42 protein-coding genes and 1 CRISPR repeat array (1 of these 43 only partly in view) are annotated in these 57,671 nt (G+C 46.4%); of the genes, 8 read left to right on the forward strand and 34 right to left on the reverse strand.

Going from position 1 to position 57,671, the window contains the following annotated elements; translation table 11 throughout:
- The 3 genes from C6P39_RS00305 to C6P39_RS00315 form a co-directional block, all read right to left on the reverse strand.
- A protein-coding gene (locus C6P39_RS00305; protein WP_242986841.1) for an MFS transporter crosses the window boundary here: on the reverse strand, nt 1-522 show its 5' end (the start). It extends 762 nt beyond the left edge of the window; only the first 522 of its 1,284 coding nucleotides appear in the window; it begins with the start codon at nt 520-522; its stop codon lies off the left edge, out of view.
- Nucleotides 519-1,571, reverse strand: coding sequence for an ROK family protein (locus C6P39_RS00310; protein WP_104802386.1), 1,053 nt, complete (start codon nt 1,569-1,571; stop codon nt 519-521). The genes C6P39_RS00305 and C6P39_RS00310 overlap by 4 nt, the downstream gene beginning before the upstream one ends.
- 272 nt (nt 1,572-1,843) lie before the next feature.
- Nucleotides 1,844-2,395: a DUF2284 domain-containing protein gene (locus C6P39_RS00315; protein ID WP_104802387.1), complete on the reverse strand. Its 552-nt coding sequence runs from the start codon at nt 2,393-2,395 to the stop codon at nt 1,844-1,846.
- Between the two features lie 71 nt (nt 2,396-2,466).
- Here C6P39_RS00315 and C6P39_RS00320 point away from each other — a divergent pair, with 71 nt between their 5' ends.
- Both C6P39_RS00320 and C6P39_RS00325 read left to right on the forward strand, forming a co-directional pair.
- Nucleotides 2,467-2,940: a manganese catalase family protein gene (locus C6P39_RS00320; RefSeq protein WP_084043422.1), complete on the forward strand. Its 474-nt coding sequence runs from the start codon at nt 2,467-2,469 to the stop codon at nt 2,938-2,940.
- On the forward strand, nt 2,937-3,446 hold the full coding sequence (locus tag C6P39_RS00325; RefSeq protein WP_104802388.1) for a superoxide dismutase family protein: 510 nt from the start codon (nt 2,937-2,939) through the stop codon (nt 3,444-3,446). Before C6P39_RS00320 ends, C6P39_RS00325 begins: the two co-directional genes overlap by 4 nt.
- Before the next feature lie 84 nt (nt 3,447-3,530).
- On the opposite strand, the gene C6P39_RS00330 is transcribed toward C6P39_RS00325, so the two are convergent.
- Complete coding sequence (locus C6P39_RS00330; RefSeq protein ID WP_104802389.1) at nt 3,531-4,280, reverse strand: NifB/NifX family molybdenum-iron cluster-binding protein; 750 nt, start codon at nt 4,278-4,280, stop codon at nt 3,531-3,533.
- Between the two features lie 93 nt (nt 4,281-4,373).
- A complete protein-coding gene (locus C6P39_RS00335; RefSeq protein WP_104802390.1) occupies nt 4,374-5,558 on the reverse strand; it encodes an iron-containing alcohol dehydrogenase in 1,185 nt (394 codons plus the stop codon).
- Between the two features lie 206 nt (nt 5,559-5,764).
- Here C6P39_RS00335 and C6P39_RS00340 point away from each other — a divergent pair, with 206 nt between their 5' ends.
- Together C6P39_RS00340 and C6P39_RS00345 are read left to right on the forward strand one after the other, a co-directional pair.
- On the forward strand, nt 5,765-6,889 hold the full coding sequence (locus tag C6P39_RS00340) for an aldo/keto reductase (protein ID WP_104802391.1): 1,125 nt from the start codon (nt 5,765-5,767) through the stop codon (nt 6,887-6,889).
- A gap of 105 nt (nt 6,890-6,994) precedes the next feature.
- Entirely contained in the window at nt 6,995-7,951 is a 957-nt protein-coding gene (locus tag C6P39_RS00345; RefSeq protein WP_104802392.1) for an alpha/beta hydrolase, read from the forward strand.
- Nucleotides 7,952-8,043: 92 nt separating this feature from the next.
- On the opposite strand, the gene C6P39_RS00350 is transcribed toward C6P39_RS00345, so the two are convergent.
- Nucleotides 8,044-10,419, reverse strand: coding sequence for a glycoside hydrolase family 31 protein (locus tag C6P39_RS00350; RefSeq protein ID WP_104802393.1), 2,376 nt, complete (start codon nt 10,417-10,419; stop codon nt 8,044-8,046).
- A gap of 333 nt (nt 10,420-10,752) precedes the next feature.
- Between C6P39_RS00350 and C6P39_RS00355 the strand changes: the two genes are divergently transcribed.
- Complete coding sequence (locus tag C6P39_RS00355; RefSeq protein WP_104805820.1) at nt 10,753-12,342, forward strand: DEAD/DEAH box helicase; 1,590 nt, start codon at nt 10,753-10,755, stop codon at nt 12,340-12,342.
- Nucleotides 12,343-12,503: 161 nt separating this feature from the next.
- Nucleotides 12,504-13,361 carry a hypothetical protein gene (locus C6P39_RS00360; protein WP_104802394.1) on the forward strand — a complete coding sequence of 286 codons (858 nt, stop codon included), beginning with the start codon at nt 12,504-12,506 and terminating at the stop codon, nt 13,359-13,361.
- Between the two features lie 107 nt (nt 13,362-13,468).
- Here the strand turns inward: C6P39_RS00360 and C6P39_RS00365 are convergent, their stop codons facing one another.
- From C6P39_RS00365 to C6P39_RS00380, 4 genes are all read right to left on the reverse strand, one after another.
- A complete protein-coding gene (locus C6P39_RS00365; protein WP_104805821.1) occupies nt 13,469-14,077 on the reverse strand; it encodes a peptidylprolyl isomerase in 609 nt (202 codons plus the stop codon).
- 260 nt (nt 14,078-14,337) lie between these two features.
- The gene (locus C6P39_RS00370) at nt 14,338-14,793 is read right to left on the reverse strand and encodes a GyrI-like domain-containing protein (protein WP_095174281.1); all 456 of its coding nucleotides are present in this window, start codon (nt 14,791-14,793) and stop codon (nt 14,338-14,340) included.
- 182 nt (nt 14,794-14,975) lie between these two features.
- Nucleotides 14,976-15,908 (reverse strand): helix-turn-helix transcriptional regulator, encoded by a 933-nt coding sequence (locus C6P39_RS00375; protein WP_104802395.1) that lies wholly within the window; start codon nt 15,906-15,908, stop codon nt 14,976-14,978.
- Between the two features lie 23 nt (nt 15,909-15,931).
- Nucleotides 15,932-16,723 (reverse strand): nitroreductase family protein, encoded by a 792-nt coding sequence (locus C6P39_RS00380; RefSeq protein WP_104802396.1) that lies wholly within the window; start codon nt 16,721-16,723, stop codon nt 15,932-15,934.
- 402 nt (nt 16,724-17,125) lie between these two features.
- Here C6P39_RS00380 and C6P39_RS00385 point away from each other — a divergent pair, with 402 nt between their 5' ends.
- Nucleotides 17,126-17,794 (forward strand): MgtC/SapB family protein, encoded by a 669-nt coding sequence (locus tag C6P39_RS00385; protein ID WP_095174274.1) that lies wholly within the window; start codon nt 17,126-17,128, stop codon nt 17,792-17,794.
- An 11-nt stretch (nt 17,795-17,805) separates the two neighbouring features.
- Here C6P39_RS00385 and C6P39_RS00390 read toward each other — a convergent pair whose 3' ends face one another.
- The 16 genes from C6P39_RS00390 to C6P39_RS00465 form a co-directional block, all read right to left on the reverse strand.
- Nucleotides 17,806-18,618: a DNA-3-methyladenine glycosylase family protein gene (locus C6P39_RS00390; protein ID WP_104802397.1), complete on the reverse strand. Its 813-nt coding sequence runs from the start codon at nt 18,616-18,618 to the stop codon at nt 17,806-17,808.
- Nucleotides 18,615-19,487, reverse strand: a complete 873-nt coding sequence (locus tag C6P39_RS00395; protein WP_104802398.1) for a phosphatidylserine decarboxylase — start codon at nt 19,485-19,487, stop codon at nt 18,615-18,617. Before C6P39_RS00395 ends, C6P39_RS00390 begins: the two co-directional genes overlap by 4 nt.
- Nucleotides 19,488-19,506: 19 nt before the next feature.
- The gene (locus C6P39_RS00400) at nt 19,507-20,184 is read right to left on the reverse strand and encodes a CDP-alcohol phosphatidyltransferase family protein (RefSeq protein ID WP_095174268.1); all 678 of its coding nucleotides are present in this window, start codon (nt 20,182-20,184) and stop codon (nt 19,507-19,509) included.
- Between the two features lie 228 nt (nt 20,185-20,412).
- Nucleotides 20,413-21,450, reverse strand: a complete 1,038-nt coding sequence (locus tag C6P39_RS00405) for a lysylphosphatidylglycerol synthase transmembrane domain-containing protein (RefSeq protein WP_104802399.1) — start codon at nt 21,448-21,450, stop codon at nt 20,413-20,415.
- On the reverse strand, nt 21,447-22,160 hold the full coding sequence (locus tag C6P39_RS00410; protein WP_104802400.1) for a phosphatase PAP2 family protein: 714 nt from the start codon (nt 22,158-22,160) through the stop codon (nt 21,447-21,449). The genes C6P39_RS00405 and C6P39_RS00410 overlap by 4 nt, the downstream gene beginning before the upstream one ends.
- Before the next feature lie 181 nt (nt 22,161-22,341).
- A CRISPR array of direct repeats spans nt 22,342-24,260; the repeat unit is 33 nt; unit sequence ATTTCAATCCACACTCTCCTCGCAGAGAGTGAC.
- 332 nt (nt 24,261-24,592) lie between these two features.
- Complete coding sequence (locus tag C6P39_RS00415) at nt 24,593-32,164, reverse strand: Ig-like domain-containing protein (protein WP_104802401.1); 7,572 nt, start codon at nt 32,162-32,164, stop codon at nt 24,593-24,595.
- Between the two features lie 146 nt (nt 32,165-32,310).
- The gene (locus C6P39_RS00420; RefSeq protein ID WP_158661412.1) at nt 32,311-33,552 is read right to left on the reverse strand and encodes a helix-turn-helix domain-containing protein; all 1,242 of its coding nucleotides are present in this window, start codon (nt 33,550-33,552) and stop codon (nt 32,311-32,313) included.
- 87 nt (nt 33,553-33,639) lie between these two features.
- On the reverse strand, nt 33,640-36,264 hold the full coding sequence (gene ppdK / locus C6P39_RS00425; RefSeq protein WP_095174256.1) for a pyruvate, phosphate dikinase: 2,625 nt from the start codon (nt 36,262-36,264) through the stop codon (nt 33,640-33,642).
- Nucleotides 36,265-36,505: 241 nt separating this feature from the next.
- Nucleotides 36,506-37,423, reverse strand: a complete 918-nt coding sequence (locus C6P39_RS00430) for an aldo/keto reductase (RefSeq protein ID WP_104802403.1) — start codon at nt 37,421-37,423, stop codon at nt 36,506-36,508.
- 83 nt (nt 37,424-37,506) lie between these two features.
- Nucleotides 37,507-38,868, reverse strand: coding sequence for a M20/M25/M40 family metallo-hydrolase (locus C6P39_RS00435; RefSeq protein WP_104802404.1), 1,362 nt, complete (start codon nt 38,866-38,868; stop codon nt 37,507-37,509).
- Nucleotides 38,869-38,878: 10 nt separating this feature from the next.
- Nucleotides 38,879-40,174, reverse strand: coding sequence for an L-cysteine desulfidase family protein (locus C6P39_RS00440; protein WP_158661413.1), 1,296 nt, complete (start codon nt 40,172-40,174; stop codon nt 38,879-38,881).
- 13 nt (nt 40,175-40,187) lie between these two features.
- A complete protein-coding gene (locus C6P39_RS00445) occupies nt 40,188-41,687 on the reverse strand; it encodes a response regulator (RefSeq protein ID WP_104802406.1) in 1,500 nt (499 codons plus the stop codon).
- Between the two features lie 28 nt (nt 41,688-41,715).
- Nucleotides 41,716-42,555: a carbohydrate ABC transporter permease gene (locus C6P39_RS00450; RefSeq protein WP_095174246.1), complete on the reverse strand. Its 840-nt coding sequence runs from the start codon at nt 42,553-42,555 to the stop codon at nt 41,716-41,718.
- A complete protein-coding gene (locus tag C6P39_RS00455; protein WP_104802407.1) occupies nt 42,552-43,439 on the reverse strand; it encodes a carbohydrate ABC transporter permease in 888 nt (295 codons plus the stop codon). The genes C6P39_RS00450 and C6P39_RS00455 overlap by 4 nt, the downstream gene beginning before the upstream one ends.
- A gap of 88 nt (nt 43,440-43,527) precedes the next feature.
- Nucleotides 43,528-44,847: an ABC transporter substrate-binding protein gene (locus tag C6P39_RS00460; protein WP_242986843.1), complete on the reverse strand. Its 1,320-nt coding sequence runs from the start codon at nt 44,845-44,847 to the stop codon at nt 43,528-43,530.
- The gene (locus C6P39_RS00465) at nt 44,844-45,806 is read right to left on the reverse strand and encodes a uroporphyrinogen decarboxylase family protein (protein WP_104802409.1); all 963 of its coding nucleotides are present in this window, start codon (nt 45,804-45,806) and stop codon (nt 44,844-44,846) included. The genes C6P39_RS00460 and C6P39_RS00465 overlap by 4 nt, the downstream gene beginning before the upstream one ends.
- Nucleotides 45,807-46,001: 195 nt before the next feature.
- Here C6P39_RS00465 and C6P39_RS00470 point away from each other — a divergent pair, with 195 nt between their 5' ends.
- On the forward strand, nt 46,002-47,840 hold the full coding sequence (locus tag C6P39_RS00470; RefSeq protein WP_104802410.1) for a sensor histidine kinase: 1,839 nt from the start codon (nt 46,002-46,004) through the stop codon (nt 47,838-47,840).
- A 128-nt stretch (nt 47,841-47,968) separates the two neighbouring features.
- Here C6P39_RS00470 and C6P39_RS00475 read toward each other — a convergent pair whose 3' ends face one another.
- From C6P39_RS00475 to C6P39_RS00510, 8 genes are all read right to left on the reverse strand, one after another.
- Complete coding sequence (locus C6P39_RS00475; RefSeq protein WP_095174236.1) at nt 47,969-49,216, reverse strand: 6-phosphofructokinase; 1,248 nt, start codon at nt 49,214-49,216, stop codon at nt 47,969-47,971.
- Nucleotides 49,217-49,355: 139 nt separating this feature from the next.
- Nucleotides 49,356-50,639: a CapA family protein gene (locus tag C6P39_RS00480; RefSeq protein WP_104802411.1), complete on the reverse strand. Its 1,284-nt coding sequence runs from the start codon at nt 50,637-50,639 to the stop codon at nt 49,356-49,358.
- A 426-nt stretch (nt 50,640-51,065) separates the two neighbouring features.
- Nucleotides 51,066-51,743, reverse strand: coding sequence for a phosphatase PAP2 family protein (locus C6P39_RS00485; RefSeq protein ID WP_104802412.1), 678 nt, complete (start codon nt 51,741-51,743; stop codon nt 51,066-51,068).
- Nucleotides 51,744-51,894: 151 nt separating this feature from the next.
- Nucleotides 51,895-52,509, reverse strand: a complete 615-nt coding sequence (locus C6P39_RS00490) for a helix-turn-helix domain-containing protein (RefSeq protein WP_104802413.1) — start codon at nt 52,507-52,509, stop codon at nt 51,895-51,897.
- Nucleotides 52,510-52,634: 125 nt separating this feature from the next.
- Entirely contained in the window at nt 52,635-53,477 is an 843-nt protein-coding gene (locus C6P39_RS00495) for a carbohydrate ABC transporter permease (protein ID WP_065541078.1), read from the reverse strand.
- Between the two features lie 16 nt (nt 53,478-53,493).
- On the reverse strand, nt 53,494-54,378 hold the full coding sequence (locus C6P39_RS00500) for a carbohydrate ABC transporter permease (protein ID WP_104802414.1): 885 nt from the start codon (nt 54,376-54,378) through the stop codon (nt 53,494-53,496).
- A 20-nt stretch (nt 54,379-54,398) separates the two neighbouring features.
- A complete protein-coding gene (locus tag C6P39_RS00505; protein ID WP_104802415.1) occupies nt 54,399-55,694 on the reverse strand; it encodes an ABC transporter substrate-binding protein in 1,296 nt (431 codons plus the stop codon).
- A 25-nt stretch (nt 55,695-55,719) separates the two neighbouring features.
- The gene (locus C6P39_RS00510) at nt 55,720-57,384 is read right to left on the reverse strand and encodes a glycoside hydrolase family 32 protein (RefSeq protein WP_104802416.1); all 1,665 of its coding nucleotides are present in this window, start codon (nt 57,382-57,384) and stop codon (nt 55,720-55,722) included.
- Nucleotides 57,385-57,671: the final 287 nt, after the last annotated feature.

Below are 57,671 nucleotides of genomic sequence, written 5' to 3' on the forward strand. Positions count from 1 at the left end.
GTACTTTCCCTTCATATGATCCATCCAGATACCACCTGTCACGGACAAAATAACGGTAACACTCAGGGTGAGTGTCTGTCTCAGTGATATGTACTGACCACTTTTCTTTTCATCTATAAAGCCCATCATCCACTGGTTCAGAGCCACCGCTGCCTGGGCCTGCAGTGTAAAAGCTGTAACCACAGCCAGGATAAATGCCGGAATCTGTATCTTCCTTGGAACCACAGCCGGTATGATGACAATAAAAAGCGTAGCTGTTCTGGACAACACCGTAAATATGACCGTCAGCCGCTTACGGCTCTGAAACCGTTCCAAATATGGTGCAAGCCCAAGGATCAGCACACCACAGATATTTACCACCACACTCAGATAACTGACCAGCACATCCCCTGCCCCCATAAGAAGTGCAAACCCACTCAGGAATACACCGCTGGTCAGATAAGTAAATGCCGTTCCGAACCCAGTCTGCACAAAGAAACAGACCCGGGGTCCGGTATCAAGGATTTTCTCTCTCTTACTCATAAACATGGCTGCTCCTTTACAAACTGTACCTCGTCGAACATTTTCCCGGCAGTAAGACTTGCCATACCGTCAAAATAATCCTGCCACACATCCTTAGAATAGAGGATCTCAGGCAGAAGATGCTTCGGCAGAAAGGCGGAAAGGCCGTCACCAACAGGCCCGATACAGTTCTTCCGCAGACTGGGACCGCCAAGGACCACATACTGCGGATTCAGAATTCCGCAGATAAAACTGATGACTTGGACCACCAGATTTACATATGTGACGTCCTCCATAGGCTCTGCCATACAGGCATCCAGCGTCTTTCCGTGTTCCATGGGCAGCAGTCCCAGCTCCCCCGCAAAATTATTATTTCCGTGGACAACCCTGCCCCCTGCGATAAAGCCTGCGCTTACACAGCCCTTTTCAAAATAGAGAAATGCCATATTCACGTTATTCGGGTTCTCACATGGAAACTCCTTTGCGTAACACCGACCGAATCCGATGGCAGTGGCATTTAAATCATTTTCCAGCACTACTGGGATTTTATACCGTTTTTCAAGGTTGTCACCTATATTTACTTTATATAATTTCCCGTCAGTCTCATTGGTCCTCCAATACCCTCCCCCTTCCACTGCTCCGGGCACGCCAATGCCTATGGACTTGAGTTCTCTTTTTTTGACCAGCTCATCCAGCCAGTCGGTGACGGCGCTCTCAAAATCACCGTTGACCGCCTGCAGCCTTGTTTTTTCCACGATCTCGCCGCAGACATTGATCAGCAAACCGTAAATCTGGTCTCCTGTGATACAGAAAGCTGCACCGTAATACCGATCGGGCCTGAATCCATAGCGCTCCGCTTTTCTTCCTCCGCTGGACTCATCGTATCCAACACTCTCAATTTCTCCGTTCTGCATCATTTCAGACAATAGGGAACGGACTGTGGTGGAACTGATCTTTGTCTCATAGGCAATCTCTGCCCTGGTGGCAGTTCCTTTTGCTTTCAGGACTTTCCGTATGAGGGAAAGATTTGCCTGTTTTAATACTTTTGGTCTGGCAGTCAGAGTGTCCATATGCATTCTCCTTTTCACTTTTATCGTATACTTTTATAAGTTTATGATAAAAGTGTATAACAAATGACATTCCCTGTCAAGTTCCTTTTTTACCCATTTGCAGTTTACTGTTACTATCACGGCTGCTATCCCGCGAGGTATTTTTATGCGCTTGCGCATGAAAATACCGAGGCAGTCAGCGCGATATGGGGCAGAATGCTCCATATCTGTGCATCGCGAAGCGTGTTACTGTTGAAAGAACTGCGTTTTTTGCAGGGCTGTGAATAAACAGTTTACTTTAAAAGCCCGCACACCAGCACAAAATAATGAGGCAGCTTCCCCTCTTCCATCCATTCCAGCTCGATTCCCATGAGCTTACTGAGCGTAAGCCCCACATTGCCTCCGATGGATTCTATGGAATAACGCATCTTTTCCGGAAAACGACATGCTTTTTTATCTCGTCTGGTACAGTTTCCTTGACACAGATTGCAGGAACCTGCTGACAGGCTGATACTTCCCGGATATTCCTTTTCTTTTTCCCAGAGTATTTCCGACAACTTTCCCTTCTCCACACGGAGAGACTGCCCAAGGATCTCCTCCTGCTCCTCCTTTGTAAATGCCTTTCCCGCAAATTCCTCGTCAAAGATTATTTTAACGGCGGTCAGTTCCAGAGTCTTGTATTTTCTCCAGTATGATAAAACGTCAAAATCGTAAGACGGGCAGGACCATACCGTATCGTAATTCGGACATGTTCTGCAGCACTCTAGAAACGTGTCCACATCCACATAACCTTCTATGTAGTCTTCCACCGGTACCACTGCTGTGTAAGTTTCTGTTTTGTACATATCATACTCCTCCTTTTTTCTTATAGTATAACACTTCCGTACAGGCAGCACCACGTTAATCATTACTTCACGTGTACAATACCGATAACGATACAGGTACAGAGGAACTGGCTCACATGGAAATGGTATCCACCATTGTGCACCAGCTCACCCGCAACCTTTCCATGGAAGAAATAGAGAAGTCCGGTCTTGGCCCGTATTATATCGACCATACCGTAGGCATCTGGCCGCAGGCTGCCGGAGGTATCCCCTTTAACGCCTGTGAGTTCCAGTCAAAAGGAGATCCCATCACCGATTTATTTGAAGATATGGCTGCTGAACAGAAAGCACGCTCCACTTACGACAACATACTCCGTGTCATCAAAGACCCGGATGTTATAGACCCCATCCGCTTCCTGCGAGAAAGAGAAGTTGTGCATTTCCAGCGTTTCGGAGAAACCCTCCGTTCTGTGCAGGAAGAACTGGACTTTAAGAACTTCTATGCCTTTAACCCCAGCTTTGATATGCCCGCCAAATGCAGCTGCGATCCGGGATGCAGCAAATGACATATATGCGCCGGGAATTATTAGAAGCCATGCAAAAGGTAGTCACCACAGCACCCGAAGCCTATTCCTTTGTATATGGCGGAAAGAAATACCCCAATATCAAAGGTTTCGTATACTTTTTCCCGTTGTGGGGCGGTACGGTTGTCCTTGCGGACATTGCCGGACTTCCCACTTCGGAAGCTGCCTGCCAGGAAAAAGTCTTTGCCTTTCACATTCATGAAGGCTCCTCCTGCGAAGAAAACGCAGAGGGGGATTTTCCTCTTACCGGCAGCCATTTAAATCCCAAGGATTGTCCGCACCCGGAACATGCCGGGGATTTACCTCCGCTCTTTGAAAATGACGGCTATGCACTTTCTATGTTCTATACAAACCGGTTCGTTCCGGAAGAAATCATAGGCCGGACGGTAATCATCCATGATAAACCTGATGACTTTAAAACACAGCCTTCAGGGGATTCCGGCAGCAAAATCGCGTGCGGGGAAATAAAAAGCAATCTGGAAGATTAAAAAACAGCTTTTGATCCCATAAAAACGGCATCGGCAGATGAACCTTCACCTGCCGATGCCGTTTCTTTTGCAGTTATAACCGTATTAATTCCCGCAGTGATGGCCGCACTCATGGGTATGTTCCCCACAACTACCGCCCTCATGTCCGTGACCGTGATGTGCGCAGACTGTATCCGGGTCATAATTCAGGCTTCCGGCCAAAAATGCTTCCACCTGTGCATCCGCATTCCCGCACGCTCCCGGATAAAGCTGGATCCCCGCCTCCGCCAGCGCATTCCTTGCACCACCGCCGATGCCTCCGCAGATGAGCACCTGTGCGCCACACTGGTTCAGAAATCCTGCCAGCGCACCGTGGCCGCTGCCATTGGTATCAATCACCTCAGATGCCACGATCTTTCCATCCTCCACCTCATATACCTTGAACTGTTCTGTGTGTCCAAAATGCTGAAATACCTCTCCATTGTCATATGTCACTGCAATCTTCATGTTTGAATCTCCTCTCCTGATTGATGAAACGCATCTGTTCTGCCGCCGGTCATCCTGCCCGCAGATCCTATAGCTTCCGCCGCTGATTTCCAGAGAAGACGCCTCCACCAAAAAACGTGCCAGTTTCTTCCTGGCCTCTGCATAGACTGCCTGCACCGTAGCTCTTCCTACTTCCATCTGCACCGCACATTCTTCCTGGGTATACCCCAAATGATCGATCAGCCGGATCGTCTCATACTCATCAACCGTCATCCGAATCCGATGCGCAGGCCCGCCACCCTCACCGGGCACAAACAACCCGCACCCCGGCAGTCTGCAGATCCTCTTTTCCTTACTCGGCCTGGACATCTCCCCACCTCCCAACAACACTCCGCCTTTTCAATGCGTTTTTTTATTAACATATGCCCATTATATCACATTATTAACATATGTCAACTATATTTACATATGATTCGCCCTCCTCAATATCTCATACACATCCCCCTGATCCAATTCCTTAAACTTCGCCACACAAAACGTATCCTTCCCCGTCGCCCTCTCAGCCATATCCACCAACGCGTCTTCCGCCAGCACTCCCGCATCCAGTTCTCCCAGACACACAGGCATATTCAAACTTTTAAAATATCCCACAGTCCTCCTGATCCCCTCTTTAGCCGCCTCCACATCATCATCCTCCTGCACGCCCCACACCTTTCTGGCATACTGAGCAAACCGTGCAGGTTCTTCCATATACACATACTCTGCCCATGCCTCCCAGACAGCAGACAGACTGGCCCCGTGAGCCACATCGTATTTTACACTGAGCTCATGTCCTATTTTATGAGGTGCGAAATCCTTTTCTGCCCCAAGTCCTGTGATCCCATTATGGGACAGGCTGCTGCACCACATCAGCTCACTCATAGCCTCATAATCCGTCTGGTCCTCCCAGGCCTTTCTTCCATTTTCAATCACAGTCCTCAGAAGTGCTTCCGCGATCTCATCTGTCATCCGGTTTCCCTTTGTGTGGGTAAAATACCGGTCCAGCGTATGCATCATAATATCCACAATACCGCATGTCACCTGATATTTCGGCAGCGTGTAAGTAATCTCCGGGTTCATAATAGCAAATTTCACCCTGTTAAAATCCGTGCTCAATCCCTGCTTCCTTCCAATCGCTTCATTCGTCAGCACCGCGGAGTCACTCATCTCACTGCCTGCTGCCGCAATGGTCAGGACAACCCCCACCGGAAGACTTTTTGTAAGCGGCACTTTCTGCGTCCAGATATCCCAGAGTGCAGTTCCCGGATTTGCTGTTCCGTGCGCAATACCTTTTGCCGTATCAATGGAACTTCCCCCACCCACAGCCAAAATAAAATCCGCTCCAAAAGAAACCGCAGCCTCCACGCCAGCCTCCGCAAATGACAGTCTGGGGTTTGGCTTAACCCCGCCCCACTCTTTGAAGGCGATCCCCGCATCCGCAAGTTCCTGCTCAATGATGCCCAACAGACCACTTTTTTTCACACTGCCGCTCCCATAGACAAGAAGCACTCTGCTGCCGCCCCACTTCCTCACTTCCGCTGCAGTCTTCTTCTCCGCATCTTTTCCAAACACCACTTCTGTAGGCGCATAATAAATAAATTCCTGCATATCATTTACTCTCCTTTTTAGCATTTACAGACAGCTGTCTGTCTTTTCTCCAGTATACTTTATTTTCTCATCCATTTCCATGAAAAAGATATGATCATGCTCTAATAATTCAGGAAATCTCTTGTCATCCCCCCGCATAGAATGATAAAATAGATATCAGTTACTAATTAAATTATTTTGACTGAAATAGAGGAGGTTTTTACACAATGGAATACCGTAAATTTGAGAATCTGGGCGTATCCCCATCCCTTCTGGGCTTTGGATGTATGCGCTTTCCGCAGACAGCAGACGGAAATATCGACGAGGCTGAAGCCGAGAACATGCTGGACCGTGCACTGAAGGCCGGAGTCACATACATAGATACCGCCTATCCGTACCACAACGGGGACAGTGAACCATTTGTGGGCAGAGTCCTGAAAAAATATGACCGCAAAAGTTTCTATCTGGCAACCAAGCTGCCTGTATGGAATGTGAAAACCCTGGATGACGCAAAACGTATTTTCCAGGAACAGCTTGACCGTCTGGAAGTGGATTACGTGGACTTCTATCTGCTTCACTGCCTGGATAAGGAAAAATGGCAGAACGTTCTGGACCTGGGCATCATTCCTTATATGGAAGAAATGAAAAAAGAAGGAAAGATTAAATTCTTCGGTTTCTCCTTCCACGATGATTTTGAAACTTTTAAAACCATAGCCACTTACCGCAAATGGGATTTCTGCCAGATTCAGTACAACTATGTTGATACAGATATCCAGGCCGGAGACAAAGGCTATGAACTGACAGAGGGACTGGGCATTCCGCTGGTGATCATGGAGCCGGTCAAAGGCGGTTCTCTTGCCACTTTGCCGGACGCAGTGACAGAGCCCTTCAAAGATTACAAACCAAACGCCAGTATTTCCTCCTGGGCGCTTCGCTGGGTGGCCAGCAAACCAAATGTCAAAGTCGTATTAAGCGGTATGACTACAATGGAGCAGGTGGAAGACAATCTGAACACATTTGAGAACTTTACACCTCTCAATCTGAAAGAGAAGGAAATTGTAGCTGATGTGGCTTCTGCCATCAAACAGCGGACGAAAAACGGCTGCACCGGATGCGCTTACTGTATGCCATGTCCTTTTGGTGTCAATATTCCACAGAATTTCCGCATCTGGAATGATCTGTCCATGTATGAAAATAAGGAGCAGGCAAAACGTGCTTACTTTAATGACCTGACAGAGGATGCCCGTGCTGACCAGTGCCAGAAATGCGGCAAATGCGAGGAGGTCTGTCCCCAGGCAATGTCCATCAGGGATGATTTGGAACGCGTTAAAGAAACCATGGAGAAACTCTGATCTTCCGTATATTGTTCTCCTGATTTCCATATACTGTAAACGCCGGAGTGACCGTAAAGATACAGAACCGTTACACACCGGAAAGGTATAAAGGAGCATTGACACATGAAGGAAAAATTATCTTCCAAAACTTTAAAACATGCTGCCATCGCAGGAGCAGGTGTCTGCGTGGGGGCATCTTATGTACTCACCAGTTTTCTGCGCCGCTTTGCTCTCTCCCGCACATTTCCCATGTACCGGAACGAGCGAAAAAACACAGACAAGCCTGATCCCTTAGGTGATTTTCTCCGTCCCGGCAAGGAATGGATCAAAAAAGAGGCCTCCCCGGTGACACTCATTAACCGGGACGGCATGAAGCTGAACGGGCTTTTTCTTCCATCCATACAGGCGGGAAGCACACGCTATGTGATCCTCTGTCACGGTTACCGCAACAACTGCTGCGAACTGGGCGTGTACGCCAGACATTTCTGGCACAGGGGATATTCTGTCCTTCTGCCGGACGCCAGAGGCCACGGGGACAGCGAGGGCAAATACATTGGCATGGGATGGCAGGAGCGAAAAGATGTGCTGGAATGGGTTGATTTTCTTCGCCAGAAAGACCCGAAATCCCAGATTGTCCTGATGGGTATTTCTATGGGTGCTGCCACAGTCATGATGACTTCCGGCGAAAATCTGCCGTCTAATGTGAAAGCTATTATTGAGGACTGTGGATATACCAGTGTCTGGGAAGAATTCAGCGTGCAGATCCGTAATTATTTCCATCTGCCGGCCTTTCCCTTTTTGCACCTGTCCTCCCTTGCTTCCAGGATCCGTTACGGTTTCTCCTTCAAGGAAGCCAGCGCCATACGACAGGTGGCAAAATGCAACCGCCCCATTCTCTTTATACACGGGTCAAAGGATGCGTTTGTTCCGTTCTACATGCTGAACAAGCTGTACCATGCAGCCAAATGTGAAAAAGAAAAACTGGTTATAGACGGCGCGGGCCACGCACTTTCCTGTGCCACTGACCCCAAACTGTATTTCCGCACGGTAGACCGTTTTCTGGACAAATATATCATATAAGGTAAGGAAATAAGCAGAAATGCTGCCGCACAGCGTCAAAAAACACTGTACGGCAGCATTTCATTTTGCAAATAAACAAGGGTGTACGATTCTCAGCACGCTGTCAGCACTTCTGTAACTGCGCAAAGCAGCGCCTCATCCAGTTCCATGGCAAAGAGTGCCGGAACCGCCTTCTCACCAAGTTCCTCCACGGTTTTTAGCACAGCTTCCTTCAAGTCATAAGCGATCTGTGCACGCTCCAGGATCTCATATACAAATTGGGTCATGTGATTTTCAGCTGTTAAAAGCCCTTCTTCAAACTGCACCTCAAGTGCACTGGTCACCGGAATTTCCGCTGTCCGGACAGTGAGGGTACATGCAGCGGCATCATAAGACTGCTCTGCTGCCACGTTTAGTCCCTCTGCCTGCACTTTGACAGTGGTATTCTCCACCCCTCTGAAATGCAGGGTCCATGTTCTTTTTTCAGGCAGTACGGAAATATTCCCCTGGGCAGCAGAGACGAAAAAGCCTTCCTTGTTCTTCTGTGTCAATTTCGTGTAGACCCAGTTTTCATCTGCATCCTCCAGGGAATCTCCCTCATCCTCCCAGAGAGTAAAACAGTTGTCAGCTCCCGGAAAAACGTAAATCTCCATTTTTTCAGGATTGCTCAGGTCATTCATCTGCTCCGGCAGCTCCTGCATAGGTACAATGGCTCCTGCACGGGCAAACACAGGCATCTCCTCCACACTTCTCCAGACGGAAAGAAGACGTCCGCCTTCATACCGGCGTCCTGTAAAGAAATCAAACCAGGTGCCTTTTGGAAGCCATGCCTTTGCACATCCCATACAGGTACAGGGATCAGCAGGGTCTGTAATGGGCGCTGCGATCAGCTCTGTCCCGAAATAATATTCATTAGGCACATCATAGGTTTCCTCCCGCTCCGGCTCCAGCCAGTACATGGGGCGCACCAGAGGCTGCCCGTCCCTGCTGGCATAGCGGTTCATGGTGTACAGATACGGCACCATTTTATGGCGCAGACGCAGGAACTCTTCCATAACACTCTGGGTTATCTTATTATATTTCCATGGTTCCTTTCCGTTGAAAGGATTATCTGTGCTGTGCAGACGGTTTAAAGGTGAAAAGACACCTAACTGCACCCATCTGGCTGTCATCTCATCATCCCGGACACCGTGCATATGGCCTCCGATATCATGGCTCCACCATCCATATCCCGCATTGCTGGCAGTGGCCGTAAAATAGGGCTGAAATCTCAGGCTGTCCCAGGTGATCACCGTATCCCCTGAAAATCCAATGGGGTATCTGTGACTTCCGATTCCGGCATATCTGGAAAAGGTAAGACGCCGCTTTCCTCTCCTGGCACTGTCCAGATAATGAAAATGGTTCAGCATCCACAGCGGGTCTAATCCCGGAATCTTTGTGACAGTTCCCTGCTGCCAGTCCAGCCACCAAAAATCCACGCCTTCATCCTCCAGAGGATGATGCAGTTCTTCAAAATACACCTCCAGAAAATGCCTGTCCGTCACATCAAACTGCACCGGTTCCCCGCTGTCCGGATTTATTCCCATGCGTTTTGCCACCCGCTCATAGGCCTCCTCATAGGCGCGCACCCCGTCTGCGGGATGCACATTCAGCGTGATCTTCATATTTCTGCCGTGCAGCCAGTCCATAAACTCTCCTGGGTCCGGAAAAAAATCACGGTTCCATGTATAACCCGTCCATCCGCTCCCGTATTTTGGGTCAATATCCACCAGATGCCAGTCCATATCCACCACTGCCACAGAAAAAGGAATCCGCTCCTGCTCAAAGCGCTCCATCAGCTCCTTGTATTCCTTCTCCGTATATCTGTGATAACGGCTCCACCAGTTTCCAAATACCCAGCGGGGAAGAAGCGGCGTCTTTCCGCAAAGATAATATAAATCTTTTACTGCTTCCTGATACCTGTGCCCGTAGCCAAAGAAATAAAAATCTATGCTGTCTTTCGGACGCACTTCCACCCATCCGTCCTCTGTAATGGCCATGCTGCTGCTGTCATCCACAATAGAAAATCCATTTCTTGACACTACACCGCTCTCTAAGGGAATGGCGCCGTCCGCCTCATCAAGGGTACGGGCTGTTCCGCCCAAGTCCTTCACCGGGTCCCCGTAATGCCAGTTTGTCTCATTGGATCTTCCGCCGGTCACTTTAATGAACAGACCGTTTGGTGCAAACTCCCTCTTGTTGTATGTCATCTCCAGGGCACTGGTAAAAAGCTTCAGCTCCTCCGCTGTCTCTGATACTTTGAAAGCAGGTACCGGAAAATCCCGGTTTAGGACTGTCTGGGTAGCCCTGTCCTCAAAAACACCCTCTCTGCTGTATTCCAGACGCAAAAGGGATTCTGTCAAAACCGTTATTCTGTAATTTTTCCCCTGGATCATACTTTCCTTTGCCGCCATTGGCCTTGCATCCAGCTTCTCATTCATTCCGTTCATGTCTGTACCTCTCCTGTTTGTAATTAATTTTTCTCCGAAGCCTTGCCTTCGCTTTCTTTCATTGTAATTGTTTTGTATAATACCCGCAAAGGTTTTTTAAGAAAACCTCTCATTTTTATGCAATATTATTATTTTTGCTATTTTATCCTGTCGATATCTTCTAATTGACATTAGTTTCTGATTCTGGTATGATGTAAGCTGCTGATTGTGTATAAGAGGGTGCCGCGATAAGCATTTACATCGCTTATGCGGCGCCTATTTTTGATGACCGCAAGCGGTCCTATTTTTGAAGGATTCGGGGCAGTCCCCCGACGGAAAGGATTTTTATTTTATATGGAAACAATGAAATTTGAAGAATTGGGATTATTTCCTGAAATTGAAAAAGCAGTGAGTTACATGGGATTTGAGGAGGCCTCCCCCATTCAGGCCAAAGCAATTCCTGCTATGATAAGCGGTCGTGACATTATCGGCCAGGCACAGACCGGAACAGGAAAAACCGCAGCTTTTGGTATCCCTCTTTTGCAGAAGATAGATATTAAGAACAAAAAACTTCAGGCCATTGTACTCTGCCCCACAAGAGAACTGGCCATACAGGTAGCGGACGAAATCCGTAACCTGGCAAAATACCTGCACGGCATCAAGGTGCTCCCCATCTATGGCGGCCAGGATATTGTAAAGCAGATTCGTTCCCTGAAAAGCGGAACACAGTTGATCATCGGCACACCGGGCCGTGTCATGGACCATATGCGCAGAAAGACCCTGAAAATGGATGACGTTCACACGGTTGTCCTGGATGAAGCGGATGAAATGCTCAACATGGGATTCCGTGAAGATATTGAAACTATTTTAAGCGGTGTTCCGGAGGAACGTCAGACCGTTCTCTTCTCTGCTACCATGCCGAAGCCTATCCTGGAGATCACTAAAAAGTTCCAGAAAGACGCGGAAGTCATCAAGGTGACAAAAAAAGAGCTGACCGTTCCCAATATTGAACAGTTCTACTATGACGTAAAACCTAAGAATAAAGAGGAAGTGCTCTCCCGTCTTCTGGACCTCTACTCCCCGAGACTCTCCGTAGTGTTCTGCAACACCAAAAAACAGGTGGATCTTCTGGTCAACGCCCTGATCGGCAGAGGTTATTTTGCCGCAGGTCTGCACGGAGATATGAAGCAGGCACAGCGTGACCGGGTAATGCAGAGCTTCCGAAAAGGGAGGACCGACATCCTGGTTGCCACAGATGTGGCTGCCCGCGGCATTGATGTGGATGACATTGAAGCTGTATTTAACTACGACCTTCCCCAGGATGACGAGTATTATGTGCACCGTATCGGACGTACAGGACGTGCGGGAAGAGAGGGCCGTGCCTTCACATTTGCCAGCGGAAGGGAACTCTACAAATTAAAAGAGATCCAGCGCTACTGCAAGACTAAAATCTATGCCCAGAAAGTGCCTTCTTTAAATGATGTGGCCAACACCAAGATGGAAAACATTCTGGAAAACGTGGATTCTGTCATTGAAAGGGAAAACCTTTCTCTTATGATCGACGCTATTGATGAAAAGGTCAACAATTCTGACTATACCACCTTAGACCTGGCTGCTGCCCTGCTGAAAATGTATATGGGTATGGTTCAGGAGGAGCCGGATGAGGAAGTGGTTGATTTCGGTGACACCGGTGCGGAGGAACCCGGAATGGTACGCCTCTTTATCAACATCGGTAAAAAACAGCGTGTCCGCCCCGGTGACGTCCTGGGTGCCATTGCCGGAGAAAGCGGAATGCCGGGAAAACTTATCGGAAGCATTGACATGTTCGATAAATACACCTTTGTAGAAGTTCCGAGAGAATACGCTAAAGATGTGCTGAATGCCATGAAGACCGCTAAGATCAAAGGCAACACCATAGCCATTGAACCTGCCAATCAGAGGTAATGAACGCTAATACTGTGGTTTGCAGGCTCCCAAAGAGACTATACAACCACCTGTTCTTATGATAAAATATCTGTATATCCTGAATCAAATAAGGGGATACAGATATTTTTTTATGCCGAAATACAGCATATACATGCTGCGGCTGATAAGGGGGAACACCAATGAAGAAAAAGATCATAACTCTGATACTGGCAGCACTTCTGGCTTCTTCAATGCTTTTTTCTGTGAGCGGCTGCGGCAGCGAAAAAGACAAAGAGGCTTCTGCTGAGACAGAAACATCCGCGGAAACCCAAAAAGATACCGGGAACCGTGATGCAGAAAATAATTCCGGCAGCAAAAAAAGCACAACCAAGATACTGGACGGAAAAGGCATTTCTCTGAATAACGATCCAATATCTGCACCTGCGGATTCCGGCCAGGAGGAAACGGCTCCTGTGGAGACGCCTGAGACAGAAGTTCCGGACAATACACAGGAAAACAATACTTCTGAGATTCCCGATCCTCTGGCAGGCACAGAGGAACGCCGTGACCTGAGCACAGAGGAACTGGACTATTTTTCCTCCTTCGTAAGCGACATGGAAAATTATGGATTTCTGCGCTCCTCTTACAGCATTCCCCAGGAAGTGGATTTGGATCAGGTATTGTACACCGGTGCAGGTATGGATTTTGAACCACTGACCTTTGAGGAGAGCACGGCACTTCAGGCCGCAAGCGGACAGCCGTTTATGACAGACGTGATCCATCTGACTTCACAGCAGATTGAGGAGTTCCTGCAGCGCAAGCTGGGTATCAGCTTGGGAGAAATCCGTAAGTTTAACTGGACTTATCTGGAGCAGTTCGACAGCTACTATGTGGAGCACGGGGATACCAACCGTGTGACCTTTACCTGTACCGGCGGCTGGACAGAGGATGGCATGTATTACCTTGACTGTCAATCCTCGGATGGAGCCATGCACACTGCACTGACGCTTGAAAAAAGCGGTGACACCTATCTGTTCCGCTCTAATATTCTGCAGTAATATATCCGCTGCCAAAAAAAGCTGCCGTACGGATAGTCATGGAATCTGCTTCCTGACACTCCGTACAGCAGCTTTCTGCCTGTCCGGCAGACTTATAGCCTAGGTTACTAATCTACCACTTCAATACTTTCAATGACCGGCTGGTTTTCAGGGGCTACACTTCCATTGCTGTCCTCTGTTTTAACATCATCGCAGATTTTGTCCACGATCTCCATCCCTTCTGTCACATGGCCGAACGCGGCATACTCTTTATCCAGATGCGCAGATGTTTCCTGCACGATAAAAAATTGTGAACTAGCACTATCCTTATCGCTGGAACGGGCCATGGAAATGGTCCCTCTTGTATGTTTTAAAGGATTCTCCACTCCGTTTTTGGCAAATTCACCTTTAACAGTCTTTTCCGAACCGCCGGTACCGTCGCCGTTTGGGTCACCGCCTTGGATCATGAAACCTTTTATCACCCGGTGAAAGGTTAATCCATCGTAAAATCCATCCTTTGCCAGATTGATAAAATTTTCCACTGTTAACGGCGCTGCCTGGCCGTCCAGCTCCACAGAGATAGTTCCGTAGTCCTTCACTTTAATTTTCACATGATGCAGGTCCTCCGGGGAAGCCTGACTGACCTGCTCCTCCTCCTGCTGTTGTCCTCCGCAGCCTGTCAGTAAAACAGACAATGCTAACGTCACTGCCGCCAGTAAATAATTCCATTTCTTCATATCTCTCATGCCTTTCCTGTTTTTCTCTGTTCTGCCCGGAAAGTTATACACTCCGGCCGCGTTGTCAGTATATCATATTTTCTGTCTAAGGAAAAGGCTGGGTGTAATATTATCGTAACAGTTCAGCCTTCCTCTGTCCCGCGAGGTGTTGCCTTGCAATTGCAAGGCAATCCCGAGGCAGCCACGCGCCAGATTGCGGTTTATGCAGTCTGTGTGCATGCTTTTGTTGCTATGATGCCGGAAGGCTGAATAGTAACATATTATCTCAGTCCCACATAGATATGCACTTCCGCGTTCTCCACATCCTGATTCCTGTATTCTTCAAAGTCAGCGCCAAAAGCCCTGTCCAGGTCCATACTCCACAGTTCCTGCCAAAATGCTGCCACTGCCCTCTGCATATGGCCTTTTACCACAAACCTGGCGTATCTCCCGGCCGGGATCTGCCTCTTTTCCATTCCCTCAGGAACATGGTCTCCTTCTCTTGTCTCACATCCCACAGTGAAGGCATAGTCATCCGAAATGCCGCCCGCATAGTCGGAATAAATCCCAAGAGGCATCCCGCTTCTCTTGTCCGGTACCCCCTCATAAATACCCCGGGTAAAAAACTTCTCCCAAAGCCCTCCGATCACTGCTCCCACATCAGGCGCCTGATTATTTGTACGGATGCTGATACCAATTACAGTTTTCTCTTCTAATTCCACAATTTCATATTCCATTTATAACAGCCCTCATCTCTTCATTTTTCCCGTATCCGTTCAAAACCATTTCCATCCCGGAGCCGTTTCAGGATCTTGCCGCGTACCCGGCAGCCGCCGCCATAAAAAACATTCCGGGGAAATGGCTGTGAATCCGTCACGGGTTAAGGCTACTATAACAAAGGAATCATGACAACTGCCTGTCATGATTCCTCCGGCATATGAATCTCTTTTTTATAACGTCTCTGCATTCTGTCCAGCATCCCGGCCAATTCCTCCCGTATCTCTTGGGGTTCCAGAAGCTCTATCTGTTCCCCGAAACTCAGAAGCCACCCAAATAAACTGTTCCTGTCTGCAAAGTCCCATTCAAACAGCAGATATCCGTCCTTCTGCTCTCTCAGACACGCAACCCCGTATTCCTCGATCAAGCGCCACTTTGCCTGGGGAGCGCAGCGGACTTTCACATGGATGGACGCGATATACATGCGCCTTGGGGAACAGTCACAGTCCGGGATCTGCCTTTTTTCAAACTTCACACCCGTATCACAAAGTTTGTCCATACGGTTTAATTTGAACAAACGATAGTCCCCTCTCTGCCCGCAGTATCCCCACACATACCAGGAGGACCACTGGAATATCAGCAGATAGGGCTCTATCTCCCGCTCTCCCTCCCCTTTTGGAGAATAATAGCGGAAGGTTATCAGGCGGCAGGCCTCAATGGCATTTTGGATCAGTTCTATCTTGGGTGCCAGGGAAGATTTATACCAGGAGGACAGATCAATCCTGATATGGTCATTGCTGGTCAACACCTCCTGGCTTCCCACAGACAGCTTTTCCATGAGAAGCTGGTACCGGTTAGTCCCCGCCACACTGTCCAGGCTCCTAAGCCCCGCCAGAATAGACTGCATGTCCCTGGAGGTCAGAAGTGTTTTATCCAGACGGTATCCCTCCATAATGGAAATCCCGCCGTTTTGTCCCTGTGTGGTGACAAGCGGAATTCCCGCTTTGCAGATATCCTCCACATCACGGTTTATGGTCCGTCTGGAAACCTCAAATTTTTCTGCCAGATAAGGCGCAGTCACTTTATCCTGCTGCAGCAGAATGGAGAGTATGCCGATCAGCCTGTCTATTTTCATCTCTTTACCTCAGTTCCAACTTTTTATTTCCACAAAATATCTGCCTTTTTCCTGGGGGCAGTGCGTCTGTACTTCACGTCCGGGTATCCCAGCAGCATACAGCAGGAGACCGTCTTTTCTCCTGTCCCCAGCCATTCCTGTAAAACAGGGCTTTCCCTGATGACACGCATCATATAACCACTGTAGAGGGCTCCCAGGCCTTTTGCTGTTGCCATGTTCTCTATATTGGCTGCCGCAAGCCCTCCGTCCAGGGGATTTTCGGAGGCAATGACTAAGAATACAGGGGTGTTGAAAAAGAATGTATCCTTCTCCTTGTCCCTTTCCCATAATTTATAGAAATAGGAAAATGCCCTGGCATAGTCGGGTCCCGTCTCCCTCAGAGACTGGATGATCCCCGGCATTTCCTGCCAGACAAGATCCTTAAATTCCAAAAGCTGCTCCCTTACCACCACGAAGGTACAGTCCTGCATGTTTTTGGCTGTGGCAGTGTAGCGTCCTGCTTCCAAAATTTTTCCTATCACGTCCCTGTCCGGAACTTCCTTCTTAAAGTTACGGACACTCCTGCGAAATTTTACAGCCCTTAAAAAATGCTCCGGACAGACAGAAAATTCCCCTTCCCGGTACGCCTCCACATCCTCCATGTCAAATTCCGGTATGGATACTGCATCTACCGGACAGACTGCAACACAGTGCCCGCACTGGATACAGGAACGATAAGCCTCTGCCTTTCCCTCTTCCAAACGGATGGCACTGCCTGGGCAGTCCTTCACACATGCCCCACATCCCACACAAATCTCCTGATCAATAATTACCATAGCGCAATCCTCCTTTTCTTTTTTGCTTTTTTATACATACCTACCTTTGCGTTCTATCCGGACAGAGCCCCCACTGCTAATGCTGCATATTTTGTCAGCCTGGAAGGTAAAGAAGAATTACTGTTCACAGTATACTAAAAACGCAGCTCTTTGCACAGTAACGCGCTTCGCGATGCACAGTTCTGCTCTATAGGGTACAAAATGCAATTTATTGCATTTTGACGCCGGCTAACTCGGGATTTTACTACGCATCGCAAAGCATCCCTTTGGGAAACACCTCCCGGTACAGTGGCCTGTGAACAGTAACAGGAAGATGACAGCATGGTTTCCGGCCAGATGTAGCACTAGCTATTGAAATAATATTCTGTTATAATGGGTGAAAACAGAAACGGAGGGATTTTTATGGAATTCGTTCTACTTTACTTGAAATACCCACTCCGCATGATGGGTGCCATTCTCTGCGGCGCCCTCATCGGATATGAACGGGAAAATCAGATGAAAATGGCTGGTATCCGCACACACTCCATTGTGTCCCTTGCCTCAGCACTCATGATGATCGTATCAAAATACGGTTTCTTTGATGTCCTGTCCTCCCATGTAAACCTGGACCCTTCCCGAATCGCCGCCGGTGTGGTCACTGCCATCGGCTTTCTGGGTGCAGGGGTCATCTTCACCCACAAAATGAACATCAGCGGTCTCACCACCTCGGCGGGGTTGTGGGCAACCGTGGGTGTAGGTATGGCTCTCGGTGCAGGCATGTATGTTCCCGGCATCACCGCCACAGTCATGATACTGCTTCTGCAGTTTTTCTTTCACCGGAATTTCCGGTGGCTGAAATCCTCCAGCATTGAACAGGTAACTCTTGTCATGGAACAGGAGGATGACCTGCGCAGTATCCTGACTGATACCTTTCAGATGGATGAAGTTAAGATCACCAGTATGAAAGTAAAACGCCTGAAAGAAAACCAGGTGGAAGTGAAGCTCTTCGTCAAATTTCCGGACAGCTATGATATCTTCCATACCCTGGAGCTGCTCCGGAAAAACTCCAAAATCACTTCCATTGATCTATAGAAGATTTCCTTTTACGCGGCAGCTTTTAAATCATAATAAAACATGTACTGCTGCAGTATTCCGGCGTACCCTTTATATCTGTCATGGGGGAACCCTTCCGGATAGTGCGTTTCCAGAATTTTCTTCACGTGGGTATCCACCGGAAAGGCCTCTATATGATAAAGCCCGAAGAGACAGATACAGTCTGCCACTTTTTTGCCGATCCCATACTGCTTTACCAATTCTCTGTGGGCAGTCTCATAATCTGCTGCCCGCAGCATTTCCAGGTCAAGGCTGCCGTCTAAAACGGCCTGTGCTGTACGGAAAATGTATTTGTCCCTGTATCCAAGCCCCAGGGTGGAGAGCACTTCCATACCGGCACGCACCACCGCTTCCGGCTTGGGAAAAGCATAATATTTCACGCCATCCCCGGTGTACTGTTCTTCCCCTATGGTATGACACAATAATTCAATACTTTTTCTGATTCGTGAAATATTGTTGTTCTGGGACACCAGAAAAGTCACAATCATTTCCCATAGATCCTGCCGCAGGATCCGTATCCCCCATCCTTCCCGTACTGCCTCCTGAAGATAGGCATCCTCTTCATCCACAGATTTTTTGATCGCTCCGTAGTCTGTGTGCAGATCCAGATAATCCTCCCAAGTTTCCTCAAATTCTTTCTCTGTACAGGAAAAGAAAAACAGGTCCTCCTTCTGTTCTATCTCCAGGTATTTTTCAAATGCCGAAACAGCATACACCCCTTCACTTTTTTGGACCATACGGAAACACTGACCGGACTCTGCAATCTGTCTTAAATCCAGGTCTGCTATTTTTCTCTTTATCATCTGTTGTCTGCTGCCTCCCCCAGCCTCTCTCCCATTTTCACAATTGTCTCATAACCGTTTTGTGTATTCATAAGCAGCCTCCTGTCAAACGCCACTGCGTCCTTCTGAAACAACAGGATCACGGTGGAGCCGCCGAATTCAAAGCGTCCCTTCTCCTCCCCTTTTTTCACCTGGCATTCCTCGTGATAATTGGTGATCCGCCCCACCATGAGAGCTCCAACCTCCATCATAAGCACCACCTGAAAATGCCTGCTCTTAAGCAGGGTAAATTCCCTTGTATTTTCTTTATAGACAGGGCACACTGCATTAGCTGCCGGGTTCACCGTGTGAAAGATACCGGGTATTCTGATATTGATGGATTTTAAGCCGTCATCCACATAGCAATAGCGGTGATAGTCATCCACAGTCAGACGGAAGATGCAGGCATATCCCCCCTGATACCTTCTGGCAATACGTCCTGAACGCAGCAGGGAATCCACAGTGTACTCTGTCCCCTTAATAGAAAAGCGTCTTTTCCCGTCAATGGGATAGACGCTCAGCTTTCCGTCACAGGGGCTGATCAGGGTATCTGCATCTCCCTCTATTGGCCGATATTCTTTTTTAATCTGTCTTGTAAAAAAATCATTGTAGGAAGCATATTCTTTATTCTCATATTGTTCAAGATTGATACCCTGCTGTTTCACAAATGGTCTTATGAAAATCTTAGAGCACCTGCTGTCCAGCAGCCAGCCCCCGGCCTTGGAAACCACAGGCCGGACCAGCACCTTTAAAGCCAGACGCCCTGTTCTGTGGGTATACATCCACTTTAAAAGTTTGTCCTGCCCCGAATCCTCTGTTGTAATACTGCCCTCTCTGTCTATGTATTTCATCCTGTCATCCTCCTATGTATTACAGCTTCCGCAGCCACGGAAGCCACGGCCACCCATGTCTGAATTCAATGCGGTATCTGGTCCTGAGCAGCATAATACACAGGGCTGCAGCCACCACTGCCACCAGAACTGCCAGTGTAGAGTTCTTAGGCTTTTTAAACCGGAAATTTACCACAAAGAGGGTTCCCACCACCAACAGTGCCAGATGCAGACATATGACGAACACAAAATCTGACACAAAAAACTGGATCATAAACACCAAGGGCAGCACCACAGCCATAGAAGTTATGGGAAGGCCTTTGTAATATTTCTCCCCCTCCTCGCTGACCAATGCCCCTTTCATTTCCATAACATTAAAGTAGGCAAGACGTATGACCGAGTTCACACAGTACAGGGCAATGATAACAAGTCCCACAGGCCCCCTCACACCCAAAAGATAACAGATCATAGCCGGAAACACGCCAAAACAGACCACGTCACACAGGGAATCAATCTGAATGCCAAAAGACTTCTCATCCTCTGTCCTGTTTTTCATGGATCTTGCTATTTTTCCGTCAAACATGTCACAAAGTCCTGACAAAGCCAGGCAGAATACTGCTATTTTAAATCTGCCGTGTATCGCCTGCGTCATTCCGAATACGGAAGAAATCAAGCTTATATAAGTCAAGATCACTGAATAATTGTAAAATCCTATCATCTTTTTCTGTCCCTCTTTTCTTTATCCTTTCCGGTGCTCCAAAATCAGTCACTACACTGCCGATACCGGATGTTTTTTCTATACTGTAGGGCCTTATAAGGCTTATAACAGCACCGCAGATGGCAAAACGGGCCATTCCAAAAGTGTAAAGTGTAATTCCGGCGGGATGGAGCATCTGTACAAACTGTGCAGGTATTGGCGCACAGAAGACATTCTGTCCGCCGAAATTTATATACCGGTGTCCAGAGCTTTTCGGCCAATGGTAAAATGCGCAGCAGCAGTCATACATGCGCTGAAAAGTAACTGCACGTAAAAAGCGATCCCCCTGCTCAAAACCATGCCGGGCAACAGCAGGCCGCCCACAAAAATAGTTTTAAATATGATCAAAAACAGATTTTCACTGATTCCCATGCCTCCCGGCAATGGCAGCATATCCACAGAAACAGACACCACCGCCTGAAGCATGACCACATCGTAAATACTCGCTCCGTGAAGGCCAAAAGCCTTGTAAACAAACCATGTCACAAAAAACAAAGCAAATCTCTGCAGAAATGTGAGCAGCAGCACATGGACTATAACTTTTCCATGTCCTTTCAGGTAATCGGAAGTCACGGTATAATGATTCATGGACTCCTCCAATTTCCTGGTCCTCTCCTCCTTTTTCCTGAAAATCCGCACACGTTCCAGAATCACCAGACCCTTCATCATAATAAATTTGGCAAGCGAAGGGCATAAAACCAGAACTGACATGGCAATACAGCAGAATACATTCAGGATCACGCCCAAATAAAATACGGGAAGAATACCTTCCAGGTATTTATGTACAAAACCTCTCTGGAAAAATGCAACGAATAAGCCAATAAATACTAATACCGATTTATAGGTGATGGTAACGATCATCAGAACAATGGTTGCCACTGGAATGGGGATTTTATTTTTCCTCATATAATAAATCTGCATGGGCTGGCCGCCGCTGGCGGATGGTGTAATGCAGCTGAAAAAGAACCCGATACAGGAATATTGGAAACAAGTCCTCTTCTTTGTCCTGATATTCAATGTGCCCAGCATGTAATGAATAATGATGGATTCACCCCATATAAAAATGATCACCCCCCATACAGCGGGGAGAAGATACCAGGGATTCACCTTTACAATGGCTTTCAGCACAGCATGCAGGTCTTCTCCGTGGAAGACACTGTATATAGTTAAAATGAAAACGGCTGCCAGAAACAGACCATTTCCGATTTTTTTCTTCTTACTTGTCAAACTTCACTCTCTTTCCCACAGGCACTTTTTCTCCTGCTAAAAAACATTTCATATAATCTGTCAAACACCCTTTTAAAGGGTCTGTAAATATTCGTATGGAATGCAATGTAATAGGTAATTTCCGCTATGGCGATTCCTCCGAACACATCCACAATATAGTGTTGTTTGGTCACCTGGGTAGATACGCATACAAGAATGGCAAACAGGCAGGAAAAGACCCTGTACGCTTTGGGAACCGACTTCCTTCCGCGAATACCGATAAAACTAAACCAGCTTACCAGACAGTGGATGGAAGGAAAAAGATTCGTCGGTGCATCCATCTTATATACAGCCTGCAGTAAGCTCACCCAAATACCGTCCCCGTACAGCACAGGCCTCACATTGGTTGTGGGCAGCAATATAAAAAACACACAGCAGACCAGTCTTGACATAATATCTGCCGCGGCAAAACGGACACAGTGTTCTTCACCCTGTTTCGCGATCAATATGTAATTGATGATCCAAAAAAGATAGCACCCCAGATAAACCGATACGAATCCGGGAATCAGAGGCACTGCCCTGTCAACCGGCAGCGTCAGGTCATAATGCTTCCACTCATCGGCAATCCTGGAAATCCCAAAATATACGATACAATTCACCGTCACACAGGAAAGCAGCGGAAATACTGCGTATGAGGGTATCCATGCATTCTTTTTTTGTTTGTTGTGCATAGCTTTCCTCCTTAATACATCTAAAAGGTATTATAACAGATTTCAGCAAATAGTCTAATAAAATTATCTTAATAACAATATTTTACTGTTTTATGCAAATAAAGATAACAGAGCACCTGCCGTCTTTGTCTTCGGCAGATGCTCCGGTAGAATGTTATTCTGTTCTTGTGAAGAGTGACCAGTTTGGAGGTACACTCTCCTCGCAGAGAGTGACTTACATATTTTTATTATTTACCATGCCAACAAACAATTTCAATCCACACTCTCCTCGCAGAGAGTGACTGATTATTATGATAAATGCATAGTGCAAGGGCTATTTCAATCCACACTCTCCTCGCAGAGAGTGACTTGCTGAATCCGATTTAGTAGCACAGGCTTTAGCAGATTTCAATCCACACTCTCCTCGCAGAGAGTGACAATATGAATAAGAAAGTATTTTCCTTTGACGCAATTTCAATCCACACTCTCCTCGCAGAGAGTGACCTAGTTATCCAAACCCGTAAACTGTATGGTGCTTTATTTCAATCCACACTCTCCTCGCAGAGAGTGACGCAACAACACAACTCAATAACTATATCCTTGCACATTTCAATCCACACTCTCCTCGCAGAGAGTGACGTTTCTGTGACTGTTACAAGTCCTTTGTTTATCCATTTCAATCCACACTCTCCTCGCAGAGAGTGACGAAAGTCTCTTCTCCACTTATCCACTCGATACTGATTTCAATCCACACTCTCCTCGCAGAGAGTGACTTTGACCGGTTCAGACCGCTAACATCCAGAATGACATTTCAATCCACACTCTCCTCGCAGAGAGTGACTATCAATGCGGTATCTGATTTTGCGACTCATCAAATTTCAATCCACACTCTCCTCGCAGAGAGTGACCCATAACTTAGCCTTTCCATGTACACCTCTTTCTATTTCAATCCACACTCTCCTCGCAGAGAGTGACCATGTTGCCAAAAATAATGTCTCTGCTCGTCCGTAATTTCAATCCACACTCTCCTCGCAGAGAGTGACATTGAGAAGTATCCAAGATGCCAATCCGCATTAGATTTCAATCCACACTCTCCTCGCAGAGAGTGACTGCTGTTTATCAGCTATCTCATCAGCCGTAGATGATTTCAATCCACACTCTCCTCGCAGAGAGTGACCATGTTTAAGGCCATATCCAACTTGTCTATAGCAATTTCAATCCACACTCTCCTCGCAGAGAGTGACTGCGGCTGACATACCTGCTGTTGAGGATATGGTAATTTCAATCCACACTCTCCTCGCAGAGAGTGACATGCGGCAACATCTAAAATATCATCCATGTCAATCCTATTTCAATCCACACTCTCCTCGCAGAGAGTGACTGCACCCGGATAGTCTGTGCTTCTGTGTCTGGCCCATTTCAATCCACACTCTCCTCGCAGAGAGTGACCAATCAAGCCGGAAAAACTAGATGTATCGAAGTTTATTTCAATCCACACTCTCCTCGCAGAGAGTGACGGTGTTGGAGATGGATTCACGTTAGTTATATTCTATTTCAATCCACACTCTCCTCGCAGAGAGTGACTCGAGAGCAACAATGGCGGTTCAGGGTTCGCCAGAAAATTTCAATCCACACTCTCCTCGCAGAGAGTGACGTGTTAAACTTCCACTTCTGAAGCCGAGTATCCCGATTTCAATCCACACTCTCCTCGCAGAGAGTGACAAGTTCACGTTCGTATACTATAATAAAAATGTAATTTCAATCCACACTCTCCTCGCAGAGAGTGACAAAATAGGATAATAAGTGCTAGTGGAAATAGTAATTTCAATCCACACTCTCCTCGCAGAGAGTGACCCCGGCACAATCCAGGATTCCCCTTGCTATGGGATTTCAATCCACACTCTCCTCGCAGAGAGTGACCGTCATTATTCTCAGGCAGGTTTAAGGATTCTTATTTCAATCCACACTCTCCTCGCAGAGAGTGACTAATACGGATGGCAGGTTCAATGCCTATGATTTTATTTCAATCCACACTCTCCTCGCAGAGAGTGACTTACCTTTCGGGATGACGGCATCAATGTAACAATAATTTCAATCCACACTCTCCTCGCAGAGAGTGACAGCAAAATTCCACAAAAACCATATACAGTTTTTATGAATTTCGCATAAATATAATAAGTTTTATATATCTACCATTTTATTTTACCACAAAGTACCCCCTTTTTCCATCAAAAAATAGGTGCGAATCCCCCCTGTATTTTATGTTCGCTAGGCATTCGCACCTGATATCTACATTGAAAAATCCCCTGTATCTATATACAGAGGATTCTTCCTGTTATACAAAACTTTTTCATGGAAGATAAAGGCATTCTCCCTTTCTCCCGGCAGTTGTGAATGTGACCAACTGCCAGGATGTTTCAACATAATAGCGTAGTTTCTATTTTTGTTCCCGATTATGCCCTTTTTCTCTTCTTTAAAATGCTGAGCACACACGCTAATATAGCAATCAGTGCAAGTGCTCCAACTCCTGCAAACATGCCAATTGGCGTTTCGTCTCCGGTTTTTGCAGAAGAGGTTCCTTTTTGGCTTCCTCCGCTGGTGGACGGTTTTTTGACAGTGCTTCCAGTGCCGTTGTTTTTGTTGTCTGACGGTGCTTTCGGTTTTTCATTTGGTCCGGCAGCGACTTTTTCCAGCTGGCCCATTGCTGTTTCCAAAGCTGCTGCTGCTGCATCAATCTGCTCCTGTGTAGCTTTGGTGCTCTCATAGATGTTTGATGCATCGTCAAAGGCTTTCTGGAATTTCTCCCATGTTGTTCCTGTGTAATCATCTTTCTTCAACTGGGAAGCCTTATCTAAAAGTGCTTTCAAAGCAGATTTATCAGTCTTTTCATCTGTTTCGGCCGGATGTTTTTTCAGCTCTGCCATTGCCTCCGCAAGGGCGGTAACCTCTTTATTTACCTCCTCCTGAGATGCATCTTTGTTGTCGTAAACAGCCTTGGCTTTGTTGAGTGCATCTGTAAATGCAGCCCATGCCTGTTCTGTGTAATCCTCTTTTTTCAGCTGCTCTGCCTGCCCAAGAACCACTTTCAGCGCGTCCTTATCGACTGTGTTCACTTCTTTTTGTGTAAGACCTTCATATGCATCCGATAAAGCCAGCTCTGCTGCATCTATTTCTTCCTCTGTAAGACCTTCTTTACCCTGCAGGCTCTTTGCTGCCGCAAGTGCGTTTGCATAGGCTGTCCAGCTTTCTTCTGTATAAGTTTCCTGAGAAGAGATATCTGCTTCATACTTTTCAATCATTTCTGCCAGTTTCGTTTCTAACGTCTCCAGTTTTCCCTGCGCAAGTTTCAATGCTGCCAATGCACTGTCAACATCCAGCTGCGATGCCTCATCCTTGTCACGAGCACTTATAGCTTCAGCCAATGCTGCTGCGTAAGGCGTCCAGGAATCTAAAGTATACCGCCCGGCTTCTTCTTCTGAAGGTGCATTCTCAATTACCTCAATAAGTTCTGCCTTGTTAACAACATGGTCTGGTTTTTCTGTCAGCCCTGTCCTTGCTGCTGCAAGATCAGCAACAGCTGCATTCACAGCGTCCTCATCGTTAGAACCGATCAATGCTTTGGCTGCTGACAAAGCTGCCTCATATTCTGCCCAGCTCTCTTCTGTATAACTATCCTTGCTGCTCTCCGGAATCTCATTTTCTGCAATACCGGATTCCAGCACAGACTGGATAGTAACTAATTTCTCTTTTCCGGATGTAAATGCGGATCGCAGCGCTTTCAGTGCCCTATCCACATCCTCTTTTAATGCCGCCTTATTATCCAGCACTCCCTGTGCATCTTCTTTAGCCTGTGCTGTTTCTGCCTCGTATTCACTCCAGGACGCAGCCGTATATATGGAATTCTGGAATTCATTTACTTCGTCAACCAGTTCCTGAAGCGCTTTCTTGTCAACTGTGCTTTCCAGGGCCTCAATTGCAGTCTTCAAAGCTTTAACAGCCTTGTCTATGGCTTTCTGGTCTGCTTCTTCCATTCCCTGCGCATTCTTTGCTTCTTCCAGAGCGATTGAAAGAGCTTCCCAAGTTTCCGCTGAATAGTTCTCTTCCTTCAAAACACTGGCTGCCTCGATCAATGTGTCCAGCTTATCTGTATTTACCGCAGCATCGTCATGTGTCACTGCGATCCAGCTGAGCACAGGGTCAGGATTTCCGGTTTTGCTGATGGTAACTGTGATCTTACCTGCATTTTCTTCTGTCACGGTAAATGTCTGGTTAACCTGAAGGTCTGTACTTGAATTATAAACAGTAAAGTCCTTTTCTGCTATTTTCTCGTCTCCTGAGGTGATCGTCATCCTTGATGGTCTGCTTGTATTCCACCATTCCTGGAATCCGGCAGATAACGTGTAGGTACCCGGTTTAAGATCAAATGCATATTCAATATTTTTTCCGGAACCTGCCCACCAGCCATTTGAGAGATAGTCATCGCCGGAGTGATGTCCCAGATCATAGTTATCTTCATCCTGGGACTGCAAAACACCGGTATAGCCGGCACCGTTTTTTTCCGTGTAAGCGCAGTCCGGTACACTGTTCTCTAATCTGCCAAACAGATTTGCGTTTACTGTATCAAAGTATTCAGATGTATCTGCACCGCTGTCAAAGAAGTAGATCAATTTAGGATTCACGATGCTGATATTATGAGTAAATTCCCTGTTTCCGTCAGTCAGGGTTCCGGTCACTGTGGCGGCCCCCAGTTTATCCTCAGCAAGATTGCCCAGATCCCATGTCACCTCTTTCTCAGCAGTAGTGCTTCCAAAATCAACTGTGACTGTACTTGGCAGGGCATCTGCAATCTCAGATACAGAGCTCACAACAGTGGGGAGGTCACTGACGATCTCAAAACTAGCCTTATTTTCCAGTTCATCCAATGTCCAGTCCGCATAGTCTTTTAATTGGATCTGATCGCCCGGAAGGAATTCAACCGGCAGCCATACATATCTGGAATCACTTAAATCTCCGCCTGTGTCCGGATTGTACCAGCGGTCACCCATGTAAATAAATTTGCCGTTCTCTGCATCGACAGGGAATACGCAAGTGCTCTGGGTGTCAAAAGTCGTTCCCTTTGTATCGCCTACACATGGGTCACCCATCACGGTCCATGGTCCCAGAGGATGGTCTGCTACGGCATACTGGGCCTTATTTGGTGCCCATCCCGTACATCCTGAGTTGACAATATAATATTTTCCTTTGTATTTAAACATTGCCGGTGCTTCTCTTGAAGCATTGATAAAGTTTCTCGTATAATCAGATGCTGTCAGTTCTTCTACATCTTTGCCTGTACCCTCCACGGCCTCTTTAGGATCTGCGATCAAGCCTGTATAAGACTCATTTAATTTTGCAATATAAGTTGTCAGGTTTCCATCTGATGAATAAATAACATATCCCTGTCCGTCGTCATCTTTAAACAGGTTCATATCACGTACTGCACCGCCCGCATGATCCCAACTGTGATCAGCATCTTTACTGTCATGCAGCTTATAGGTTCCCAGCAGTTTAAAAGGTCCTGCAGGACTGTCACTGATAGCAATGCCGGCCCTTGCTTTGCCGTAATCAGCATCACTGGTAGGGGTACGTCCATCTGCATGGAACCACATTACATATTTTCCGGTTGCATCATTGTATAAAACTTTTGGCCGCTCAATAACGGTTCTGTCCTCAGCCAGATTCCAGTAAACCTCTTCCAGCTTACTGCTGTAGTTGTCCGTATCATCCGGGTCCTGGCCTTCATATTCGCCATACAGATTTTTGAAATATTCATCTGTCTCAAAGATAGAAAGGTCTGCTTTATACCCTTCCGTCTGGTCTTTATCATAGTCTTCCTCAGATACAGGAATACTTCTCAGCACAACACCTTCGTCTGTCCAGTTGTACAAATCTGAAGAGGTATACAAATGTACCCCTACAACCGGGCGGTAACCATTTGTTTTATCTTCCCCGTACCAATAATACTTGGTTTCTCCGTTGATCGTGAACTGCTGAATCTGTCCGCCATGCGCCTGGATCTTATTGCCGTTGTTGTCAAAAAGCTGTGCTCCGTTTGTACCTGTAATAGAAGAATAGGTATAAACTTCCTTCAGCGCATTATACGCTTCTTCCAGTTTGTTCAAAGCGTCTTTGATTGCCTTCTGATCAGTTGAATTGTTATCAACTAACGCCTGGGCTTCCTGTACTGCTTTATCAAAAGCTCCTTTGGTTGATTCGGAATAGTTGTGACCGTCCATGGCTGACTGATAGGATGCGATCACTTCTGTGATTCTGTCCGTTGTGTATGCCGCAACGGCTTTGACAATGATATAATTGAGTACAGGGTCCCCGTACTGGTTTGTACGTTTGGGACTGTGGACCATCACGTTCAGTTCTCCGTCTGTAACCTCTGTTTTGTAAGTTTTTTCAATCAACTGTGATTTTGTCAGGGTCAGATCGCTCTCAACGGTCTCCCCTTCCAGCTTGATATCTACATTTCTTGTATCCCATGGATTTTTAAATCCTAATGTCACAGCATAATCGCTATTTGCTCTGTCCGGGAGTTCAAATTTATATTTGAATCCACTGACATCTTTGACAAATGTGATGCCTGTATCTGCCATATAAATATAGCTGCCAGTAATATCCGCTGTGCTGCTGCCGCCGTTGACGATCCTTGAATTCTCATCATTTGGCTCGTAACCCCAGCTTAAACCTGTATTGGCATCCGCTGCATACTGTTGGTCAACATTAGACTGATATAAGCCGCGGATATAGCTGTCCGGTACAACAGATGCATCTGGAGTACCACAGTTTACCAAATACAGTACATAATCGTTTGCCGCGATCTCATCCTCTGTATATCCTGTGCCCAGGGCTTCCATAGCTTTTGTGATGGCTTTTGCACTGTCATCAATCTGCTCCTGTGTTGCGGAAGATTTCAGCGCAAGGTCTTTTCCTGCTTCTACTGCCTCATCCAGAACAGCCAGTTTTGATGCAGGGTACTGTCCTCTGTTCACTTCGGAGGCTGCCTTCAGCGCTGCTTTTAATTCATCTAAATCCAAGATTTTCTGAATCTGGATAAAAGAAAGCGCCGGGTCCGGTTGTCCGGATTGTTTTTCAATACTGAACGTTACATTTCCGGTATCCTCACACACCAGGTCAAATGTATCAGTATTCCACCAGTTGTCACCGTTCCATGTATTGGACGATCCAAGTTTTTTTGTCCCGTTGTTTTGTGTTGCAGATATTGTCATCTTACGAGATTTATTACTATCCTGCCACCACTCTTTAAAGCCAAAGGTAACTTTATAGGTTCCTTCATCAAGGGGGACTGTGTACTTGATGGACTGATCAGATTTTGCCCACCAGCCGGTATCATATTCATCGTTTACATCACCATTGTACTTCCCATACTCATCCAGATATCCCCATGAATCTTCTGTATATGCCTGATCCGCTTTTTCATTAAGAAGGTCCGCATACTGATCCATGGCTGCATATTTAGGTGATTCCGGGCTGTTGCAGTCAATAAAATAAATCATATTGGGTGCCACAACCTGTACCTTTGCTTTAGCTGGCAATGTTGTGCCTTCCACTGTACCGGTAACCTCTCCGCTCTGGGTCAAGTCCACATCCTCAAGATTCCATGTTACTTTCTTTTCTGTGGTATTGTTTTTATTGGTAACAGTCTCCACTGTTTTTGGCAGTACAGCCGGAACACCTTCTATGGTATATACATTTACATCCTCGATCTTAGTGATCTCTTCTGCTGTACTATCATAAGTGACACCATCAACAATATATGTAGTAATGGAGTTTGCTTTCAGTGTGGCAGTGATACTCTTTTTTGCCGTATCTGCAGTAATATCACCGTCTGAGGAAACATCAGCCCAGTTTTCTCCATCTGCCAGAGAACCGCTGGTACGAATGGCAGTCACATGGTCACCCATAGTACTGAAGCTGGACAGATCAATTTTCCATGTCTTGTCCTCACCTGAAGTATTCACTGCTGCGACTACGACTTTTCCGCCTTCCGGGTCATATGCTGCCAGTGTATCGTCACTGGAACCAATGATCGTATAGCCAGGACGGATATATCTGGAAAGCTGTCCGTATGCATAATACTTTTTGGTAAGCAGGATATCTTCATTGTCATGGTCACCTATGGCAATGCCCCAGTAACCGCTGTTCATATTAACTCTCTTGTACAACTCGTCCAAACTTGCATAATCAGCATCACTGCTGGTTTGAACCTTCTTGTCCACATGCATATCAATGGCATTCCAGAGGATCCATGCATTTGCGTTCAGTCCGTTTACGTCCTTCATCATGGCTTTTGCCAGGCCAAGGGCGGCACTCATTTCTCCTGCATTGGTTCCTTCTGTGTAGGCGCCGTCCACTTCTGACATCCACAGATTCTTTTCCTGTTCTTCTGCCAGGGCTTTCAGTTCGGAACGTTTGGAACCGCCGTATGAATGGGTATCGATTCTTTGGATAATATTCTTTGCCTCATCAGAGAGAGCATTGTAGGAACTGATAGCTGTATCAATGCTTGTCTCATCTGTTCCTGAGATTATAATGTCAATCCCTTTTTTCTCCAGTTCCTCATTTAATGCCTCTATGATCTTTGACTGGGATTCTCCCTGGTCAAAATGACATCCTTCCTGTTTGTTGCTGTACGCTCCCCAATAGTTGGTATATGGCTCATTCATAGGTGTGGCACTCTGGAAGGTAATAACGCCCTCATTATTCCAATGTTCGATCACATCTGCCATATAAACCGCAAACGCATGATAGGAGTCCGCACGCAGATTATCCTTGCCGGAATCCACAGCGCCTGAACTGCAGCCGCTGTTTGTCATAAAATACGGCGGAGAGTTGGAGAAGGCTTCTGCTATGAAATCTTCACCGCTGGCTTCTGCTGCCGCTTTTAAAATGTTGAGCTGGTTTACATCTGCATCCCAGTCATAATTCCACGCATAGCCGCACGCCTCATCAGCTCTGTCATATTCCGTCTCATACCATGATAACTCATGCTTGTTGGTATCAATCTTTGTCACATCTTTCGCATATCCCGGAACTGCGGAATCAGAACGGGTAATATGTGGGCTGTGAAGATATTCTTCCCCCTCGGGCAATGTACCTTCCTCACCGGATTTGATCACTGCCATCTTTACAAAATCCAGTGTCCAGTCATTTTTTCCTGCAATATTGATGGTGTTCTCTCCAGCCTTCAATACCACGTCCGGAATTGTCACAAGAAACAGCAGATTATTGTTTCCCGACGCGATCAGATTACTGTTGATGGTATCCGCGTCTATGATATGATCCTCACTGTCATTCACCCGGATAGCCACGTCCCTTTTGTTGCTGCCTGTCAGGGTCAATAACAGTTTTACTGTATATTTGCCTTCCTCTTTTGCATTGACTGTGTAGCGAAGATTATCTCCGTCACCCGGTTTATCTCCCAGCTTATTGATCCAGCCAATCGACTTAAAAGTCCCAACCTTATTTCCCTTTGTAATACCAAAATCACCATCCGACACTGTATACTGCAGGTCCTTCATTGCTGCATTCTCACCAACTGCCATTTTACTTCCCGAATACTCCGGTGTATACCCTTCTGTTTCCAGATCGTAAAACTGTGCCTTTTCATTTACCGGCACTTCCGTGGGCACTCCCACATGGTCACCACCGCCCACATTATAACGGCCAATGTTCATGTCCAGTCCCTTATCACTGAAGAACACTTCTGCCGCTTTATCTGTCATTGCATCACTGTAGCCAATGCGGTTTGCCCACCAGCAGAGCGACGTTCCCCATCCTTCAAATTCACCGAGACCGTCTTCATTGGTGTCATGGAAGGTGGATGCGAGACTGGGCTGAAGCTTAACTGTCCTGTCCAGTTCTGCCGCAGAAACCAGGCAAAGCCCGTTCATCGGTATGGACGTCAGGCAGAGTGCCACTGTGGATGCCGCAGCAATTCCTCTCTTAAAACCTTTCATTTTCTTTCCTCCTAATCTCCTTTTCGGTACTTTCCCAATTACTGTTGAGATGCATGTCCTGATCACAGCCATGCTGTTACCTTTTATAATTATAAAGAAAAAAACAGCCAAGATATATCACATATCTTAGCTGTTAGTCACAAATCTTATTTCATTTTCCATTTTTTCCTATTTCCAAATTTCTTGCGGTATTCATTTGGACTTATACCCACAATCTGCTGAAACACTCTGGCAAAATGGCTTTGAGAACAGAAACCCAGATAAAATGCAATTTCCTGAACCCGGTAATCCGAATATTTCAGGAGGTTCTCCCCTCTTCTGACCTTCTCCTGACGGATATAGCTGGTGATGGTCATTTTTTCCTGGGAACTGAACAGATGGGAGAGGTAGTCCGGATTCACCTGCATGTGCACTGCGATGTCTGACACCTGTATGGTATCGTGCAGGTGGTTAAAAATATAGTCCTTGACCTGTCCGATCAGCGGATTCGTTCTAACATTCTGCTTTTCTCCTCCCCAGGTATTTTCCTCGTTTACAAGTCTGGCATAAAAATACTGGGACTCCCGCTTAAATGCCTCCACTTCCGGCACATTGTCAATTTCCTCCACCTGCTGTATAAAACTGTCCGCCATGGAAAATGATTTTTCTACGCTCATCCCTCCCCGGATCGCAGCTCTTGAGGCCAATGTAATATTACCCACCGCTACGTTTTTATGGGAGCGGAGAGGGTCTTTTGCAAGGATTCCGATCTCACCCTCATAGGTCTCTGAGATACTTCGTTTCAAAGCCTCTGTATCTCCTCTTTCAATGCTGTCCAGCTCTCTTAGCTCCTGCTCATAGGGATTGTGCAGCCCCGCATTCTCCTGCCTCATAAAAATATCCTGAGATATACGGTTCTGAATATTTACAGTCGCTGAATAGTATCGCTGATTCTTCTGCCAAAGTTCAGCGGATGTCAGTTCCTGTCCCGTCAGATGCCAGTGCAGCAGCAAAATCCCTGAGACAAATTTATCCAGCGGGCACACAGGAGGGACATATCCGCTCTTTCTTCCCAGTTTATATTCCCTGCGTAGCTGGAGCAGTGTTTCCTGAGTCAGACGTCCTATGGTTACAGGCCCGGCAATCATAATGTTTCCCTCTGCCATGCCGCTGTCAAACACCGCGAATACCAGAACCTTGTCTGTAAAGATAACCGGATGCTCTTTATTTTTCTTAGAAAATGCATTCTGCACCAATTCCGGGTTTTTTTCAAAAAGAATTGTCTCTATCTCTCTGCCGCCAAATTTTTGTATCATTTCATTCCGGTCAGTGAACATGTAAAATGGCGCATGCATCAAATTTACCATTTGTTCCAGGAAATACGGCTGAAACATTTTTTCTTCCCCCATTAAAACACCCCCGCACTTACATGCGGGGGTGCTTTCTGCTTGGACACAATACGCTTTCGCGTACATTTATTCTATTGGCAAAATAGATTATTTATTATTCAGCGCTGCCTGTGCTGCTGCAAGTCTTGCGATCGGCACACGGAACGGTGAGCAGGAAACGTAGTTCAGACCAACTTTGTGGCAGAATTCTACGGAAGACGGATCTCCGCCGTGCTCGCCGCAGATACCCATTTTCAGAGTCGGGTTTGTCTTACGTCCTTTTTCTGCAGCCATCTGTACTAACTGGCCTACACCTGTCTGATCCAGTTTTGCAAATGGGTCAGATTCGTAGATTTTGTTGCTGTAGTAGGAACCTAAGAATTTACCGGCATCATCACGGGAGAAACCGAATGTCATCTGTGTTAAGTCATTGGTACCGAAGGAGAAGAATTCTGCTTCTTCAGCGATCTCATCAGCTGTCAGAGCTGCACGAGGAATCTCGATCATGGTTCCTACATGGTAGTTGATGTATTCGCCTTTCTCTTTCATAACTTCCTCAGCTGTTGCAACAACAACATCTTTAACGAATTTCAGCTCTTTCTTCTCGCCTACTAACGGAATCATGATCTCCGGAACGATATCATATCCCATCTCTTCTTTTACTTCGATCGCAGCTTCGATCACGGCTCTTGTCTGCATCTTAGCAATTTCCGGATAGGTCACTGCCAGACGGCATCCACGATGTCCCATCATTGGGTTGAACTCGTGCAGGTCATCACATTTAGCCTGTACTTCTTCTGCTGTCAGACCCATATCTGCTGCCAGTGCTTTGATGTCTTCCGGATCTGTAGGAACGAACTCATGAAGCGGCGGATCTAAATAACGAACGGTCATCGGGCGTCCTCTCAGGGCTTTGTACATAGCCTTGAAGTCTGCTTTCTGGAAAGGAATCAGTTCATTCAGTGCTGCTTCTCTTGCTTCCACATTATCGGACAGGATCATCTTACGGATCTTCGGAATACGGTCCGGCTCAAAGAACATATGCTCTGTACGGCAAAGACCGATACCTTCTGCGCCCAGTTTTACTGCGTTTTCTGTATCAACTGGTGTATCTGCATTTGTACGAACCTGCAGTTTACGGAACTGGTCAGCCCATCTCATGATACGGCCGAAGTTTCCGCCTACAGAAGCTTCCTCTGTCTGGATATCACCTTTGTAGATTTTACCGGATGTACCATCCAGAGAGATGTAATCTCCTTCTTTGAATGTATATCCGCCTAATGTAAACCATTTCTCTTCTTCGTTGATCTTGATCTCTCCGCATCCGGATACACAGCATGTTCCCATACCACGTGCAACAACGGCTGCATGAGATGTCATACCGCCACGAACTGTCAGGATACCCTGAGCAGCGTGCATACCCTCGATATCTTCCGGAGATGTCTCCAGACGAACCAGGATAACTCTCTCGCCCGCTTCGTGAGCAGCTTTTGCTTCGTCAGCTGTGAAGTAAACTTTACCTGCTGCAGCACCAGGAGATGCCGGCAGAGCGGAACCGATCACTTCGCCTGCTTTTAATGCATCTGCATTGAAAGTAGGATGCAGCAACTGATCTAAGGATTTTGCTTCGATACGGCAAACAGCTTCTTCCGGTGTGATCATGCCTTCGTCAACCAGGTCGCAGGCGATCTGGATGGCTGCCGGAGCAGTTCTCTTACCGTTACGTGTCTGCAGGAAGTACAGTTTTCCTTCCTGGATGGTGAATTCCATATCCTGCATATCGCGGTAATGGTTTTCCAGTTTCATAGCCAGTTCCATGAACTGTCTGTAGCATTTCGGCAGATCTTCTGCCAGTTTGCTGATTGGCTGCGGTGTACGGACACCGGCAACAACGTCCTCACCCTGGGCATTGATCAGGTACTCACCATAGATACCTTTTTCACCTGTGGATGGGTTACGTGTAAATGCAACACCTGTACCGGATGTCTCACCCATGTTACCGAATACCATTGCCTGTACGTTAACGGCTGTTCCCCAGTCACCCGGGATGTCGTTCATACGGCGGTATACAATAGCACGCGGGTTGTCCCAAGAACGGAATACAGCTTTTACTGCTCCCAGTAACTGCTCTTTCGGATCCTGCGGGAATTCTTCGCCATTCATCTCCTCAGAGTAGATAGCTTTGAATCTCTGAACCAGTTCTTTTAAATCATCTACAGTTAATTCTGTATCATACTGAACGCCTTTTGCTTCTTTTACTTCATCAATGATCTTTTCAAAGAAAGACTTGGGCACTTCCATAACTACGTCAGAATACATCTGGATGAAACGTCTGTAGGAATCGTATGCGAATCTAGCGTTTCCGGTTTTCTTAGCAAAACCTTCCACTGCGATATCGTTCAGACCCAGGTTCAGGATAGTATCCATCATACCGGGCATAGATGCTCTCGCACCTGAACGAACAGATACCAGTAACGGATCTTCATTATCTCCAAATTTCTTTCCCTGAATCTTTTCCAGTTCTGTCAGAGCCTCGAAGATCTGACCCTGGATTTCTTCAGAGATCTTTTTGCCATTGTCGTAATAGTTTGTACAAGCTTCAGTTGTAACAGTGAAGCCCTGCGGAATCGGCATGCCTAAGTTGGTCATTTCTGCCAGGTTGGCACCTTTACCACCGAGCAGGTTTCTCATGTTGGCGTTTCCTTCACTAAATAAGTAAACCCATTTTGCCATTTTGAACATTCCTCCTAAAAGTAGTTGTATGACTTGTACAGAGAAGCGTATCCCCCTCTGCCGTATCACGCTGGCGGGCAGAGCCCGCACACAACCTATTTTAATCATTTTGGGAATATTAGTCAAGTAAGAATGGTGAAAATCATGAAAATTGGGGGTTTCTCATGATTTTAAGGAAAAAGCAGCCCGAAATTCGTCATTTCGGACTGCTGCTGTTGATAATCCTCGGATCCTTCCTATTTCACGGAAGCTGCTTTCCCGCAGCCATATATAAGGCATACCATTCTTCCCTGGTGAGGTGTACATCCGATGCCTGGCAGATTCCCCGCACGCGTTCTTTGCTGGTGCTTCCCACAATGGTCTGGATCCTGGCCGGATGGCGGAGGATCCAGGCAACGGCTATGGCATTATCGGTCACCCGGTATTTCCGGGCGAGCTGGCCGATCAGGCGGTTTAACTCCGGAAATTTCTCATTGTCCAGGAAAACACCCTCAAACATCCCGTACTGGAACGGAGACCAGGCCTGAATGGTGATTCCTTTCAGACGGCAGTATTCCAGCACACTGCCGTCTCTGCTGGCTCCTGCATCATTGTGGACATTCACGTTGATTCCGGAATCAATAATATCACAGTGTGCAATACTGAACTGAAGCTGGTCCACGAGGATCTTGCCTCCGCAGTAGTGGTTCAGAAGTTCTATCTGCATGGCATTCTGGTTGCTGACCCCAAAGCAGCGCACCTTTCCTGATCTCTCCAAAATCTCAAATGCCTCTGCCACCTCTTCCGGCTCCATCAAGGTATCCGGACGGTGCAAAAGCAGGATATCTATATATTCCGTATTCAGACGTGCCAGACTTTTATCCACAGATTCCAGGATATGTTTTTTGGAAAAATCATAGCAAATCCCGGGACGGATGGCACATTTTGTCTGCAGGATCATCTTCTCTCTGATGCCGGTATCTATCGCCTGACCAAAAATCTGCTCTGCCTCCCCTCCGGCATAAATGTCCGCATGGTCAAAAAAATCGATTCCACAGTCCATGGCCGTATCAATAAGACTTCTGACCTCTTTTACTGAGGACAGGCCCGTAATCCTCATACAGCCCAACCCTATCTCTGATGCATTTATCTTCCCTTTGCCAATCTCTATTCGCTTCATTGTTATTTTCCTTTCTCTCTTTTCCTCTGACTGCACCTGGCATTTTGAAATTTGCTGTCTTTATTGGCTGCTGATACTTTGTATCACAGCGCATCCAGTTTCTGTAATGCTTTCACGTAAATTTTCACTGCTGTTTTCAGATTGCTGACCGACTGAACTTCGTCCGCACTGTGGCAGTTTCCGTGTCCCATGGGCAGCCCGGTTTCCTTCCAGTCAAACTCCAGACCGGGGCCGAATCCCACTGCGTTTGTTATCTTTCTGGCATATGTCCCTCCTCCCATGACATAGGGCTTCTTTCCGTCCTTCATGACTTCCTCGTACGCCCCGCTAAGACAGGTGACAAAAGGAGTATTTTTATCTATATAAGAGGGCGCGTTGTCCTCAAAACTGCGGATGGAAAAACCGTATTTCCCGGCTTCGTTTTCCAGTTGTCTCCAAATATCCTCTGCTTTTGCAGTGACAGGATAGCGGATATCCATCTCCACAACGGCCTTTTCTCCCTCCATCCTCACCACAGTACCCGATGCTGTCAGCACACCGGAGATATGATCCTCACAGGCTATGTTCAGTTCTTTTCCATATCCATCCCCACAGGCTTTTTTCAGGAATTTCAGCACCCTTTCCTCCTTATCTGAGAGTATATTTTCTTCCCGGTTTTTGCAAAGTATCCTCTCTGCCAGAATGCCCAGGGCATTATTTGCCCCCTGGGGAAATGCTGCATGACCGGAAATTCCATCTGCCTCTACCTTCTTCCACTTTCCTTGCGGGGACCTGATTTTTGCACACGCATATGCCGGAATGCTGTTAACTGCACTTCCACCCGATAGAACCATATTTCCGTCAAGTTTCTCCGATACGAATTCCGCTCTGCAGATTCCTTTTTCCCCATAGCACACCGGAAATGCGCAGTCCGTCACAAAAGAGACTTCCGGGGCCGGGTTTTCTTTTAAATATGAAGAAACATCCTCCATATCAACCTCTTCCCTGCATCCCAATATCTGCAGAAATGTCACACAAGGGACCATACCCTTTTCCTTCAGATATCTCATGGCATACAGAAAGGCGATCGCCGGACCTTTGTTGTCCTGTACACCTCTTCCTATGAGGAAATCGCCTTTTCTGGTACAGGAAAAAGGCGGATACAGCCATCCTGTCCCCTCCGGCACAACATCCAAATGCCCCCAGATCCCTATCTTTTTTGTGCCGTTTCCATACCGGATCACCGCACATTTGTCCCGAAATGAGCAGCATGTAAATCCATATCTTCCGGCAATTTCCAGCATCCTGTACAGAACAGCTCTGCACGTTTTTCCGTAGGGCGCACTGCCCTCCTGTTCCCCCGAAACACTGGGAATCTCCACCAGGGAAGTGATGTCCTCCACCATAGCATCTTCTTTCTTTGAAAGCCATGCTTCCAGTTCACTGTCTGCTTCCCAGCCTCCCATCACATCCTCCTTATATTTTCTGCTTTTCCAGCATCAGATCAAGTATAATACGGTTTGCATCCTTCATACCCGAATTGCCTAGGATCCCCAGATTTTCCAATGTCTTTTCCACATTTATATGGACGATTCCATCATGGCTGTCCGCTCCGCTTCCGTTCAGTGCCATATTGGCCGCACGCACGGCAGACTGGACGGCGGTTGCTATTTTCAGGGCACAGCCCGGTTTTGCCCCGTCACAGACAACACCGGAAATATCGGCCACCATGCTGTTGACTGCCCAGGTCATCTGCGCATAACTGCCGCCCAGCATAAAGACAATGCCGCATGCCACGCCTATGGCAGAAGAGATGGAACAGCCGCAGAGGACGGAAAGCCGCCCCAGGTAATGTTTGGTATGTACCGTAAGTAAGATACTCAGGGCTAAGGCACGCAGGATCTTCTCCTCCTCCATCCCCAGTTTTTCTCCAATAGCTGCAATGGGAATAGTTGCCGTCAATCCCTGGTTGCCGCTTCCGGCTGCACTCATCACAGGTTTTTCGCATCCCGCCATCCTAGCGTCCGCCGCAGCTGCTGTCATGGCAGCCGCATAGTTGGCTGCATCCTGACCTACGAGTCTGTTCTCTGTTCCATCCATGAGATTTTTCCCCACCTGAAGACCATATCTGCGGTTGATCCCTTCCAGGGCGATCTCCCGGTTCATCCGGATGACCTCCCTTAAAAATTCCAGTTTTTCCAATTCGACGCGCTCTGAAAAATCAAAGATTTCCTCCAATGTAACCGTATAAGGCTCCTTTTCGGACTCCCCTTCTTTCTTCTTTTTCCGCTCCTTCTGATAGCAGATCCTGCCGTTTTTTTCCACATAGATAATATTCTTATGTGTTTCCGCTGTGACTGCTTTGGCTGTCTCACTACCTGCCCGCACCTGTACTTCTATGTAGATTTTTTCCTCTGTGGGAGCAAGCTCTATCCGTACCTTTCCCTGTTCTGTCAGAGCCTTTGCCATCCTCTTTTCCCCGGCACTGATATGGCTTAAGATCATCAGTTCCTTCTTAGGTCTGGCGGATAATGCCCCCAGAGCCACTGCAATATCCAGCCCCGTCATACCTATCCCCGGAATTCCCACATTCATGGCATTCTTTAAGATATACTGGCTTGTCTTTACCGTGATCTCCTCCGGTATCTGCCCCAGACATGCAGCCGCACAGGCCGCTGTCAGGGCAGCGGCTGCAGGCTCTGTACATCCAAGCGCCGGAGCTATCTCCCGGTGAAGCAGACTTTGATAAAATGCCCTTCTGCTATCCTCCATATTCTGTCCTCCGCTAATTTCCATCTGTTTTTTTACACCTGTATTTCTTTGGTGTCATCCCCATCTCCTGTTTAAATATCCGTATAAACTGAGACGTATCATTATACCCAACCATAGACGCGATATCCGTGATCGAGTAAGTATCTTTCTCCAAAAATTCCCTCGCTTTTTCCACGCGCAGCCGGCGGATATACGCGGAATAACTGATACCTGTTTTCTCTGTAAAGAGATGGCTTAAATACGCCGCGTTCATATAAAACACCTTTTCCGCCAGCATCCGGATGGATATATCCAGGTGGTAATTTTTCCGGGCATATTCCTTCATGCCCCGGATAATGTCTTCTCCTTTTAAAGTCTGTCCGTTAGAACCGCAGGTGCAGTATTCCTCTGCAGTCTCTAAAAGCCTCTGTTTCATCTCCTCCATATGGGAGAAATCTATGAGCCGCAGCCTGGGAATGGGCCTGCCAGCCGCCTGATGGATCAGCACGGCTGCCTGTGCAAGAAATATCTCCAGACTGTCCACATGGATCCTTCCTTTTTCCTCCATATGGCAGAATATCTCACACAACGCAGACTGTATCTTATCCCTGCTCTTTCTCTCCAGGGAAATCTGCAGATAGTTCTTCTGTTCCTCCGACATTTCATACTTCACTGCTTTAATCCCGGCGACCACACGGTATTCCAAAAGATGTTCATCACTGTAAATCTTATTCTCCACTGCAACAGTGGCCTGGGCAAGTGCCCTTTTCAGTTCCCCCGGTGTCTTACATTCCGCGCTTATACCCAGATAACAGTCATACTCCTCTTCCAGAAGTTTCTGTATGATACGTTTCTGCCGGAACCGGCTCTGTCCGTCAGCCTCCATAACAAGCATCCAGATATCCTTCTCAAGCTCTATCAGACGAAAAGCAGTCCATACTTCCTGCCCGTATATGTTGTGGAGCCAAAGCATGAATTCCTCCCGGTCAGGATATCTTCTCCCTGCAAACCAAAGGACCAGCACCTGATATTTCCAAAAGACTTTGCCAAACATCCGCTCTGCCAGCAGATCTTTTCCTGCTTCCTCCTCCTGCACACTCTGGGCAATGAATCTGGTTACCATATCTTTTCCCGAGAACATAGCCTGCTCTTTTTTTCTTGTATTCTGCTGCCTGAATTTCATTATAAATTCTTTCAGCTCCCCGTCCTCTATGGGCTTCAGCAGATATCCCTCCGCCCCAAATTTTATAGCGGATTTGGCATAGGTAAAGTCCGCATAGGCGCTGACCATGATAACTTTTGCTTCCGGATCTTCTTTCTTTATCTCTTTGAGCAGCTCCAGGCCGTCCATCTTAGGCATAAGGATATCCGTGAATACCAGATCCGGCTCTTCCTGTCTGAAGAGTTCCAAGCCCTGCTCCCCGTTCTGGGCTTCCAGAATGTGGAATTCCCGCCCGAGATCCAGCTCCAGAATCTGTTTTTTCATAGACTTTCTGGCGTAAATTTCGTCCTCAGCAATCAGTATTTTCATCATCTGCGCATACCTTCTTTCTGAAAAAAGTTTACCCCTTCACAGAACCGGCTGTCAAACCTTTTATAATATGTTTCTGCCCCATACAGTACACGATCAGCATGGGCAGCATGGACATCAGATAAGCGGTAAAGGCCATGGTATAATTAAAGGAATATTCCGTTTTGAAATTATACTGGAACAGCGGAAGTGTCCAGATTTCCTTGGAGCGGTTCAGTATCAGCAGCGGAAGCATAAAGTCATTCCAGATCCACAGAAGATCCATGATCAGCAGCGTGGCCAGCATAGGCTTCACCAGGGGAAGGACAATGCGGACGTAGGTCTGAAATACATTACATCCGTCCATATAAGCAGATTCCTCAATCTCAAAAGGCAGCCCTCTGATGTAGTTTACAAACAAGAATACGCCCTGGGTCAGACTATATGCCGCATAGAGCAGGATCAGCCCCTGGCGGTTCAGCATGTTGAGATTTGTCATCAGTTTCGTAACCGGAAGCATGATGACCTGGGAGGGGATAAAGAGTCCCATAAGCAGATAATAATACACCCCTTTGTAATACTTCCTGTTAAAATTTCTGGCTATGGCGTAGGATACTGAGGGAACCAGGATAAGAATAAGCCCCACGGATACAGCCGAAATGATCAGAGAGTTTTTCGCAAATATCCAGTAATCATTGTTCCGGAACAGTTCCTTAAAATTGTGCAGGTTCAGTCCTGACGGGAGGGCAAAAAAGTCTTTTCCGGCCTCCTCCAGCGTTTTAAAGGAGTTAATAACAACCAGATACAAGGGAAACAGAATAAGAAAAAGCCCCATAAGAATCAGGAGATTTCTGAGAATGATCCATCCCATACCTTCTTTTTTCACTTTCATTCGTGGACTCCTCCTTTACTGGTAAGCTTTAACTGCGTCAGGGAAAAGACAGCCACTACTAAAAAGAGTACACATGCCTCTGCATTTGCCATGGAAAAACGCATATTTTTAAATGCATCATTATAGATCAGGATACCGATCACTTCCGTGGACCGAACCGGGCCTCCTCCCGTCAATGCAAAAGGAAAATCAAAAGACGTAAATCCCTGTTTGACCATCAGCACCAGATTTACAGTCAGCGTTGGCACCAGATACGGAAATGTCACGAACCGAAACCTCTGAAAAGGGGTGGCTCCGTCCATCTTGGCTGATTCATACTGTTCATCCGGAATCTGCTGCAGACCTGCCACAAAGATAACCGTGGGAAGCGCCACAGCCTGCCAGATATGTACAAACACTACAGCCGGAAGAGCGGTCTTTCCCGTCATAAGAAGACTCTGGGACAGCCATCCAATGCCCAGCCCCTGGCCCAGCAACGGGACCACTCTGTAAAAAAGCTGGTCCCAGATAAGGGCAATGGTGATTCCTCCGATCATTGCGGGAACAAAAAATACAGATTTGGTAAAGGTCTTAAATCTTTTCAGTGAATTCAGTGATAAAGACAGTGCCAGGGATAGAGTTACAACCCCCGCCACCAAAAGAATACTGTAGCACACTGTTGTTTTTAAGGAACCCCAGAAATTGGGATTTTTGAACAGGGAAATATAGTTCTTAAGCCCTACCATACGAAATGTGGTGGACATCCCATCCCAGTCTGTAAAACTGTAGCGGATGCCATTTATCACGGAATATACATAAAAGAAGCTGTATAGGACCACCGGTATCAGCGTAAAGCCAAAATAAATCCATTTTCCGGAGCCTTTTTTCTTCCATTTTGTCTCCATTCTTTCAACCCCCTTATAGAATACTCAATTTTTTGTAAAGGAAACGGCAGCCCCATGCAGGCACTGCCGTTTCTCTGCATATTCCGTCCTATTCCGCAGATGTGATAGCAATGGATTCATCCATCTGCTTCAGGTAATCATCCACGTTTTTCTCACTCCAGAAGCCCTGAGTCACATTGTAAAGGTCTGTCACCACGTTGTTGTCAATGGTGGAGGCCATCCAGTCATGCACCTGTCCGTCAGAAATCAGCTCCAGCATCGGCTGTACCCCCTCATCTTTGTGAACCACACCGGTAATACAGGAAGGCGCGCCCTCCGCGTCACAGAAAAGCTGTGCATTTTCCGGCTGTGCCAAAAATTCCAGGAATCTGTAAGCACCGGCTTTTTCTTCCTCGGAGGCTTTGGCTGAAATGCAGACAGCCGCATCAATGCCGGATAATGTGTTTGTAGTCTCTCTTGTGTCATTGGGAAGAGGGAAGACTCCCAGCTTCAGATCAGGATTGGCGATCATAATGGTGCCGCGGGCATAGGAACCGGTAATACACATAGCGTACTGCCCGTTGGCAAAGTTCTCATAGCACTGCATGTCTGAAAGTGCCAGGGCATCCTCATTGCTGTAATCCAGAAGGGTAAGCATTTTCTCCGCAGCTTTTTTGAAACCTTCATCTCCTTCTATCTTCCCTTCCCCTGCTACTGCTTTCTCGATGGTCTCCACACCTTCCGGGTCAAAAGCCACCGTACAGCACTGGAATGTGTGTCCGACACGTCCGGGATCTTTTCCGTGAAGCCCAAGAGGGGTCACGCCCTTTTCCTTTAGGGCATTGCATACATTTACAAATTCTTCCCACGTTTTCGGCACTTCCAGGTTGTTTTCTTCAAAGATTTCCATGTTGTACCAGACACCCATATAGTTGCGGCTGAAAGGAAGCGCATAATATTTTCCGTCCTCCTGCTTTGTCATATCCAAGGCTGACTGTTCCACATTTTCCAGAAAATCTTGTTCCGACAAATCCTGCACATACCCATTAGCCACCTTCTGATGGAACTGAAGCTGTGTGGGGAAGTCCGTAAAAATTACCGGTATATCACCGGATGCCACACGGGATGTAAGGACTGTGGGCGCGTCGGGAACGGTATTCATCTCAATCTTAATATCAGGATTCTGTTCATTGAATTTGTCTATGATGTTCTGGTATCCTACCTGGGCAGCTTCCTCTGATTTCTGCTGGAAAAACTCCAGTGTCAATACATCCCCGCTGCCCTCCTCTTTGTTCTCTGCCTTGTCCTTGGCCTCTTCTTTTTTGCTTTCCCCCTGTGTATCACTGGCCTCTTTTGCGCCGCTGCTGCAGCCTGCCAGACTGGAAACCGCCATTGCTGTACACAATAAAACCGCTAATTTCTTTCTCATGAGCACTCTTCTCCTTTTTTATATGTATGCGCTGCCTTCACTGCCTCCCGGATATAGTCAAGGCGGATGCCTTCCCCCTGTATGGTGCAGTCTGCCCCGATCATGATCCCTTCGGTTCCGAAACTATCAAGCACTGCCTGTACCTCTTTTCGTATCTCCTCTTTTGGTCCGTGAAGAATATTCCCCTTGTTGTTCAGTCCGCCCAAAATAGCACAGGAAAAGTGCTCTCTGCCCTCTTCCAGGCGGTATTCATTGTCTTTTACAGACCAGTTTGCCAGGTCTGCCGGATAATCATAAAACCAGTCCACATGTGTTTGAAAAGCATATTCCGGTTCCCCGCAGATATGAAGAATATTATACTTATCTTTCCTTTGCTCCGCCACTTGTAAAATCTGTAGATCAAAGGGACGAACCAGCTGCTCCCACTCTTCTTTTGAAAATCTGCCTTCCTCACCAAACTGTGCCGAATAATAAATACCGTCCGCACCTGCATCCAGATATGCCTTCGCCCATGCTTCAAGCCCGTCCGCCAAATTTTTGATTCCCGCCATGACTGCTTCAGGGGCCTCTTTGCTGTACTTCATAAGCACATCATCCCCAAAGGCTATGGATGCCGCCTTGAATGGACCGAACATGGTCTGGAAAATCAGAACCTCTTCCCCTGCACGCTCTTTTATGCCCCTGATTACGGCTGTCATTTTTTCCATCTCCCGGCTGTCTGTCCCTTTTATGCCAATATGATACCAGTCCTCGGCGCAGTGTATTTCACCTGTGACCGGATACGCATAATCCTGCATGATCTTAATGACATCCATATCTGTTTCCCGGTAAAGTTTTAAGTGCTCCTCAATCATCTCCTCCACTGTAAAATCCGGCTTGTAATGGAACCAGAAACCGGCTGGTACAAAGTCTACTTCTTTCCGCTCCATAACTGCTTTTACACGCTGTGCCTTGTTCATTTTTTCATTTCCCCCTGTTGTATTTGATGAACTCATTATACCTAAGGGGATGTCTGTAAAATAGGATTTTTCTTAGATAAAATATATAATTATTTTTAGTTTTTCTCATATTTTTTATCTATTTCTCCTCTTCTCCTTGTAATCATTTCACTTTCAGCCTATAATTTCAACATATCAAACCACAGGAGACAAGAAATGAAACTACAGGATTTTTCTTACAGAACCCAGATATTTTTTTCCTCACTTCTGCTTGTCATTCTGCCCACTATTATCCTGGGCATTGCCACAGCAAACAGGACCTCCAATGAGGTGCAGGAGGATTTCAGCCGCTCTATGGACACGATCACCACACAGGCCAATCTGACACTGGACACACTCCTTCAGGATGCTACCAAGGTTGCTGACCTACATATACTGAATAAGGATATCCGAAAAATTATGATCACCAATTATGAGGATGATCTCCTTGGCTATTCCCAGGACAGTTACCTACTCTCCTCCCAATTAATACAGGCAAACCGTCTGAATTCCAATGTCACTACCTGTATGTTCAAAAACCGGTATGACTACACTTTTGAGTACAATATTCCAAGTGTGAAAGACCAGAACACAATTCTGGATCACATGGATGACTGGGCCGGAACGGCAAGAAATTCTGATTACTATACCTATTTTGCCCCGGTACAACAGTCCTCCTCAGTGAAAAAAAGTATTCTCCCCATGGTGAAAGTCCTGTACGACAGTTATACTTTTAAGGAGATTGGAATCTGTTATGTGGGCATTAATTTTTCTGCTGTGGAGAATATCGCCAACTCTGCCCAGACCCAGAATAATGTAATGCTCATTTACAATGCGGACGGCGGGCTTGCCTATTCTTCTGATAAGGATTTTATAGGGAAGGATGCCTCTCCTGACTTAAAAAAAGCCATACAGGACTTTAATCAGAAGATAACAAAAGAAAGCTCTGTACGGACAGAAAAGCTGAATATAGGCTCTGACTCTTATCTGATCAATGGTTGCTACAATAAAACCACGGGATGGCATATTGTACATTTTATGAATAATTCTCTGATCACCCAGGCTTACCGGAATAATTTATATCACTATGCAGGTATTTTTTTACTGGCGATCTTTCTGGGTCTGATACTGGCCGCTCTTCTTTCCAGGGGGCTGACCCGCTCCATACGGCAGCTCTGTGAAAAGATAGATTCCAGAGATACCTCCAATTACAGCGATATTACTGTGGAAGGCCGTATTTCCAATCAGGAACTGCAGAAGGTGGTACACAGTTTTAACCGGCTGAACAGCCGCCTGACCCAGAGTATACAGCAGAATTACCAAAGCCGTCTGAATGAACAGCAGATGCATATTCAGGTTCTTCAGGCACAGATCAACCATCATTTTCTGTACAATACCCTGAACGTGATAAAGTCCCTGGCTGATATCCATAATGTTCCGGAAATCAAGACCATTGCCATGTGCATGTCTGAACTGCTGCGCTATAATCTAAAAAAAGTTCCTATTGTATATCTGAAAGAGGAGCTTTTGCAGATTCAGCGCTATATGACCATACAGAACATCCGGTTCCCGGGGAAGTTTTCATTTGATTATGACGTTCCCGACGAATTTCTGGGCTTGGAAATTCCTGCTTTCATTTTGCAGCCTTTTGTGGAGAATGCCATTGGCCATGGTTTTTCCGAAAAAGAAGAAAACTGCTACATCAGTATAAGTGCAAATCTGGAAGGAAATACCCTGCATTTTTTCATCGCGGACAATGGACAGGGCATGAAAAAAGAGGAACTGGAAGAACTGATAGATTCTCTTGATAAAGAGATTGATTTCCCTGCTGACACTTCCTCTCATCATTCCATAGGTATCCGGAATGTACAGCAGAGGATTCAGAGCTATTACGGAAAAGAATACGGGCTCACCATTGAGAGCTTTCCCGGACAGGGGACTCTGATCGATATTGCGCTTCCTTATGGAAAAAAGCCTGTACTTCCCTGTACGGAACAAAAAAATGCAAAACAATAGAAAGCTCCCTCTGCGAACTTTCTATTGTCATAAATAAAACACCGGATGCACCAACGCTTCCCCAAGCGCTGATGCATCCGGTTTCTATATGGATATACCTTCTCTTTTCCCCAAAATCTACTGCCGGTTTATTTCCGTTTCATTTTCAATACAAGATGTCTTGGCAGACCATTTACCATGATCGGCTGGTAGTCGCCCTGGATCAATGGTTTTACATAGTCCACAAAATCCTTTGTCACATATGTAGCATCTTTGTTCATCCAGCTTCTCGGAACCAGTTTTTCTTCATTTGCGATTCTATGCACATCATAGATTCCTGTGGCACTCATATACGGATCATCAGATACACGGTCGATAACCACCATCTTGCCGGTATCCCCTTCATCTGCAGCCTTGACTGCAGCACCGCCAACCATAAAGGCCTCATCAATATCCACACGGGATGCCATATGGGAAGCGCTTCTCTGAAGTGTGGAAAGCTCTACAGCCCTTGTCTTGCATCCGCACTCTGCTGCCAGGAAATTAGCCAGATATGTAGCGGTTCCCTGAAGCTGCTTGTGACCGAACGCGTCCACATAATCGCCAACACTGCCCAGTTCACACACATACCGTCCGTCAGCCAACTTGATCCCCTCTGAGACAGCGATCACAATCGATGACTTTTTCTTCAGCAGTTCTTTTACTTTATGTAAGAACCGCTCAATATCAAAGGCCGCCTCCGGAAGATAAATCAGATCCGGGCCATCGCAGTCCTCCGTTTTGGCCAGGGCTGTGGCACCTGTCAACCACCCGGCATTACGTCCCATGATCTCCATGATGGTGATCATATTTTTCTTATAAGTAAGACCCTGTGCGTCGCGGATGACCTCTTTCGTAGATGCACCGATGTATTTTGCTGCGCTTCCGAAACCAGGTGTATGGTCTGTCAGGGCCAAATCATTATCAATGGTCTTCGGCACACCTAAAAACTTCTGTGTCTGCCCTGTCAGGATGGCATAATCGGATAACTTTTTAATGGTATCCATGGAGTCATTGCCGCCGATATAAATAAATGCATAAATTTCCAGCTTGTTCAGTATTGCAAATATTTTTTCATAGATTGCCTTATCTTCATGTATCTCCGGCATTTTAAACCGACAGGAACCTAAGAATGCGGATGGTGTTCTTTTCAACAGCTCTATATCCAATTCGGAATGAATCTGTGTGGAAAGGTCTACATACTGTTCGTCTAAAAGTCCCTGAATTCCGTGAAGCATGCCGTATACCTTGTCGAAGCCTCTCTCAATTGCGTTTTTATATACGCCTGCAAGACTGGAGTTGATAACGGATGTGGGTCCACCTGACTGTCCTACAATGATATTTCTTTTTTTTGCCATTTTGCCTCGTCCTCCTTGTATTTCATTACCACTGACGATTATTATAGCAAAAAAATCCGGAAGTGGCAAGGCCCTTCTGGATTTTTTGCATATTAATTTACATTATGTTCTTGTTTTTTTGTACTTTTTGCACAATTCTTTAAATTCCGTCATCATTCCCCTTTGCTTTTATCTGCTCAAAGAGATCTTTATAATACTGAATAGAAAATTCACCGGGTTTTCTCTCATTGGCCGTATGCTGGTCTGCCAGCTCCTGGGTATACTCATTCAGTTTATAAATGCCATAAGTACGGCTGTCATGATTGTAATGCATGAGCAGCGGAATGAATTCATGTTCCGGAATCTGTATGGCTCCTGTTTTTACATCTTTTTTGATCGTGATCTTAGCCATTGCCCCTAAAAGGCTGGGCAGATCATTCTGCGTTGAGGTAAAGTTTCCAAGTGAATAATAAACCAGCATTTTATGGCCGTCCTCCCCGGTGAGAGTCTCCATGGTGCGGATGACATGGGGATGGGAACCAATGACAATATCCACATCCTCCTCCAAAAACAGATTTACCCACTGCCTTGTCTGGTCATCCACATCCTGCACATATTCATCCCCTACATGCATGACCACAATGACCACATCTGCCGCTTCCCTTGCTTTTTTTATATCTGCTCTGGCTTTTTCCTCGTTAAAGACATCTATCATATAGGATTTATCCTCCGCAAGGGGGATATCATTTAACCCGTAAGTATAATCAAGCATTGCCAGTTTTAATGCTTTGCACTGTATGACTGTCATGTTATCCGCATCTGCCTGGCTTTCATGGATCCCCAGTATACGGGTATCCGCATGGTTCTCTTTCCACCATTTCATGGTATATTCAATAGAATCTGTTCCTTTATCAAGAATATGATTTGTCGCATGGGCCACCACGTCAAATCCGGTATGCACCAGCGCGTCTCCGAATTCCGGCGGTGTTCCGAAGGAAGGATATCCTGATATATCCTCACGGTTCTCCACAAATACAGTCTCCTGGGTTACCAGCGCCAGGTCCGCTGCCTCCACATCCTCCTTTACCGGCTGATAAATAGCATCATAGTTCCAGTCTCCTGACTCTGTCATTCCGGATTCCCGCATCCCTAGATGTGCAATGTTATCTCCCACAGCCAGAAAATCAATGATATTTTCTTCCTGCTCTTTTTCAAGGGCTGCCTCCTGCTGCTTTTTCTTTTCTGCCGCCGCTGCCGCTGCTTTTGTCTTTGAATATCGGACCGCGGAAACGACTCCCAGTATCACGCACAAAACTATGGCTGTTATGACTGCCCCTGTGCGTATGAACTTTTTCTTCAGTTCTTCCTCGCGTTTTAGTCGGAGTTCCTCCCGCTTCCTGTCTTTCTCCCTCTCTTTTTTGCGTGCCTCTTCCACTTCATCCATGTTGTTCTCCCCTTATTTCCCCTTCAGATCTGCCGGAATCTGTCCGGCCTACAGGTGCAGATGCCCTTATATGATCCGGCAAAGTTCACGTGCTGCGTGCAGGGAAGCGTAAATTTACATCCGCCTCCGCCGCTTGATGATTTTTAATATAGACAACTGTTCCGTACCTTCACAACCACAAGCAAAAAGCCAAATGAAATCGCCTTGGGATGGGATTTTTGCTTGCCTGCCAAATGTTTTTGCAGTCAGCGCGGTAAAGGTGCACCTGCTGAATAGTTATAAATATAGTTTCATTATACTGTGTTTGTCAAAAATTGTCTATATTCAGCAGCATATATCTCCAAATTTTTCCATTATTTTTAAGTTTATCTTTAATATATATCTTTTATAATATGGATTTCCTCCAGTAAAACAAGGCCGGTAATCTTATTTAGGCTGATGCTTTTGTTTTTCCTCCAAATAAGAGGTCATAGCTTTGTACAACACAATCAGCGCACACGAAAGGATTATGCCTCCTATAATATCCGTAAACCAATGAACCCCTGATATAAACCTCCCTGCAACTGTCACCCCGATCAGGAGACTTGAGATGCTGTCCAGGATCCATAGCCGAACCCTTTTCCCTGCAAACAGATGATGGAACACTATCATGGCTGTACCCATGATACAGATCACGATCATTGTGTGTGAGGAAGGGTAAGATGCTTCCAGACTCTTATCCATAATAATGGGTCTGTAATTAACAACGAAATATTCAAACAGAACATAAATTGCCACAACCAGGATATAGTAAACACCCAGAAGCAAAAGATAGGGATCAACTTTGAATAAACTCTTTCTTTTCACAAGCTGATACAACCCCAAGCCGGCAAATCCCATGGCAAATATGATGGCAATGACCCCCAGCCAGTCTGTGATATGGTACCACAAAAGATTCACACCAAACAGTTCAAATATCAGCCGGTTAAGTGAGGCAAAACCCACCGCGGACTCTTTCGGGCCAATAGGCTGCACATCCACTTTTGCGATCATAACGGTAAAAACTGTAAAAAATAAAAATAAAGTTCCTGTCAAAATAAATTTTCTCTGTGTTTTTTTACTCATGTTTTATCCTCTTTTCTCTGTCATTTTGCATTCTGCAGACTGCACCTTTATTATTGTCAGACGCAGCTAAAAAGAGCAAGAAACCTACTGTCACAACGGCAAAAGACCCGTGATACTTATCGTATCACGGGCCTTTTTCCTTTATTATCGCTTATTTCATGCCATTTTTCTTGATCAGCAAAACCACTTTGACCATAAACAGCATAAACAGAAAGACGGTTACATATGGCTGTTGAGACATGGCAAAAAAGGTGATGGTCAGAGCATGCAAAAGGATAGAACCGGTTTTGCACAGATTTATTTTCTTCTCATCTTTTAAATTCTGTATAAACAGTTCAACCGCGCCAAACACTGTCAGAGATATAAGTAATACATAGTAAATAGTTTTTATAGGAGCAGAGATCGTCGTATTGGAGAACAGTGTCACCATACGGATATAATCTTTGTCCTCTTGTCCGAAAAGAGGAAAAATGAAAAAGACGGCTGTGATCATATCCAATATTCCAAATATCAGCCCATATATGGTGTTAATATTTGACCTGTTTTCTTTTTCCGCCAAAGTCAGCAATTCCTTGCCGGAGAGCAGATCATCAATGGAAACAGAAAACAATTCAGAAACAGCTTTCAGGGATTCAATATTAGGATATCCTTTTCCGCTCTCCCATTTGGAAACAGCCGCTCTCGATACATAGAGCTTTTCCGCAAGCTGTTCCTGAGTCAAATGCTTCTGTTTCCGGAGATGCTGCAGCTTCTCATTAAATTCCATTTTACATGCCTCATTTCTGTTTTTCTCCCCATATTATATACGGACAGGAGTAAAATAGCAAATAAAACAGGAGCATGACAAAACATATACCGGAGGCGGGGTAAACAGCAGCTCCGCTTCTTCTCTTATCCCTTGATACCCGTGGAAGCGATTCCCTCCACATAATACTTCTGCAGTACAATAAACATAATGAGCATAGGGATCGCTGAAATAGTCAGTGATGCCATAATAGGTCCGTAGTTGATCGGTTTGGAACCGAAGAAAGTCTGTATGGCAAGCTGAATGGTCCTCTTCTCCTCCCCTGTCACCACAAGCAGAGGCCACATAAAGTCATTCCAGTGGGCCACAAAATCCAGGATCAGAACTGTAGCATACACCGTTCCTGAAATGGGCATCACAATCCTGAAAAATGTTTTTATTGGCCCGCATCCGTCAATGGCTGCTGCTTCCAGAAGATCGTTTGGAACATCCAGGAAGAACTGGCGGAACATGTAAATGCTGAAGCATTTTGCCACAAAAGGAACAACAAGCGCTGCCCACTGATTGATCCATCCCAGGTCAGCCATCTCCCTGTACATAGGAAGCATAATGGCTTCCGGCGGAAATACCATAAGACTGATCACTAATGTAAGAAGGATACTTTTTCCCTTAAATTCAAATTTTGCCAGTGCATAACCACAGATGGAGTTCACAAACAAATCCAGTACCACAATGACAAATACATAAAACAAGCTGTTGCAAATGAATTTCCACATATCAATCCTCTGGAACACCTCCAGATAATTACTAAGAGACGCACCTGTGGGAATAAATGTACTCAGGGAATTCAGGCCCTTAAAAATACCTGCTTCCGGTTTCAGGGATGAAGAGATCATCCAGATAAGAGGGGATACAAAAATCAATGCAACCAGCGTATTCCCTATATAAAATGCTGCATGTCCCAGACGTTTTCTCTGTTTCTGTGTCATAGTTCTCCACTCCTTCCTAATCCGCTTTAATCAGTTTCTTCATACCCAGGGACAAAATGACTACAATAACGAAGAAAACCGCAGCCACTGCACAGGCATAACCAAAGTTACGTTTCTGAAATCCCTGTTCATACACATAATACACCATAGTCCTGGTGGAATTCTGAGGACCACCTTTTGTCATAACATAAGGCTGTGTAAAAAGTTTCATTGCCTGGATGACCGTGATCATGATCACATATTTTATTACATTTTTTAACCCCGGCAAAGTGACATAGAGGAAGCTTTTTAAACTTCCTGCACCGTCAATAGATGCAGCTTCATACTGCTCTATCGGAATCCCCTGCAGTCCTGCCAGAAAAATCATCATCTGATAGCCTGCCCCCTGCCATGCCGACATGAAAATAATGGAATTCATAGAGGTCTTGGGATCATTTAAGAATCCACAAGGTTCCATTCCCAGCTTTACCAGCAGTGCATTTAAAAGTCCGCTGTCAGGATTAGAGTTGTAAAGTACCGTCCAGAGGATGGCCACTACAACCATGGAGGTAACCTGGGGGCTGAAATATGCAGCCCTGAAAATAGAGACTCCTTTTCTCTTGGATGAAATGAGCATTGCCAGTGCCAAGGCCAGAACCGTCTGAAAAGGCACCACCAGCACGGTAAAGTGCAGTGTATTCGTCACCGCCTTCCAGAAATCGCCGTCCCGGAACAATTCCAGAAAGTTGTTAAACCCACAGAACTTAATATGGTCCGGCCTCATAATATTGTAATCGGTAAATGCATATCTGATAGTCTGCAGTGCCGGATATATTAAAAATGATGCCAGCAGAATCACTGCCGGAATGACAAACAGATATGCTGCTTTCTTTTCACTGCGTTTGTTTATAGCTTTTTCCATCTTTCTCCTCCTCCCCGGAATCAGTCTTCCTGCGCGTAATACTTGTTATAATCCTTATCTGTATCTTCTGCTACCTTATCAAGTGCTTCTTTTGGATCCACTCCTGTAAAAATATTCACCATAGCTTCTGAAAATCCTGCGGAGAGCACGCTGTAGGATGGTGTCCTCGGTCTTGGATGTCCGGTCTCCATGAGCTGTTCTTTGAACAGGGAGCGGGGATACTCATTATATTCCGTAAGCACATCATAGCTGGACTGCCTTGTGGGCGGCTTAGAAATCGCCTTGGCATATGTAGTCACATTGTCCGCGGAAAACAGATAATTCATTACTTCCTTCACCGCGTCCTTGTCCTGCGTATCCCTGGTCACAGCTGCGGCCCAGTCTCCAGTGGGTGAAGTGGGAATTCCGCCGTTGTCTGCAACAGGAAAGTAGGTAACACCCCAGTTTAAGTCAGGGTAATCTTTTTCTAGTGTGGCAACCTCCCAGGAACCGCCCAGCATTGTGGCTGCTCTTTCATTGTGAAACTCTTTCTGGATAGGGTCCAGATTGGCATATCCGTTCTGGATCAGTCCGTTTAAAAATGTGGCGGCCTCCACACCGGCCTCACTGTTGATATAACCATCCGCTTTGCTGCCATCCTCACTGACCAGATCTGTGCCGGCTGAAATCCAGAACTGTTCCAGCACATAGGGAATGCCTTCCCCTTTATCCATAATGATGTTCGTTCCCATCACACCGTCTTTTGTAAGCTTCTCTGCCGCCTCCGCAAACTCGGACCAGGTCCAGGCATCCTCCAGTTTATCCGGCGCCTTTATGCCTGCTTCATCCAGCATATCCTGATTATAAAAGAGAGCTACCGAACTTTCCGTTGCCCCGATCGCATAGATTTTTCCGTCATACGTCCCCTGGTTCTTGGTAGAATCCAAAAAATCATTCCAGTCAGCCTCTGTAAACATATCATCCAGAGGCTGAATAATGTCATTTGCCGCATATACGGAAACCGTAGGCCCGTCCACGAACAAAATATCCGGCAGGTCCTTGGAGGTGATCGCTGCGTTTACCTTATCCTCGTACGCATAAGAATCCGCCCGCACTATAGCTTCCCTTTTCAGATGGATCTCTCCCCTGTGCTCCTCATTAAATGCAGCGATCTTTTCCTCCCACCACTCTTCAATGGCCGGTTCATCGCTTGGACTCCAGATCGTGATGACAGATTCCCCGTCCTTATTCACCCGTTCTTTTGTACTTCCGCATCCGGATATCATGGATGACATTACTGCCGCTGCAAGAAGTATGGCAACTACCCGTTTTCTCATTTCCCTCTCTCCCTTCTCATTGCTATTACTGCCAAATAGACTGCATCTTTGAAACCTCGGCCTGTTTTACTGCCCAAGGCTTTGCCACCTCCAGGACAAAACATCCGTCTTCCGCGGAGTTGTAGAACAGTTTGGTACCTGCTGCCTCCCCTCCGTTTAAATAGATTTCCACGACTCTTCTGTCTACAAAAATCTCCATCTGTGTTACGGTATCCACATCTGCGGGAAATACGGCACACTCACTTTTTACACCGAATGTGCGGATTCCTGTAAATCCCTTCTCCTTTATAAAACGTATCTCTTTCTTTCCGTCCCTGCCCAGCAGAAGGTTAAAATCCGTATCTTCCGAAAGGGTAATCCCCGCGTAAAAACTGTTTCCCGGTATGTGCTGCAGGTTAATATTTTCTTTCTCACCGGTATAGAGATTGTGGCCTTTCAATGTATGGATTTCCTCCACCGGGGACATATAAAGCTTATTCTTCTTCACATGCAGCACTCTTGGTATCGTTGTGCTTCCATAGGCACCGTTCTCCACTTCCACATGTTCCCCATAGAAATCGGAGATCCATCCAATGGCGATCCTTCTTCCCTCGTGTTCAAAGCTCTGCATGGCATAACAGTTACTTCCAAAATCATACCATCCCATACTTTTCACAGAAAATTCCTCATCTTTGAATTCCCCTATGTAATAACGGGACATCTGATACCTTCCGCTGGCATCCCTATGGCACATAAGAGCGCCCCAGGCAGCAAAACTGCCATCCAAAGGGAAAAAGTCCGGACATTCAAAACAGCGGACGCCCTCCTCTTCCTCTGTTAGCAGGGATTTCACATAACTCCAATGTTCCATATCCCGGGACTTATACAACAGGATGGCTGCCTGCCCGTTCATGGTACTGGCAAGGACCATGTACCACATATCGCCAATTTTTACAACCTTAGGGTCCCTGAAATCAAACGATGCACCCTTAGGCCGCTCCTCAATCACCAGCTTCTCCGGTTCAAATTCCAGCATATCATGGCTTCTTGTCATCCATTGCTGCTGCACGGTCTCCTCACCGTCCTCCATAGGCCCCAGATGCCTGGTCAGATAAAAGACCGTCTCGTTTTCCAGCGCTATGGCACTCCCGGAAAATGCTCCGCCTTTCAGCATATCCGCCTGTTCCAACACCTCTTTCTGAGGCTCCAGGACAATGGGGAGATGGGTCCAGTGTACCAGATCCGGGCTTACCGCATGTCCCCAGTACATATTATTCCACTCCTGCCCATGGGGGTTATACTGATAATACATATGATAATATCCCTGATACCAGCAAAGGCCATTTGGATCATTCATCCAGTTTTTCCAGGGTGCAAAGTGATATTGTTCCCGGTACGGGGTGTCATAGTATTCTGCCGCTTCCCGGGTGCTCAGACATTGTCCTCCATCCATAGGATCTATATAGCGGATTCCTTCTTCCAGGATCTTTTCGCAGCCGCTTAAATATGCCAGCGATATTTCCGCCTCCCGGCTGATGATCTCATAACAACTCTGCCTTTTTACCGGAAGTTTCAGCCACCGGTAATATTTCTGACCCGCATCATATCTGCACTCCCTGCCCTCTGTGTCTCTCAGTATCACATATCCATTTTTCCCCTCCGCTGTCCTGAGCAGAATTTCCAGACATGTATACTCGCCTGTTTGTATCATATTCTCGCCTCCTGTATCGCTCATTGTAAAACCGGTTCTATAATTATTTCCCTTTGATTCTAGCATTTAATTTGCCATTTTAAGTAAATGCGGAACATTTTCATGGAACCCGTTCCATATAAATGAGTATAGGATGCTTTGACGGGTTTGTCAAGACCTTTTCCGTATGAATTCATAAGGCATGAAAGAAGGCCTGTGTTTTTCTTGTGCACTTTGCACAAACACAGGCCATTACTCATTTTTTATATGAATTTTATCCAAATATGATTACCTATTTTTATAAGTTA

The organism is Blautia marasmi (genome assembly GCF_900258535.1).
GTDB lineage: Bacteria > Bacillota > Clostridia > Lachnospirales > Lachnospiraceae > Blautia > Blautia hominis.

Bases quoted from the DNA above. Each gene is read 5' to 3' on its own strand.
- C6P39_RS00310 (WP_104802386.1), bottom strand. From the start codon at position 1,571: ATGGACACTCTGACTGCCAGACCAAAAGTATTAAAACAGGCAAATCTT.
- C6P39_RS00315 (WP_104802387.1), bottom strand. From the start codon at position 2,395: ATGTACAAAACAGAAACTTACACAGCAGTGGTACCGGTGGAAGACTAC.
- C6P39_RS00325 (WP_104802388.1), top strand. From the start codon at position 2,937: ATGACATATATGCGCCGGGAATTATTAGAAGCCATGCAAAAGGTAGTC.
- C6P39_RS00330 (WP_104802389.1), bottom strand. From the start codon at position 4,280: ATGTCCAGGCCGAGTAAGGAAAAGAGGATCTGCAGACTGCCGGGGTGC.
- C6P39_RS00335 (WP_104802390.1), bottom strand. From the start codon at position 5,558: ATGCAGGAATTTATTTATTATGCGCCTACAGAAGTGGTGTTTGGAAAA.
- C6P39_RS00340 (WP_104802391.1), top strand. From the start codon at position 5,765: ATGGAATACCGTAAATTTGAGAATCTGGGCGTATCCCCATCCCTTCTG.
- C6P39_RS00345 (WP_104802392.1), top strand. From the start codon at position 6,995: ATGAAGGAAAAATTATCTTCCAAAACTTTAAAACATGCTGCCATCGCA.
- C6P39_RS00350 (WP_104802393.1), bottom strand. From the start codon at position 10,419: ATGAACGGAATGAATGAGAAGCTGGATGCAAGGCCAATGGCGGCAAAG.
- C6P39_RS00355 (WP_104805820.1), top strand. From the start codon at position 10,753: ATGGAAACAATGAAATTTGAAGAATTGGGATTATTTCCTGAAATTGAA.
- C6P39_RS00360 (WP_104802394.1), top strand. From the start codon at position 12,504: ATGAAGAAAAAGATCATAACTCTGATACTGGCAGCACTTCTGGCTTCT.
- C6P39_RS00365 (WP_104805821.1), bottom strand. From the start codon at position 14,077: ATGAAGAAATGGAATTATTTACTGGCGGCAGTGACGTTAGCATTGTCT.
- C6P39_RS00370 (WP_095174281.1), bottom strand. From the start codon at position 14,793: ATGGAATATGAAATTGTGGAATTAGAAGAGAAAACTGTAATTGGTATC.
- C6P39_RS00375 (WP_104802395.1), bottom strand. From the start codon at position 15,908: ATGAAAATAGACAGGCTGATCGGCATACTCTCCATTCTGCTGCAGCAG.
- C6P39_RS00380 (WP_104802396.1), bottom strand. From the start codon at position 16,723: ATGGTAATTATTGATCAGGAGATTTGTGTGGGATGTGGGGCATGTGTG.
- C6P39_RS00385 (WP_095174274.1), top strand. From the start codon at position 17,126: ATGGAATTCGTTCTACTTTACTTGAAATACCCACTCCGCATGATGGGT.
- C6P39_RS00390 (WP_104802397.1), bottom strand. From the start codon at position 18,618: ATGATAAAGAGAAAAATAGCAGACCTGGATTTAAGACAGATTGCAGAG.
- C6P39_RS00395 (WP_104802398.1), bottom strand. From the start codon at position 19,487: ATGAAATACATAGACAGAGAGGGCAGTATTACAACAGAGGATTCGGGG.
- C6P39_RS00400 (WP_095174268.1), bottom strand. From the start codon at position 20,184: ATGATAGGATTTTACAATTATTCAGTGATCTTGACTTATATAAGCTTG.
- C6P39_RS00410 (WP_104802400.1), bottom strand. From the start codon at position 22,160: ATGCACAACAAACAAAAAAAGAATGCATGGATACCCTCATACGCAGTA.
- C6P39_RS00415 (WP_104802401.1), bottom strand. From the start codon at position 32,164: ATGAAAGGTTTTAAGAGAGGAATTGCTGCGGCATCCACAGTGGCACTC.
- C6P39_RS00420 (WP_158661412.1), bottom strand. From the start codon at position 33,552: ATGGGGGAAGAAAAAATGTTTCAGCCGTATTTCCTGGAACAAATGGTA.
- ppdK (WP_095174256.1), bottom strand. From the start codon at position 36,264: ATGGCAAAATGGGTTTACTTATTTAGTGAAGGAAACGCCAACATGAGA.
- C6P39_RS00430 (WP_104802403.1), bottom strand. From the start codon at position 37,423: ATGAAGCGAATAGAGATTGGCAAAGGGAAGATAAATGCATCAGAGATA.
- C6P39_RS00435 (WP_104802404.1), bottom strand. From the start codon at position 38,868: ATGGGAGGCTGGGAAGCAGACAGTGAACTGGAAGCATGGCTTTCAAAG.
- C6P39_RS00440 (WP_158661413.1), bottom strand. From the start codon at position 40,174: ATGGAGGATAGCAGAAGGGCATTTTATCAAAGTCTGCTTCACCGGGAG.
- C6P39_RS00445 (WP_104802406.1), bottom strand. From the start codon at position 41,687: ATGATGAAAATACTGATTGCTGAGGACGAAATTTACGCCAGAAAGTCT.
- C6P39_RS00450 (WP_095174246.1), bottom strand. From the start codon at position 42,555: ATGAAAGTGAAAAAAGAAGGTATGGGATGGATCATTCTCAGAAATCTC.
- C6P39_RS00455 (WP_104802407.1), bottom strand. From the start codon at position 43,439: ATGGAGACAAAATGGAAGAAAAAAGGCTCCGGAAAATGGATTTATTTT.
- C6P39_RS00460 (WP_242986843.1), bottom strand. From the start codon at position 44,847: ATGAGAAAGAAATTAGCGGTTTTATTGTGTACAGCAATGGCGGTTTCC.
- C6P39_RS00465 (WP_104802409.1), bottom strand. From the start codon at position 45,806: ATGAACAAGGCACAGCGTGTAAAAGCAGTTATGGAGCGGAAAGAAGTA.
- C6P39_RS00470 (WP_104802410.1), top strand. From the start codon at position 46,002: ATGAAACTACAGGATTTTTCTTACAGAACCCAGATATTTTTTTCCTCA.
- C6P39_RS00475 (WP_095174236.1), bottom strand. From the start codon at position 49,216: ATGGCAAAAAAAAGAAATATCATTGTAGGACAGTCAGGTGGACCCACA.
- C6P39_RS00480 (WP_104802411.1), bottom strand. From the start codon at position 50,639: ATGGATGAAGTGGAAGAGGCACGCAAAAAAGAGAGGGAGAAAGACAGG.
- C6P39_RS00485 (WP_104802412.1), bottom strand. From the start codon at position 51,743: ATGAGTAAAAAAACACAGAGAAAATTTATTTTGACAGGAACTTTATTT.
- C6P39_RS00490 (WP_104802413.1), bottom strand. From the start codon at position 52,509: ATGGAATTTAATGAGAAGCTGCAGCATCTCCGGAAACAGAAGCATTTG.
- C6P39_RS00495 (WP_065541078.1), bottom strand. From the start codon at position 53,477: ATGACACAGAAACAGAGAAAACGTCTGGGACATGCAGCATTTTATATA.
- C6P39_RS00500 (WP_104802414.1), bottom strand. From the start codon at position 54,378: ATGGAAAAAGCTATAAACAAACGCAGTGAAAAGAAAGCAGCATATCTG.
- C6P39_RS00505 (WP_104802415.1), bottom strand. From the start codon at position 55,694: ATGAGAAAACGGGTAGTTGCCATACTTCTTGCAGCGGCAGTAATGTCA.
- C6P39_RS00510 (WP_104802416.1), bottom strand. From the start codon at position 57,384: ATGATACAAACAGGCGAGTATACATGTCTGGAAATTCTGCTCAGGACA.